General features: G+C 70.9%; 40 protein-coding genes and 3 pseudogenes (2 of these 43 cut by a window edge). 31 read left to right on the forward strand and 12 right to left on the reverse strand.

The window, feature by feature from the left end:
* Positions 1-4842, reverse strand: partial view of a DNRLRE domain-containing protein gene (locus I6J71_RS49745; RefSeq protein ID WP_204095366.1) — the 5' portion only. Its footprint begins 4941 nt before the window's first position; only the first 4842 of its 9783 coding nucleotides appear in the window; it begins with the start codon at positions 4840-4842; the stop codon falls past the left edge of the window.
* Positions 4843-5191: 349 nt separating this feature from the next.
* Between I6J71_RS49745 and I6J71_RS15595 the strand changes: the two genes are divergently transcribed.
* The 4 genes from I6J71_RS15595 (at position 5192) to I6J71_RS15610 (ending at position 8773) form a co-directional block, all read left to right on the forward strand.
* On the forward strand, positions 5192-5719 hold the full coding sequence (locus I6J71_RS15595; RefSeq protein WP_204095367.1) for a hypothetical protein: 528 nt from the start codon (positions 5192-5194) through the stop codon (positions 5717-5719).
* A gap of 887 nt (positions 5720-6606) precedes the next feature.
* Positions 6607-7332, forward strand: coding sequence for a hypothetical protein (locus I6J71_RS15600; protein WP_204095368.1), 726 nt, complete (start codon positions 6607-6609; stop codon positions 7330-7332).
* A gap of 2 nt (positions 7333-7334) precedes the next feature.
* Positions 7335-7529 carry a hypothetical protein gene (locus I6J71_RS15605; protein ID WP_204095369.1) on the forward strand — a complete coding sequence of 65 codons (195 nt, stop codon included), beginning with the start codon at positions 7335-7337 and terminating at the stop codon, positions 7527-7529.
* Between the two features lie 1037 nt (positions 7530-8566).
* On the forward strand, positions 8567-8773 hold the full coding sequence (locus I6J71_RS15610; RefSeq protein ID WP_204095370.1) for a DUF305 domain-containing protein: 207 nt from the start codon (positions 8567-8569) through the stop codon (positions 8771-8773).
* Here I6J71_RS15610 and I6J71_RS48240 read toward each other — a convergent pair.
* Genes I6J71_RS48240 through I6J71_RS49755 form a run of 3 tightly spaced genes read right to left on the reverse strand, consistent with a single transcriptional unit; the run spans position 8715 to position 9901 of the window.
* Entirely contained in the window at positions 8715-9128 is a 414-nt protein-coding gene (locus tag I6J71_RS48240) for a hypothetical protein (protein ID WP_370542214.1), read from the reverse strand. The two genes, I6J71_RS15610 and I6J71_RS48240, sit on opposite strands and share 59 nt — an antisense overlap.
* On the reverse strand, positions 9129-9368 hold the full coding sequence (locus I6J71_RS49750; RefSeq protein WP_255570878.1) for a hypothetical protein: 240 nt from the start codon (positions 9366-9368) through the stop codon (positions 9129-9131).
* Positions 9365-9901: a hypothetical protein gene (locus I6J71_RS49755; RefSeq protein WP_255570879.1), complete on the reverse strand. Its 537-nt coding sequence runs from the start codon at positions 9899-9901 to the stop codon at positions 9365-9367. Before I6J71_RS49755 ends, I6J71_RS49750 begins: the two co-directional genes overlap by 4 nt.
* Between I6J71_RS49755 and I6J71_RS15620 the strand changes: the two genes are divergently transcribed.
* Positions 9891-10502, forward strand: coding sequence for a hypothetical protein (locus tag I6J71_RS15620; protein WP_204095371.1), 612 nt, complete (start codon positions 9891-9893; stop codon positions 10500-10502). The genes I6J71_RS49755 and I6J71_RS15620 overlap by 11 nt on opposite strands.
* A 3-nt stretch (positions 10503-10505) precedes the next feature.
* A pseudogene (locus tag I6J71_RS15625) lies at positions 10506-10706 on the forward strand (hypothetical protein); the annotation flags it as partial.
* Positions 10707-11242: 536 nt separating this feature from the next.
* Here I6J71_RS15625 and I6J71_RS15630 read toward each other — a convergent pair.
* Positions 11243-12061 carry an SAM-dependent methyltransferase gene (locus I6J71_RS15630; RefSeq protein ID WP_239154870.1) on the reverse strand — a complete coding sequence of 273 codons (819 nt, stop codon included), beginning with the start codon at positions 12059-12061 and terminating at the stop codon, positions 11243-11245.
* 313 nt (positions 12062-12374) lie between these two features.
* Here I6J71_RS15630 and I6J71_RS15635 point away from each other — a divergent pair, with 313 nt between their 5' ends.
* Positions 12375-12590 (forward strand): hypothetical protein, encoded by a 216-nt coding sequence (locus I6J71_RS15635; protein WP_204095372.1) that lies wholly within the window; start codon positions 12375-12377, stop codon positions 12588-12590.
* A 175-nt stretch (positions 12591-12765) separates the two neighbouring features.
* Here the strand turns inward: I6J71_RS15635 and I6J71_RS15640 are convergent, their stop codons facing one another.
* Entirely contained in the window at positions 12766-14034 is a 1269-nt protein-coding gene (locus I6J71_RS15640; protein ID WP_204095373.1) for a DUF4041 domain-containing protein, read from the reverse strand.
* A 232-nt stretch (positions 14035-14266) separates the two neighbouring features.
* Here I6J71_RS15640 and I6J71_RS15645 point away from each other — a divergent pair, with 232 nt between their 5' ends.
* Positions 14267-14635: a hypothetical protein gene (locus tag I6J71_RS15645; protein WP_204095374.1), complete on the forward strand. Its 369-nt coding sequence runs from the start codon at positions 14267-14269 to the stop codon at positions 14633-14635.
* Positions 14636-15302: 667 nt separating this feature from the next.
* The gene (locus tag I6J71_RS15650; RefSeq protein WP_204095375.1) at positions 15303-15827 is read left to right on the forward strand and encodes a DUF4234 domain-containing protein; all 525 of its coding nucleotides are present in this window, start codon (positions 15303-15305) and stop codon (positions 15825-15827) included.
* Between the two features lie 264 nt (positions 15828-16091).
* Here the strand turns inward: I6J71_RS15650 and I6J71_RS15655 are convergent, their stop codons facing one another.
* Positions 16092-17525, reverse strand: coding sequence for an MFS transporter (locus tag I6J71_RS15655; protein ID WP_204095376.1), 1434 nt, complete (start codon positions 17523-17525; stop codon positions 16092-16094).
* Positions 17526-17604: 79 nt separating this feature from the next.
* On the reverse strand, positions 17605-18390 hold the full coding sequence (locus I6J71_RS15660; protein ID WP_370542144.1) for a serine protease: 786 nt from the start codon (positions 18388-18390) through the stop codon (positions 17605-17607).
* 213 nt (positions 18391-18603) lie between these two features.
* Between I6J71_RS15660 and I6J71_RS15665 the strand changes: the two genes are divergently transcribed.
* Positions 18604-18813 (forward strand): hypothetical protein, encoded by a 210-nt coding sequence (locus I6J71_RS15665; protein ID WP_204095377.1) that lies wholly within the window; start codon positions 18604-18606, stop codon positions 18811-18813.
* 171 nt (positions 18814-18984) lie between these two features.
* Here I6J71_RS15665 and I6J71_RS15670 read toward each other — a convergent pair whose 3' ends face one another.
* On the reverse strand, positions 18985-19794 hold the full coding sequence (locus I6J71_RS15670; RefSeq protein WP_204095378.1) for an alpha/beta fold hydrolase: 810 nt from the start codon (positions 19792-19794) through the stop codon (positions 18985-18987).
* 109 nt (positions 19795-19903) lie between these two features.
* Here I6J71_RS15670 and I6J71_RS15675 point away from each other — a divergent pair, with 109 nt between their 5' ends.
* The 4 genes from I6J71_RS15675 to I6J71_RS15690 all read left to right on the forward strand — a co-directional run bounded on the left by I6J71_RS15675 (position 19904) and on the right by I6J71_RS15690 (position 24349).
* On the forward strand, positions 19904-20584 hold the full coding sequence (locus I6J71_RS15675; RefSeq protein WP_204095379.1) for a GntR family transcriptional regulator: 681 nt from the start codon (positions 19904-19906) through the stop codon (positions 20582-20584).
* A 78-nt stretch (positions 20585-20662) separates the two neighbouring features.
* Entirely contained in the window at positions 20663-22081 is a 1419-nt protein-coding gene (locus I6J71_RS15680) for an aldehyde dehydrogenase family protein (RefSeq protein WP_204095380.1), read from the forward strand.
* A 28-nt stretch (positions 22082-22109) separates the two neighbouring features.
* Positions 22110-23198, forward strand: coding sequence for a Zn-dependent alcohol dehydrogenase (locus I6J71_RS15685; protein WP_204095381.1), 1089 nt, complete (start codon positions 22110-22112; stop codon positions 23196-23198).
* Entirely contained in the window at positions 23198-24349 is a 1152-nt protein-coding gene (locus tag I6J71_RS15690) for an acyl-CoA dehydrogenase family protein (RefSeq protein ID WP_204095382.1), read from the forward strand. The genes I6J71_RS15685 and I6J71_RS15690 overlap by 1 nt, the downstream gene beginning before the upstream one ends.
* 21 nt (positions 24350-24370) lie before the next feature.
* Here I6J71_RS15690 and I6J71_RS15695 read toward each other — a convergent pair whose 3' ends face one another.
* Complete coding sequence (locus I6J71_RS15695; protein ID WP_239154873.1) at positions 24371-26689, reverse strand: transketolase C-terminal domain-containing protein; 2319 nt, start codon at positions 26687-26689, stop codon at positions 24371-24373.
* 139 nt (positions 26690-26828) lie between these two features.
* Between I6J71_RS15695 and I6J71_RS15700 the strand changes: the two genes are divergently transcribed.
* Genes I6J71_RS15700 through I6J71_RS15710 form a run of 3 tightly spaced genes read left to right on the forward strand, consistent with a single transcriptional unit; the run spans position 26829 to position 28413 of the window.
* Positions 26829-27311, forward strand: a complete 483-nt coding sequence (locus tag I6J71_RS15700; RefSeq protein ID WP_204095383.1) for an Lrp/AsnC family transcriptional regulator — start codon at positions 26829-26831, stop codon at positions 27309-27311.
* 22 nt (positions 27312-27333) lie between these two features.
* Positions 27334-28197 carry an oxidoreductase gene (locus I6J71_RS15705; RefSeq protein ID WP_204095384.1) on the forward strand — a complete coding sequence of 288 codons (864 nt, stop codon included), beginning with the start codon at positions 27334-27336 and terminating at the stop codon, positions 28195-28197.
* Positions 28198-28221: 24 nt separating this feature from the next.
* Positions 28222-28413 carry a hypothetical protein gene (locus tag I6J71_RS15710; protein WP_204095385.1) on the forward strand — a complete coding sequence of 64 codons (192 nt, stop codon included), beginning with the start codon at positions 28222-28224 and terminating at the stop codon, positions 28411-28413.
* A 36-nt stretch (positions 28414-28449) separates the two neighbouring features.
* Here I6J71_RS15710 and I6J71_RS15715 read toward each other — a convergent pair whose 3' ends face one another.
* Positions 28450-28743, reverse strand: a complete 294-nt coding sequence (locus tag I6J71_RS15715) for a DUF3040 domain-containing protein (protein ID WP_204095386.1) — start codon at positions 28741-28743, stop codon at positions 28450-28452.
* A gap of 194 nt (positions 28744-28937) precedes the next feature.
* Between I6J71_RS15715 and I6J71_RS15720 the strand changes: the two are divergent.
* The 13 genes and pseudogenes from I6J71_RS15720 to I6J71_RS15780 all read left to right on the forward strand — a co-directional run.
* A pseudogene (locus I6J71_RS15720) lies at positions 28938-29721 on the forward strand (LLM class flavin-dependent oxidoreductase); the annotation flags it as partial.
* Between the two features lie 578 nt (positions 29722-30299).
* Positions 30300-32279 (forward strand): 4-alpha-glucanotransferase, encoded by a 1980-nt coding sequence (gene malQ, locus I6J71_RS15725; protein WP_239154874.1) that lies wholly within the window; start codon positions 30300-30302, stop codon positions 32277-32279.
* A gap of 122 nt (positions 32280-32401) precedes the next feature.
* Positions 32402-34531: a glycogen debranching protein GlgX gene (gene glgX / locus I6J71_RS15730; RefSeq protein WP_204095387.1), complete on the forward strand. Its 2130-nt coding sequence runs from the start codon at positions 32402-32404 to the stop codon at positions 34529-34531.
* The gene (gene treY, locus I6J71_RS15735; RefSeq protein WP_204095388.1) at positions 34528-36825 is read left to right on the forward strand and encodes a malto-oligosyltrehalose synthase; all 2298 of its coding nucleotides are present in this window, start codon (positions 34528-34530) and stop codon (positions 36823-36825) included. The genes glgX (I6J71_RS15730) and treY overlap by 4 nt, the downstream gene beginning before the upstream one ends.
* A complete protein-coding gene (gene treZ, locus I6J71_RS15740) occupies positions 36822-38546 on the forward strand; it encodes a malto-oligosyltrehalose trehalohydrolase (RefSeq protein ID WP_204097076.1) in 1725 nt (574 codons plus the stop codon). The genes treY and treZ overlap by 4 nt, the downstream gene beginning before the upstream one ends.
* A gap of 92 nt (positions 38547-38638) precedes the next feature.
* Positions 38639-40783 (forward strand): glycogen debranching protein GlgX, encoded by a 2145-nt coding sequence (glgX, locus tag I6J71_RS15745; RefSeq protein WP_204095389.1) that lies wholly within the window; start codon positions 38639-38641, stop codon positions 40781-40783.
* A 145-nt stretch (positions 40784-40928) separates the two neighbouring features.
* A complete protein-coding gene (locus tag I6J71_RS15750) occupies positions 40929-42491 on the forward strand; it encodes a Re/Si-specific NAD(P)(+) transhydrogenase subunit alpha (RefSeq protein ID WP_204095390.1) in 1563 nt (520 codons plus the stop codon).
* Between the two features lie 4 nt (positions 42492-42495).
* Positions 42496-43914 carry a Re/Si-specific NAD(P)(+) transhydrogenase subunit beta gene (gene pntB, locus I6J71_RS15755; protein WP_204095391.1) on the forward strand — a complete coding sequence of 473 codons (1419 nt, stop codon included), beginning with the start codon at positions 42496-42498 and terminating at the stop codon, positions 43912-43914.
* Between the two features lie 422 nt (positions 43915-44336).
* Positions 44337-46316, forward strand: coding sequence for a maltotransferase domain-containing protein (locus I6J71_RS15760; RefSeq protein WP_204095392.1), 1980 nt, complete (start codon positions 44337-44339; stop codon positions 46314-46316).
* 94 nt (positions 46317-46410) lie between these two features.
* Positions 46411-48219, forward strand: a complete 1809-nt coding sequence (treS, locus tag I6J71_RS15765) for a maltose alpha-D-glucosyltransferase (protein WP_204095393.1) — start codon at positions 46411-46413, stop codon at positions 48217-48219.
* Positions 48216-49613, forward strand: coding sequence for an aminoglycoside phosphotransferase (locus I6J71_RS15770; protein WP_370542145.1), 1398 nt, complete (start codon positions 48216-48218; stop codon positions 49611-49613). The genes treS and I6J71_RS15770 overlap by 4 nt, the downstream gene beginning before the upstream one ends.
* Positions 49614-49617: 4 nt before the next feature.
* The gene (gene glgB / locus I6J71_RS15775) at positions 49618-51822 is read left to right on the forward strand and encodes a 1,4-alpha-glucan branching protein GlgB (RefSeq protein WP_204095395.1); all 2205 of its coding nucleotides are present in this window, start codon (positions 49618-49620) and stop codon (positions 51820-51822) included.
* Between the two features lie 135 nt (positions 51823-51957).
* A pseudogene (locus I6J71_RS15780) lies at positions 51958-52755 on the forward strand (family 16 glycosylhydrolase); the annotation flags it as partial.
* 468 nt (positions 52756-53223) lie between these two features.
* Here I6J71_RS15780 and I6J71_RS15785 read toward each other — a convergent pair.
* The gene (locus tag I6J71_RS15785; protein ID WP_204095396.1) at positions 53224-54216 is read right to left on the reverse strand and encodes a helix-turn-helix domain-containing protein; all 993 of its coding nucleotides are present in this window, start codon (positions 54214-54216) and stop codon (positions 53224-53226) included.
* A gap of 105 nt (positions 54217-54321) precedes the next feature.
* On the opposite strand from I6J71_RS15785, the gene I6J71_RS15790 reads away from it, so the two are divergent.
* Positions 54322-57671, forward strand: partial view of a S8 family serine peptidase gene (locus I6J71_RS15790; protein ID WP_204095397.1) — the 5' portion only. 799 nt of this gene lie beyond the right edge of the window; the window shows 3350 of its 4149 coding nt (coding positions 1-3350); it begins with the start codon at positions 54322-54324; its stop codon lies beyond the right edge, outside the window.

A 57671-nucleotide genomic window follows, 5' to 3' on the forward strand; every position in this document is an offset into this window, starting at 1 on the left:
CGTTCCCGCCGCCGGGAACGTCGCATACGAGGTGGCCGCGCCGCCGCTGGAGGCGCCAATGGTGCGGGACAGCACGTTGCCGCGCAGGTCGTGGGTGGTGGTGACGGTGTTGCCGTCGGGGTAGACGGTGGTGTAGCCGAACCCGTTGGTGTCGTAGGTGTAGTGGGTGGTGTTGCCGAGTGCGTCGGCCGTGCTGAGCAGCCGGGACCCGTTGACCGGGTCATACCGGTAGGACAGCGGGTGGTTGCCGGGGTCGGTGACCGTGGCGGTCGTGACCGGGGTGGGGCTGGTGTTCGCCGCCTGCGCCGCGGTCCAGAGCCCGGCCACAGGGCCGGCGGTCAGGGGCGTGTTGTAGAAGGCGACGTCGGCGACCGAGCCGGTGAAGTAGCCGCCCGGGTTTGCGGTCGCGTTGTTGGCCGGCGCGCCGCTGCCCCAGAGGCCGGAGCCGATGGTGGCGGTCTGCAGGCCGGGTGCGTTGATGATCGGCGCGGTCGCGGTCGCCGCGGTGGCGCCGTCGAGGTATTCGGTTTGGGAAATGCTGTTGTGGGGGAAGTCCGCGGTCTGGGATACGACGACGTAGTGCCATTTGCCGTCGGTGACGGTGCCTGGGGAGTTGAGGTAGCCGCTGCCGTACCAGGTGTAGAGCTTGCCGTCGGTGCCGATGTAGAGCAGGGCGTTGCCGCCCCAGCCGGTAAGCACGCCGCCGGCGGTGGAGGTTTTGAACCACAGAGCGAGCGTTTTGCCACCGACTGTCCAGGCGGTGCTCTGCACCGGGATCGTCAGGCTGGAGGTGGTGCCGTTGAACGAGACCGCGGTGTCCCCGGTGGTCGGCATCGGCCCCGGCTGCCCGAGCGTCACGTTGGCATAGGTGCCGTCGCCGTCGGCGGTGGCGGAGATTGCGCTGGTGGGGATCTGGTTGACCGCTTGGGTTCCGGTGGTGTCGGTCAGCGGCCAGAAGTCGGTGGGATCACCGGCGAACACGGTGCCGCGGTACTGGGCCGAGGATCCGTTCGAGGTCGGTGGTGCAAGTGTCCACGCGCCGCCGTACTGGTCGGTGACGTGCGTGGCCCGGTCGAGCACGTTGTCGTAGGTGACCTGGGCGTGGGTTTTGCCTTCCGGGGTGGTGATCGAGGTCAGTTCCGCGGCCGGCTGCTTGCCGGCGCTGACCTGCTGGGCGATCGCCGGGCCGCCGAGGGCGCGGGTGTAGAACGCGACGTCGGCGATGTTGCCGTTGAAGTGGCTCCACCCCGCGGCGGGGCCGTTGACCCACGGGTAGCCGTTGACGTAGCCGGCGGCCACGAAGTTCATCGGGTCCAGGTTGATCAGGGTGCCCGCCTGGCTGCCCACGAGGGCGCCGTCGAGGTACATCGACTGGGTGTTGCCCTGCCCGACCAGGGTGACCGAGTGCCACGCCGAATCGTTCACCTTGCCCGACGACACGATCGGGGCGACGCTGCCGGTCCAGAACTGGCCATAGAGTTTGCCGTCGGTGCCGATGTAGAGCACCGGCATCGCACCCGGGTTCGGATTCGCGGTGTCGATCGCGCTGTGCCCGGTCGACATCAGCACCCCGGCCGAGCCGTTCGGGAAGGTCTGGAACCACAGCTGCACACTCAGATACGAGGCCGAGGACACGAGATTGTTCGGCAGCTGCAGCGAGCCGGCGCCGTTGAAGTAGCTCGACGTGCTCGGCGAACCCGGATGCGGTGTCGAGTCACTCGGCGACACCGTGGTGAACGCGCCGTTGTCCGCGCCCAGGTTCGCGCTGACCTCGTCGACCGCCGTCGCTCCCGCACTCTGATTTAGCCGCCAGTACGCGTACGGCTGCGCGTCCAGCACCGTCGACCGGTAATGCGACCCGGGCGTCGAGCCGCTGGTGTAGGAGTATCCGGTGCACTGGCTGCTCGAGGTCGGCGGGCAGACCGCGGTGAGCGTGTCGCCGCTATAGGTGTAGCTCCACGTCAACGCCTGCCCCCCGGCGGTCGCCGGGTCGGTGCTCACGGTCGCGACATGCCCACCGGACCACGTGAGGTGCAGCGACCGGTTGCCGCCGGTGTCGGTGACCGTGGCCAGGTGGCCGCCCGCGTCATAGGACAAGGTCTGCGCCCGCCCGGCCGCGTCGGTGATCGAGGTCAGCTTCCAGCTGCTGCCGGCCTGCTGGCCGAAGGTGTAGGTTGAGCCGCCGCGCACGGTCAGGCTGTAGCCGCCGCCGGGGAGCGGGCTGAACGTTGCGTACGTGCCCTGCGGGGGACTGTAGGTGGTGCCGTCCGCGTTGAGTCCGAACCGGACAGTGTGCCCGTCCGGATAGGTGACCACCACGTTCCCGGACCCGTCGGAATCCGGGACCGCGACCATGTCGTAGACCGTGGACCAGCCCGCACCGAACAAGTTACTGACGCGGGGGTCCTGCGAGTTGTACGAGCGGGCGATCGCCAAGGCCGGCCCGGCGGTGGCGACGCTCGCGTCGGTCACCGTGGTGGTGTAGTCACCCACGCCCGGGTCGAAGTTCCGCCGGCTCGTGTTGGCACCGATGTGGGCGGTGATCAGCGGTTGCGGGACCGCGGTGGTGAAGTATGCGGGGCTCGACCAGTTCGACGAGCCGACGGTGTCGTTGACCGCCACCGTCCAGTAGTAGGACTGGTTCCACGCGAGCTTGCCCGCAGGTACCCGGTAATTCCCGTTCGACAACGCCCCGGAATCGGCCACCAGCGCCGGCGTGCCACCACCGGCCGGCAGCGAGTAGACCTGGAAATCGAAGGTGATGCCCTTCGCCGGGTAGTTGTCCGGGTCGTGGCCGGTCGCGAACAGCTGCGGTTGCAGCGTCGACAACGCCGTGTTCGACGGTGGACTCGCCGAGTCAATCTGCGGTGGCGTATTCGCCGAGTTGATCACTTCGCACGGCGAGTTGACGCCGTAGCTGATGTTGAACGAGGTGTTGCCGGTGAACATGTCCCAGCACAGGTAGTACTGGCCCGGCGTGACCGGCCCGATCGTCGCGTTCACCGTGAACTTCTGGTTCGGGCCCACCGACCCGGGCAGGTTCGTCCACGGGTCGGGCGGGTTGGTGATGCGCAGGTTGTTCCAGTTCAGGTCGTAGAGCTGATACCACAAGTGGTTGTTGGTCGTGGTCCACGTGCTGTTGCCCAGGTTGGTGACGGTGACCTGCTGCGACCCACTGGAAGTGCCGGTCGGCTTCGTGTAGTTCACCGGCGAGCTGTAGACCGCGCCGTTGGGGCTGTAGGTGATCGACAAGTACGGCGGGTTGGGTGTGTTGAAGCTGGCGAACTTCTTCCACCCGTACGAGTCGTGGGTGTCCGCGGTGACCGCGAGGCCGTTGTTGGCGCCGCCGTGGGTCCAGGACTCGATCAGCTGGGTGCCGGCCGCGGTAGGGTTGTTGCCCAGGTTGACCGACACCCAGTGCGACGTCGAGCAGCTGGAGTCGTGGCCGTAGGCGACGTTGCTGCTGCCGATGGCTCCGCCGATGGACACCCACGGGTAGGTCTTTGCCCCGCCGACCGACCAGCCCGAGGTGATCGGGGAGACATACATCGGGCGCGGCTGGCACGAGTAGGACCAGATCTCGTCCATGTTCAGCGTGGCGGCCTCGATGTAGTTGTTGTTCAGGCTGCTGACGTCGAACTTCAGGTACGAGTTCGCGACGTTCGCCCCACCGTCGTAGGTGCCGGTGTCCAGCTCGGTGCCGCCGCTGTAGTCGTTGGTGAACGGCGACATCACATACGTCGACCCGGACGTGTTCAGGTTCACCGACGGGTCGACCTGGACCGGGAACACCCGCGCCGTGTCGTGCAACCAGGTCGCATCCAGGTCCATCCGCAGCGCCGGCTTGCCCTGGGCCGTCGTCAGCGAATACGTGACAGCGGTCGAGAGCACTCCGTCGCCCGAGCGGGGGTCGATGTTCGAGTCGCGCATGAACCCGTGCGCGATGGTGTCGACCACCTGCCCGGCCCCGTTCGTGAATACGACACTGCCGTCGCTGCCCATCGACGGCGTGACCCCGGTCAGCGTCAACGGGAACACCCAGGTGGTCGGCGCGTCCGCGCTCGCCAGGGTCAGGTTTTCCTTGACCCCGCCGGACGCGGTGGCCAGGTAGCTGATGTCGGTATGCGCGGCGGCACCGGGATAGGTGATCGTCGAATCGGTGACGTGGCCGGTGACGTGGGCCGCGCCCTGCACACCGAACGCGATGCTCCCACCCGGGCCCGCCGGCACCGACGCCAACGTCGCATCGTCTGCGGCCGCGGCGAAACTCGCCGACGCGGAGTCGGCCTTCTCCGCCCACCGGCCGTTGCCGCCCTGCGCCAGGTTCGTGTCGATGTCGCCCCAGGCCCCGGAACTGGTCCGGTAGTGCACCGGCCGCGGATACACCTTCGCGGTCTGCGTACCGTCCGCGTTCTGGAACACCGACCTCGTCGCCGTCCGCGCCGCCGTGATCTCCGTGCCGGTACTCGCCGCCGGCGCGCTGCGTTCACGCGGCGCCGCACTCTGGGCAGTCCCCGACGTGGCCGTGTTCGACAGACGCGGATCGGCCGCCGCCGCACGCGTGCGCGCCTCCGGCGCCGAACCCGCCGGTGTCACCGCGCTCGCGCCCTTCGTCGTCGGGCCCAGCGCGGACCCTGCCGTGTGCCCAGCACCGGCCGCGCTCCCGGAACGCTGCTGCGGCGTCGCCGGCGACGACAGCGGAGATCCACTCGCCGTCTGGCCACCCGTGGACACGATCAGCGCGATCGCGACCACCACCGCCATCACGCGGCCGGCGAGCCCCCGCCCCGCGATCGGCCAGCCCCGGCTGTCCCGTCGCGCCCAGCGTCCCGAAGCAGCCATCGCTCAGCCCTCCGCCCACAGGCCACCCCCCAGCGGAGCGCACCGGCAGGAAATTTCACCCGGAACACACCCACCTGGCAACTATGACCGGGATCACCGTAATAGCACGGACCGCTACGGCGATTAGCAAGCTCTCTTTCGTGGTTTTAAACGCTGCCCTACACCGTTCGACCTAGTACGAAACAGACATTCTGACTTAATTGAGATCATGGTGGCCGAACTGGATTCACTCGGACGGACCATGAGCTTTTCCTTCTCGCCTCCCATTGATGCGGTTAATGTCCATCAACGCGAACACCGCACATTTTGCGCTCGTTAAGATGGCACTCACGTGAACCGGGAGCGATTGGTGAACATCCTACGGAGATCGTTTTCCGCTCTGCGCCGAAACTGGAAAATCACCACCCCGATCGCCGTGGTGTTCGTCGGCGCCGTCATCGCCGGCATCGTCCTGCTCACGTCAGGTCCGGCACCCCAGGCCATCGCCTACGCCAACGTCTCCCGCAACTACCGCGTCTGCCTGCTCTCAACCACCAAAGACACCGCGGAGACAAACCAGATCTGGCCCGCCGTCCAAGCCGCCACCACACGCGCCCCCATCAACGCTGAACATGTCACCGCACCAGCCGGCACCCCAGCCCAGCTGACCCCCTACCTCAACAGCCTGCTCTCCCTGCACTGCGGCCTGATCATCGGCGCCGGCCCCGACCTTGCCGCCCCCATCTCGACAGTGGCGAAGAGCCACCCGAACCAGCACTTCATCACGTCTGAAAAGCCGCCAGGATCGGCAAACATCAGTAGCATCCCCCGCGAACCCGGCGACCTGACCGCCGCCATCGTGACCGCCGCACACTCCGGCAATTCCACCCACCCCTGACCGCGGTTTTAGCAAATCTCATCGCCCGACGAATATCCGTAAAACAGCCCGTGCCGGAGGCGACCGCGTTCTCCCCGTAGTGCGCGGCCGCAGGGACTCAACCCGCCCACCGGCATGATCCGCGCGGCCCTGCGCGCCGTGGTGACCGTGCAGGAGGCAGCCAAGGCGCCGGCGAACACGCGCAAGGCCCGACTTGGCGCGGTGTCCGCGTGCTACCGCGGGAGATGCGTGCCTGCGGCGCCACCACCTTCGAGGCCCCGCAGCGCTGCCCTCGGCCGAACGCAAGAACCTCGGCGTGCTCAAGCCCGACCCCTGGTACCCGAACGTGGCGGCTCACCCTCAGCCAGGCCCGCGCGCTGCACCGCCGCCGATCTACCTGGCACCGGACACCCGCCGGCGGTACCGGGTGATCGTCGCGGTACCGCTCACCACCGGCGTCCGCGCCAAAAGCTCGGCGCGCTCGACCGACGACGTGCACCGCGCGGGGTCCCGACGGAAAACTCGCTCTGTGGATCAACGGCAAGGGCCGCAGAAGCCGCTGGGTCCGCATCGTCGACTGGGTTTGCCGACTTGCCAAGCAGATCAGGCGCCATGCCCTGTGGGCGCGGGATGGTGCCGCGACCTGACGTCTTTTGCTCAACAGCCGTCTGGCGCGAGATCGACCGCTTCGGAGGGTAATGCTGCCGGCGCCCCATCTCGGCATGCGCGGAACCTACCGGCCAGGAAACAGACCGTTCCGGGACGCATACCCGCCGTGATCCTCCTTTTAGGACACCGGCCGGTCACGGTGCCCGCGGGACACGGGTGGACGGCCTGAAAGGTCGTGACCGAGTTGTGCCTGTCCGATGTGTCCGGACCACGCCTCTACTGGGGTGAGAGGTGTTGCCATGACCACCGCCAGAACGACTCTCGCGTGCCTGTTCGGCCTGGTGCTGCTGAGCGCCTGCGGCACGAACGGCTCCGGTTCGCCGCCTCCGACCTCCGGATCCGGCCCGTCGAACGGCGTGATCATCACGGAAAGCGGAACCGGTGGGCCGAGCACGGAGCCGACCGGCCCGGAGCAGCCGCGGCCCGGGGAGGGCGGCGGCGCGATCTCCATCGCCTCGCTGCCGATCGGTACCGGCACCCAGACCGGCGGAGTCCACGACTGCTTCACCCTGCAGTGGCTGACTTCGGTCCCCGAAGGCGCACGGATCACCATTACAGCCATCCACATCACGCCGCGCGGGATCGCCAGGGTCGGCGGGGCCTGCGGTAAGCACCGGGCATGTGCTTCATCCACATTGCCCTCGGCTACCGAATTGTGCTCTGTCGAGCTCACCTGGGTCGGCAATGCCCCCGAGGCGGCGATATCACTGGACGGGGTGTGCACCGGGCCAACCCAGCTGTGTCAGCAGTTCAAGGACAGCGTGCCACGGGACGGGAGCGTGCCAACTGCCCTCGGCCTGACGCCGCATCCGCCGGGCTCGGCCGAGTCCCCGGGCAACAGTGAGCCTCCAGGCAGCGAATCCCCAGGTGAGAGCGAGTCCCTCGGCGCCAGCGAGCACCCGGGCGAGTCCCCAGACACCAGTGGTGAACCGCCCGAAGAATCCCCGCCCACCACCTCGAGCTGACCATGGCCGAGGAGGACACCAGCGGCCGGTTCGAGCGCTGGGTCGACACCGTCAAGACGATCATCGCGCCGGCCAGCCTGATCACCGCTCTGCTGTTCCACTTCGGCTACGTGTCGACGCGCGCGCAGTATGAGTACTTCGGCATCGGATGTGTCGGAGCTTGGTGTCGACCACACCGTTCGGGTCCGAGGGCGTGACGTCGGGGGCGCCGGCGACGCCGACGAGGGGGCGGCACGGCGCCACCGCGGCCGCCGGTCCCGTGTTTTCGGTGCACCCTTCCAGCGCCCACCGCACCTCCTCCCCGTCGTCTGCGGCCTCAGCAGTAGATAACCGGGATTATCTACGACTGCCATAGCCAGCCGGGAAGCAACACCGATTCATAATCAATCCGATTATGATTCCGAATCGTATTGAGAAAGGGTGCCGGAATAAGTGAGGAGCAAGGCGAACGACCCGCCGGCCAGGCAGAACGCCCCGTCGGGGGCCTCGAACCCGCCGATCCCGGCGCGGCGGCCGCCGGGTCCGACGCGCGCGACGCGCCGTCCGGCGGCCGGGCTGCGGGCGGGGCCGCCCGGGAGGTCTCGGCGGCGTCCGCCGGGCCGCCGGCCTGGAGCGTGTGGTCCTCCGGTCCCGGCCGGGACGACCTCGACGAGCAGGCCGCCCGCGCGCGGTCGTTCGAGCTGGGGACCCGCTTCTCCGTCGAGGTTGCGCAGGCCGTGGCGTCGCACCGGCGGTGCGGGTTCTCCCGCTGCCGCAAGCCCCTGCCCGACGAACGCCGCGCCGGCAAGAAGTCCGAGCACTGCCCCAAGGAAGTCACCTCCTGGGAGGTCACCAGCTGGTCGACAGTTTTCCCGACGAGCTGCTGTGCCGGCCGCTGCCACCACATCTTCTCGGCCCGCACGCCGCCCGCGCCTTCGAACATCCCATCTCCGAGCAGGAAAACCCGGGATCCGCGGCGAGCCTGGATGGTGTCCTCCACAGTGGACATTGGCGAGAGGATCCCCGATCGTGACCACGCCCCGCACCCCGCACGCCCGCACCGAGCCGCCGGAGGACGGCGCGCGCCGCGCGCTCTACCTCGAGCGCGCCACCCTCGTGGCGGCCCTCTCGACCCACCCGGACGTCACCGACGCGGAGCTCTCGACCGACCCAGCCCCGCTGATCGCGGCCTGCGCCACGGTGATCACGCTGCACACGCCGGACGGGCAGATGACCTGGCACCCGGCCGACGCACATGCAGAAGCTGCAGCAGGCCGGCGGCACCGCGTTCGATCGGATGTTCCTGCAGATGATGGTGACCCATCACCAGGGCGCGGTGGCGATGGCCAAGACCGAGCTGGCGAGCGGTTCGAGCCCGGATGCCAAGGCGCTGGCGCAGCGCATCATCGACTCGCAGACCGCCGAGATCGCGCAGATGCAGCAGATGCTGGGCCAGTCCTGACACCCCGGTGAGGGCAGCCACCAACCTGATCCTGACAGGCCTGCACCCCGCCCCCGGGTAGCGCGGGTCGCGCCTCCTCTGCCTCGGCGCCCCGCCATGAGCAGGAGGCGTCGGCGGTGAGCACCGACCGCTGCCCCATCGTTCGCGCCGCAGAGGGGTCAAGTCCCCGTACGCCTGGTCGGCCTCTCACAAATGACCAGTTGTGACAGTTCCGCGGCTCCACCCAGCGTGCGCCCCGCGCGCGATCTCGCGGCACCTCGTTCGCGAACGGGCTCGTGTCCCGGACCAGCGGGTTGAGCTTCTGTTGGGCGTCGAGCAGGGCCTGGTGGGTGAAGCCGGTGCCGACGTCGCCGATTTAGAGCAGGTCCCCGGTGGCCGGGTCGTGGGCGCCGAGCAGCAGCCCGCCCAGCAGACCCTCGCGGCTGCCCTGGCCCGGGCGCCAGCCGCCGATCACGACTTCCTGGGTCTGGATCAGCGGGTGTTTGAGCCACTCCGGGCTGCGCCGGCCGGGCCGGTACTTCGAGCTCCGCGCCTTGACCACCAAGCCTTCGAGCCCGCTGTTCGCGGCGATGTCGAGCAGGTCCTGGGGGGTCATGCCGGTAGCCGAGAGGTCGGCGTGGCTGTAGGAGGGGTGATCGCGACGAGGTTCTTGTCGGTCGGCTCGAGGCCCTCGAGGACCTTCCGCCGCGCGTCGTAGGACTGCTCGAGCAGCACGTCGTCGCCGAGCTGCAGGACGTCGAATACGAAGTAGGCCACGGCGCGGCCGCTGGTGTCGTGGTTTTGCAGCAGCCCGAAGTCCGGCCGTCCCGCGTCGTCGAGGGCGACGATCTCCCCGTCCAGCACCGCGCGCCGGCCGTCGAGCGGCTCGGCCATAGCGCCGGCGAGCTCGGGGAAGCGGCCGGTGAAGTCGTTGTTGTTGCGGCTGGTCAGCACCGTGTTGCCGTCCGCGGCCACGCGCATGATCGCCCGGTAGCCGTCCCACTTGAACTCGTACGCGTACTGGGTTCCGTCGCGGAGCGTGCCGCCGTCCGGGGTGGCGAGCATCGATTCGGCGAAGCCCGGCACCTGGGACCGGCTATCGGGAGCCCCCTGCGCCATCGCGACCTCCGCGCCACCCGTGTCGGGCACCTGCCAGCCGTACCAGCAGCAGGGCTGGTATCCGAGCCAGCCGTACGGCGGGGGTTACGGCGGCGGCTCGCAGCCGCCGAAGAACGGCAAGACCGGGCTGTGGATCGGCATCGCCGTGGCCGTGGTGGTAGTCGTGGCGGTGCTCGGGATCACCGGGTTCGTCGCTCCGGGTTTCTTCCTGGGCAAGGACTCCTCGAACACCACGGCACAGACGCAGAACCCCGCCCCGCCTGCGCGGACGTCGCGGCCGCAGCCGACGGAGTCGAGCCTGCCCACCGAGGAGACCGCCGCCCCCGGCGCCGGCGGCTCAGCATCGGCCGACGGCAAACAGATCGTCGACGACTTCGTGGCCAAGCGCAACGCCAAGGACGCCTCCGGCGCCCTGGCCCGGGCGTGCAAGGGCGGTAACGCCACCATGAGGGGCGACATCGACGAAGTCATCGGCGGCGATCCGCAGCTGACCGTGGAGGACTACCGCACCTCGACCAGGACCGCGGACGTCGGCGGTTCGCTGTCCGGAAGGGACGCCCACGGTTCGGTGCTCACCACCAATGTCTACGGTGGCTGGTGCGTCGACTTCTGTTACGTGCTGGCCTACTGACGTGTGCGGTCTCCGCTGCCGTGGGCGTTCGTCGCGTCCGTGCTGCTGCTCGTCGGGGTCGGTGGGCAGCTGCTGCCCGGCCGCGCGACAAGCCGCAGCGACGCCCTGAAGACCGGTGTTCTCGCGGGCGGCGCCGTCGTGGCGCTCTACGCGTTGTGGCTCAACGACCGGCGCCGGCGCGCCGTGCGCCAGGAGATCGAGCGGCTGATGAGCACGGCGTGGGGGACTGCCGCGCACGCCGCACGGTCCGAGGGCCTCTCGAAACGGCCGAGTGTCGCTGACGCGGCACACGGTCAGCACGACGAAGGCGAACGAGAACCGCGGGCGCGGGGCGTGGCCGACGAAGAGCAGGCGTCGAAGAAGTGCTTCCGGTACCGGAAGTCCGCGCCCGACCAAAACGATCTGTACACGCAAGGTCGGGCATGTGGGACAGAAACGATCGGTTTCGCGCACTCTTTGAGCCAAGCCCGGCTCTCACGCCAGCCTGGTTCTCCTCCCACCCGGGCCTTGCCCGGGCGGGGTGATCCGCGCGCACGAGGACGCGGAGGCTCCGGCCGTTGTTTTTTCGGGCCTGCTACCGCGAGGCCGACCAGCGCTGATGGCACCCCGGCGCCGAGCCTGAACCCGTTGCCCGAGATGGTCTCGAGCGTCGAGCTGGCGGTGAGGCACCTGCGGCTTTCGCCCGCCGGCCGATTGAGCTGCCGCGCGGTCACGTGCCTGCCGCCAGGTCAGCGGCACGGTTAGGGTTTGCGGCCCACGGCTGCGAGCAGGCAGTGATCGGAGAGTTTGAGGGGGTGCACGCGGGGGCCCCCGGGCCACCAGTCGGCCGGCTGGACCAGCCCGGGCGTGAGCAGCTCGAGTCCGGCGAGCATGGTGTCGATCTCGGTGCGGGTGCGGAAGTGGATCCGCCCTGAGGAGGCGCCTTGATATACGCGTTCGATGTTGCGGGCGACGACGCTGTACTCGTCGTCTTCGGGATCGAGGGCGTGGCTGAACACCACATACGATCCTGACGGCAGGGCGTCGAGGTAGTCACGCAGTACGGCGGCCGGGTCGTCGGCGCAGAAGTGCAGGCTCATCGAGTGGATCAGTGCGATGGGTTTGTCCCAGTCGAGCTCGCCGCGCACGGTCTCATCGGCCAGCAGCCTCGTGGGCTGGAAGATGTCGCCGCTGACGATGTGGGTTTGCGTGTTGTCGGCCAGCAGCGCCCGGCCGTGGGCGAGCACCACCGGATCGTTGTCGACGTAGACCACGCGCGCGTCGGGGTTGGACCGTTGTGCGACCTCGTGGACGTTCTCGGCGGTGGGTAGCCCGGAACCGCAGTCGAGGAACTGATCGATGCCCACGTCGCGGGCCAGGAAGCGCACGGCGCGGATCAGAAACTCTCGAGCGACGATGGCCAGTTCGGTCACCTCGGGCGCCACGGCTTGGACCTTGCGCAGCATTTCCCGGTCGACCTCGTAGTTGTCTTTGCCGCCCAAGCCCGCGTCGTAGACCCGGGCGGTACTCGGCACGGTCGGATCGATGACCATCGCAAGGTCGTCGTCGGGCTCGCTCATGAGCAGCAACGTACCGCAAAGCGGTTGCGCCGCGACTTTGACCGAGTGCCGACCGTAATGGAGAACCCGAACCGGCTCTGCTCGCAATACGGGAAAGAGGTGTTCCCTGTACCGGAGCAGCAGAGAGGCCGGGTCTCCCGCGAAGGGTGCCTGGCCTCTCTCGCGGCTGCTGCGGGAGACCACGAGCCGCCACGGAGCCGTCGGGCATCGGAGATCCCGACCTCGTCCATCAGCCGCTGCGCGGAGACCGGGGCGAACCCAGGCAGGGACCTCACCAGCAGCCGCACGGAACAAGCCGCTGCCGATCCGGACGGTGCGGCCGCGATGGCCGCGACTGAAGACGATCGTCTACGTCGTCGACGGCGCCGCCCGCGTCCGTGGCGTCGAGGCGGAACTGTCGAAGTGGGACACCGACGATCGCGGCTCCGCCGGCGTCCTGGTCACCAAGCGGCCGACCGAGCTGCAGATCGCCAAGCGGCGGCCACCGCCCCACGTCCGCGGCAAGATCCGCGAATTCGTGTCCCTGTAGCTGTCGTGCGCCGGTTCTCGGCACGCCGCAGCTCGGCGAGTGCCGGTTTCCGGTCGTCAGGTGGTGCAGCACCCAGGTCGCCCGATACGAGGCCTTACAGCGCTGAGCTGCATGCTGCGCGAACTGCACTTCAACGCGCACTAGGATGCAACCGTGACCGGCGGCTGCCCTGGCCTCACGCGGCCGGGGCAGCGGTCGCGCCCTGGCTTTGCCGGTATTCGAACGCCTCGGGTTCGTCCCGGTAGTCCAGAAGGTTCCCGGCGAGGTCGTGCAGGAGTGCCTTGACCTCTGCCGGGGTGCACCGGAAATACTCCCGCCGCCGGTTGACCCGGTTGAGCCGCCGGGCCTCCAGCTTGGCGTGGAGCTGCTGCTCGATCCCCACTGCGTCGTGGGAGAAGAACAGCGCGTGCACGTCGAAGCGGAAGGGCACCGACGCGTCGCCGAGCTCGCGCACTCGGTCCATCGGCTCGAGCCGGCGGGTCATCCCGATCTTGACGACATCAGGGCCGAACGAGCCGATGTTGCTGATCACGTAGACGTAGCCCGCGCGGATGTTGGCCTGCCGTTCCTCGATACCACTCAGCGCGGCTTCGATTTCGGCCAGTTTGCGTTCGAGATCGGCCGCGCCCTCCAGGTCCCCCTTCGCCCGCAGGGCCGCGATGGCGTTGCGGTAGTGTCCCTGCTCCTTGAGCAGCCGTTCCTGCTCGCGGCGGTACTCCTGCAGTGCCTTCTGCTCTTCCCGGAGAGCGGCACGCCGCGCACGCTCGTCTTCCTTCTCCTGCTGCTTCTTCGCCAGGTAGTCGGCGGTGAGTTCGAGTTCTCGGATCCGCATCGCGTGATAGGCGGGATTGACGCGGATCGACGCCATGACCCCGAGCTTCTCGATCGTTCGGACCGCGGTCTCCAGCCGTTTGACCGCGGACGCAAGGTTGCCCGCCTTGAGCACGCGGACGCAGTTCTCGGCTTCCGCGTTGTAGGCCCGGAGCATGAGCTTCGACAGGTCGCCGACGAACTTGCGGCCCTGGGCCAGCGAGTTGTTGTAGTGGAAGCTGCTCGATGCCTCGACCGCGGACTTCGCCCGGGTCATGTCTTTCATGGCGGCCTTCAGCCGTTCGAGCTCGGCCTTGTAGGCCTCGGCGTCGGAGAGCACGTGCCGGTACTGGTAGACCCCCACCTCCTGCATCAGCCGAGCGTCATCGGTCTCGACCACTTCGGAGCGCAGGGCCGCAAGCTGGGTCTGCAGGTGGGTGAACTCGGCGTTCATGGCCGACGTTTCCTGCTGATAACGGGCCTGGTCAGCATGGAGACGCTGCGTCAGCGTGGCGATCTCCTGCTGGACAGCGACCGAACCGAGCGCGCCCAGCCGCTGCAGCTCGCCCCGCAGGTACAGATTTTCCCGCTGCGCCGCGTCGAGCTCTTCCTGCCGCTTCCGCCCGCCAAACACCGACACCCTCCCCGAAGATCACCCTGTCCCAGGCGGAGTCGCCCTCGGCTGCCGGCTTGTTACCGATCCGGTCGAGTTGCAGCACCACCGTGTCCCACGGTGGGGCAGGAATGCCCCTCCCTCAGGACTTCGGCTCGCTGTGGCACCCGCCGCGGCGACTGGACGACCGATCTCGGCGATCGGTGCGACGAATCGACCATGAGCCCTGCCGCCGAGTGTCATGAAGTGGTCCGTGGACGTCACAAGACTGATCGCGCCGGTCGCGGTGGCTGTTGTCGCGTCGGGTGCTTTCGGGGCATGGTCGATCGCCAACCGGCACACGGCGAGTTCGGAGGTTTTCGAGGGGTGGGCAAGCTCCAATGCCGCCGGAACCGTCATTGGGTTCACCGACGGTTCGGCGCGACCAGGCGAGGGGTACATCGTGGCCGGTGCGGCTTGGGTCGGCCGCGACAACACGTGGTACCTAGGTGCTGATCTCCCCACCTGCATAGGCAGGGACACAACGGCCAAGGTCCACGTGAAGCTCGGTGTTGTGACCGTGGAACCCGGCGACGACGTCTTCGGCGGAAGACACGTCGTTTGGTTGCGTTGTCTCTCGTGAACACATCAGGTGTCACCCAAGCCCTGTGCGCAGGCAGACCACAAGGCCGTGGCCGTCGCCTGTGAGTGATCGGGTTTGCCGGCGGTTTTCGGGGCGTGGGCGGCGGCGAGCTTGCCGGAGGCCATGTCGAGGAAGATCTCGTCGCAGCTGACCGCAGTGAGCGCGTCTCACTGGGCCTCGGAGTACTAGTCGCGAGTGGACACCGAACCGTAGCCGATCCGCATGGTGCAGACCGTATCGCCAACCCTGAGAACGCGACGTTGATGCGGACACGGCATGCTTTGCAGATCGCTCCTGCGGAAACAGCGTCCGCCACATGTGTCTCGCGAACGATCGTTTCTGAGACCCGATGAGCGGGGGAGCGGGTCCCCTGGCAGGAACAGTCGACGCCGGTCGTGACGGCCGTTGTATCCAGAAGTGGACACGACTGCCGCAGATGAACGTTCGGCACTCGTCGATTCGTAGCCGGCCTGACCACCGGCCCAGCTAAGGGGGCCGACCGCGCCCTCGGCGGCGAGGACGTTTAGACCTGTTTTCCGGCCGGCAGCGGGCGCCACGTTGGCCCGCGTGGCTGACAGGTCACAGCCGAGATACGAAGGCTGCCACGTCGTAACAACCGCGCTGAAGATCGCGATTCTGCGCGGGACAGGAGAGGAAGTACTGATCGATGAGCCAGCCCAACCCTTACTCGTCGCACCCCCAGCCCCAGCAGCAAGGGCAGCGCAATTTGCCGCAACTGCATGCAAACTCTTCCGTTGCACCGGGCGTTGCGGGAGCTGTGCCCTACTCGGTCGCGACAGGGCTCGCGATGAAGGAGAGGCACCCGGTGACGGTATGGCTGCTTTGGCCAACGATCACGCTGGGGATCTACCACCTGGTCTGGTACTACAAGATCCACAAGGAGATGGCCGAGTTCGATCGTCGCCGGGCCGTTCCAGTCGCCGGGCCCATGCTGGTGCTTTTGTTCCTCAGCTGGACGGTTATCGCCCCGATGGTCAGTTACTACAACTGCGGCAACCGCATCCGCAACGCCCAGCGCGCCGCCGGCCTGCAAGCCAGCTGCTCGCCCGTGGCCGGCATGCTGCTCATGGTGGTCTTCGGCGTCGGCATCCTCTACTACCAGGTTGAGCTGAACAAGGTCGCCGCTGCCTACGGGGTGCCCCAGGGACAGCAGATCGAGCTTCGCGTCTGAACCCCGCGATGGCAGGAGGGGTAGCTCACCGACCTGTCTGATCGGATCTCGGCTCGCAGTGGGGCTGGTGGCTACGCGGGCTCGATCGGCTGATCCCGCCTGTCGCCGCAGGCGCCGCGTGAGGCAGTGCAGCACAGCAATCGGTGAACGTCGAGCCTGGTGACCTGACGTTCGTCCAGTGGGTGGGGCGGCTACTTGCGCGGCTCCTCTGCGAGGGCGGGCCGTGTCCCCTCTGCTGCTGGTGTCACGGCTCATGCTCCGAAGCTACGAAATGGAGCGCGCTCCAGGCGAACTCCGCGCGAGCTCCGGATCCGGCGGGTGCTCCGGCACGTGATCGCGCCGCCGCCGGGCGGCGATGGCCAGGCCGGTGAGCGCGGTGGCGAGCCCGGTGCCCACGATGAGCACCCAGCCGCGCCGGAAGGCGGCGAGGTCCTGTTCGCCGACGTAGATCGCGACGAGCACGGCCGTGCCGAGGACCGTGCCGATCTGCCGGCTCGTGTTGATCATCGACGACCCGGCGCCCCAGCGCGCGGCGGGCAGGACCGTGGCGACGATGCCCGACACGCTCGGCATCGTGAGCCCCACGCCCGCGCCGGTGAGCAGCTGGCCCGGCGGCATCGCCGTGGCGTAACCCGGTTCCGGGCTCATGAGCAGCAGGCAGACGGTCACGCCGAGCGCCATGGCGAGCCCGCCCGCGGCGATCACCGGTCCGGGCCCGGCGCGGTGCGCGAGCCGGCCGGCCAGCTGCGACACCGGCACCACCACGAGCGGCCCGGGTGCGAGCGAGAGCCCCGCCACGAGGATCGAATCGTGCCACTGCGAGGTCAGGAACAGCACGTTGCCGAACAGCATCGCGCCGAACCCGGCCGAGTGGACAACGATCGCGACGCACGCCAGCCACCGCGTCGGCACGCGCAGGGCGGGCAGGTCGAGCACCGGCACCGCGTGCCGTGCCGAGCGCCACGGCACCCAGGCCAGCGCCGCGGCGGCGACGGCGAGCGCGGTAAGCAGGTTCGCCGAACCCCAGCCGTGGTCGGCCGCTTCGACGAGCGCGTACGCGACGGCTCCGACGCCGGCCAGCAGGCCGACGGCGCCGAGCAGGTCGGGCACACCGGTGGTCCCGTCGCGCGATTCGCGCAGCACCCGCGGCCCGAACGCCGGCATGAGCAGGCAGATCGGCAGGTTCACCAGGAACACCCACCGCCACGACGCCTCCACGAGCAGGCCGCCGACGGGCGGGCCGAGCGCGGCGGCCACCGCGCCGATCGACGCCCAGACCCCCACGGCCATCGAGCGGCGGTGCGCCGGGAACGCCGTGAGCAGCAGGGCGAGCGCGGTCGGCATCACCAGCGCCGCGCCGACCGCCTGCAGAGCGCGGAAGGCCACGAGCAGCTCGATCGACGTCGCCGCCGCGCAGGCGGCCGAGGCGGCCGTGAACACCGCGACGCCGAGCAGGAACAGCTTGCGGCGCCCGTAGTGGTCGGCGAGCCGGCCCGCCGGGGAGAGGAACGCGGCGAACAGCGCGGTGTAGCCGCTGAGCACCCACGACGTCGTCGCGAGGTCGGCGCCCGCAAACGCCGTGCGGATCGCCGGGAACGCCACCGTGACGATGAACAGGTCGAGGCTCGCCAGGAAGGTCGCGGCCGAGACCACGAGCAGGACTGCGCCGGGACGCGCGACCGCGGGGGCGGGTGGCACGGCGGACACCCTCGGGCTGGGTTCGCGAAGACAACCTAGCCCGGCGGAGTGAGACCGTTCAAGAGACCCAGCTGGTGAACTAGCTCGTGAGGGAGTCGTAGAGCCGCTGGATGTCGTCGTCGAAGTAGGCGCTGTAGGACACGTCGGGGGTGTCGCCGCCCGCCTCGTAGCCGCCGATCACGCCAACGACGGTCCCGAGCCCGGTTACCGGGTCGGCGCCGGTGACCCACGGGGCGCCGCTGGTGCCGTCGGGGAACCCGGGGCATTCGACGCGCTGCTGGTAGGTGTCGGACCGCGTCGTGGTGTTCTCGCACACCACGGGCTCCTCGGCCGTGTCGGGGTAGCCGGTGAGCCTGGCGACGTTGGTGAACCCGCGGCCGACGCCGAGCTGGTTCGCACCCGTGAGGCTCTCCAGCGATGCCGCGGTGCCGGGCCGCGTGACGGTGAGGAACGCGAAGTCGAGGTTCTGGTCCGCGGAGGCGGTCCAGCCGGCCGGCACCGCCGCCGCGGTCACCGCCCAGCTCCCGAACGGCGCGACCCCGTCGTGGTAACCCGGCTCGAAGGTCAGGCCGGTGGTGCCGCCGCCGAGGCAGTGCGCTGCCGTGAGGACGAGGTCGCCGGACGGGCTGTGCACGACGCTCGCGGTGCAGAAGTGCTTGCCCCCGGAGAACAACGCGCCCACAGCGCTGGTCGCCGATGCCGCCGGTTTCGCGGGCTCGGTCACGGCGGCGCTCGCCGCGGTGGCGCCGGAGTCGCCTGAGCCGACCGGCGCGACGGAATCCACGACGGTCGCCGCCCCGCCCGTCAGCACCAGCACCGCGGCGGACGCCGCCGCCACGACGACCCGCGAAACGTTGATCACCACCCCTCCAGAGCACCACGCATCCGGGCGCCAAGCACGCTTCCCGCCCGGATGCACAGCAACCTCACAGTGGCGCTCAGGCAATACCCAGGCACGGCTCAGGGATGCGTCGCCGGCAGCGTGCCGCCCGCTTCATCACCGCAGTCGACGAAGACCGGGTCGACGTGGTTGCCGATCCGGTCCGAAACCCGCGCCGTGGCGCGGTAGCGGGCCGGGTTGTGGGTCGACGATCGTGACGTCGACGAGCGCGGGGTGGCCGGGCAGGCCGCCGAGGACGGTCTTGAGACCGGTGCGCCGCCGCAGGTGCCGGTGACGGTGATCTCCTGGCCGTGTGCGGTGGCCGGGTCGGGGCTGACGGGTACGACGGCCCGCGCGCCCTTCGGCGGCAAGGCGGCCGCCGGCGCGGACTCGCCGACGCGGCGGTGAACCCGGTCGTGCCCGCCACCGGCGCCGCCGCGTCGGCGAGGACGTTCCAGGAAACCATGGTGCTTCTCCCGTGTCAGTGTCCACTTCGGACACTTGCCGGACGAGCCTCGCGGCGGGCTCGCTTCCGGCAAGACGAGGTGCTCCGGGAGGGGGTTCTCGAAGTGATTCAGGTCACTTCAGATCGGTGAGGAACTCCGTCAGCACCGCCGCGTACGCCTCGGGCGTCTCCTCCTGCGGCGTGTGGCCGGCCCCGGACAGGATCTGGACTTCGCCACGCCACAGTCGAGGTGACGTGATCGTGCGCAGGTACTCGAGGTTCACCAGCTGCTCCTGCGCGCCGTGCAGCAGCGCCACGGGTACGCGGGCGCCGGCGACGATCGAGCGCTCGTCGGCGTTCGCGGAGGACTGCAGGCTGCGGGCGAGCCCGGCCCGCGCCTCGGGATCGGTCGCGAGGATGTGCGTCACGGCCGCGTCGAGCGGCAGCGGCGACCCCGGCGCGAGCTGGCTTCGCGCGTACGCCCGAGCGTCCTCACGCGACACTTCGCCGGTGAACCCGATGCCCACGGCCGGATTCGGCAGGAACGCCGTGCCGAGATCGGCCGGCGACGACACCGGCGGCGTGCCGTGCACGAGGATCCCGCGCACCCCCGGCAGCTTCGTCGACGCCGACAATGCGATGTGCCCGCCGAGGCTCCAGCCGACGAGCACGGCCTCGCCCGCGCCCACCGCTTCGGCGAAGTCAGCGACCACCCGCGCGTACCCGGGAATCGAGTAGGTGCCCGGATCCCCGGCCGGCTCCGAATCGCCGTGGCCGGGCAGGTCGAGCGCGAACGCGCGGAACCGCCGCCCGAGCGGGCCCGTGAGCACCCCTTCCCACGTTTCCGAGGACGACGAGTTGCCGTGCACGAACACAACGGCAGGGCCGGTGCCGGAACTGGTGCGGTAGGCGATGCGCTGCCCGCCCGCGTCGATGGTCTGCATCCGGCGAACACTAGGCCGGGCGGTGCCCGCGCGGTATCGGCCGCACGGCGGATTGCCCGGCGCTACGATGGCGTGAATTGTCGCCAGAGCCCCGCAGGGTGGTCGTTTCGTGACAGAGGCCGGACAGGCGCGGCAGCCGGGCGAGCGGCTGAGCCCACGGGTGGCGAAGCAGGTTCGCGACCTGATCATGAGCGGTGCTGTCCGCGGCGGCGAACGACTCCGCACCGAGCACCTCGCCGAACAGCTCGGCGTTAGTGCGACTCCCGTGCGCGAAGCACTGATGTCGCTCACCGGTGAGGGCATGGTCGAGTTCCGGCCGGGCCGCGGGTTCAGCGTCGTGCCGGTGACGCGCCAGGACGTCACCGACCTCTACGACGTGCAGGCCTACCTCTCCGGCGAGCTCGCGGGCCGCGCCGCCCAACGGCTCACCGGCGCCGATCTCGCCGGTCTGCTCGTGCTGCAGGAAGAGCTGGAACGGGCGGTGGGCGCCGGGGACCTCGACGCGACCGAACGCGCCGACTTCGAGCTGCACCGCCGCGTGAACCGCGCGGCCGCGGCGCCGAAGCTGACGTGGATGCTGTCGCTGACCCTGCGGTACGTGCCCTTCACCGCGTACGCCGAGATCCCCGGCTGGCCGCTCGCCGCGCGCGACGGCCACGGTCCGATCCTCGACGCGCTGCGCGACGGGGCGAGCGCCGCCGCGTGCGCCGCGATGAGCGCGCACATCCGCCTGGCGGGTGTCCTGCTCGTCGACTTCCTCGCCGCGCAGGGCGTGCTCGCCGGCGAGTGACGCATCCGCCACTGGGCAACGCGGGACGGTTTTCTATAGAATCCGCGGCAAGGGAAGTTCCCGGTCGAAGGAGACTCGGTGGAAGACCGCAACGTGCTGTACATCGGTGGCGAATGGGTCCCCGCCACGGGAAACGCCACGATCGCCGTGGAGAACCCGGCAACCGAGGAGGTGCTGGCGCGGATCCCGGAGGGCACGGCGGACGACGTCGACCGCGCGGTGCGAGCCGCGCGCGAGGCGTTCCCCGCGTGGTCGGCCACGACCAGGGCCGAGCGTGCGGAGCTCCTGCGCAAGCTCCACGAAGGACTGGCCAAGCGCGCCGAGGAGATCGGCGAGACGATCGCCCGCGACGTCGGCACCCCGCTGCGCATCGCCACACGCATCCAGGCCGCGCTGCCGCAGACCGACGTGCAGACCTACGTGGACCTGCTCGGCCAGGACGAGCCGGAGGAGAAGGTCGGCAACTCGCTGATCGTGCGCGAAGCCGCCGGCGTCGTCGCGGCGATCACGCCGTGGAACTACCCGCTGCACCAGATCACCGCCAAGCTCGCGCCCGCGCTCGCCGCGGGCTGCACCGTGGTCGTCAAGCCGAGTGAGGTCGCGCCGCTGAGCGCCTACCAGCTCTTCGACGCCCTCCACGAAGCCGGTTTCCCCGCCGGGGTCATCAACCTCGTCACCGGCTACGGGCCGGTGGCCGGCGAGGCGCTCGCGACGCACCCGGACGTGGACGTCGTGTCGTTCACCGGTTCCGTGCGCGCCGGCACGCGCGTGGCCGAACTCGCGGCGCGGTCGGTCAAGCGCGTGACGCTCGAGCTGGGCGGCAAGTCCGCCAACGTGATCCTCGCCGACGCCGACCTCGCAACCGCGGTGAAGGTGGGTGTCTCCAACGCGTTCCTGAACGCGGGCCAGACCTGCACCGCGTGGACGCGCATGCTCGTGCCGCGCGAGAAGCACGAGGAAGCCGTGGCGCTGGCCAAGAAGTTCGCCGAGGGCTTCACGCCGGGCGACCCACTGGACGCGAAGACCAAGCTGGGCCCGCTCGTGTCGTCGGCGCAGCGCGAGCGCGTGCGCGGCTACATCGAGAAGGGTGTGGCCGAGGGCGCGACGCTGGTCACCGGCGGCGCGGAAGCACCGGAAGGCCTGGACACCGGGTTCTTCGTGCGCCCCACGGTGTTCGCGGGGGTCGATCCGGATTCGACGATCGCGCAGGAGGAGATCTTCGGCCCGGTGCTGTCGATCATTCCGTTCGAGGACGAGGAAGACGCGCTGCGCATCGCCAACAATTCGAGTTACGGCCTGCACGGCGCCGTGTGGTCGGCCGACCAGGACCGCGCACTGGCGTTCGCACGCCGGGTGCGCACGGGCCAGATCGACGTGAACGGCGGCGCCTACAACCCGCTCGCGCCCTTCGGCGGCTACAAGTCCTCCGGTGTCGGCCGCGAGATGGGGCGGCCCGCGCTCGACGAGTTCACCGAGATCAAGTCGATCCAGCTCTGAAACCCCGGCCGGACAAGGAGAAGACACCGTGGTCAAAGCCGTGGTCGTGCGCGAGCCGGGAGCCGCGCCCGAGGTGCGCGACATCGCGCTGCCGCCCGTGGGACCCGCCGACGTGCGCGTGCGGATCGCCGCCGCCGGCGTCTGCCACTCCGACCTCTCGATGGTCGACGGCACGCTGAACCCGCAGTACCCGTTCGTGCCCGGGCACGAAGCTTCGGGCGTGGTGGCCGAAGCCGGCGCCGAGGTGACGAACGTGAAGCCCGGCGACCGGGTCGTGCTCAACTGGGCGGCCGCGTGCCGCCAGTGCTGGTTCTGCCAGGCCGGCGAACCGTGGCTGTGCTCGGCGATCGAGGGCATCACCACGCTCCCGCGCGGGGAGGTAGACGGCGAACCGCTCAACGTGGTGCTCGGCGTCGGCGGGTTCGCGGAGGAGACGGTGGTCCCGGCGACGTCGGTGGTGCCGCTGCCCGACGGGGTGCCGCTCGACCTGGCCGCGTTGATGGGCTGCGCAGTGCTCACCGGCGTCGGCGCCGTGCGCAACACCGCGAAGGTCCGCAGTGGACAGTCGGTGCTCGTGCTCGGCCTCGGCGGCATCGGGCTGTGCGCCGTGCTCGGGGCGAAGCTCGCCGGCGCGTCGCCGATCATCGCCGTGGACGTCTCGCCGGAGAAGGAAGAGCTGGCCCGGGCCGCGGGCGCCACGCACTTCCTGCTGAGCGAGGACAAGCTCGCCAAGCAGGTGCGCGGGCTCACCGAGGGCCGGGGCGCCGACCACGCCTTCGAATGCGTGGGCGCGGCGGCGACGATCCGCACGGCGTGGAGTTCGGTGCGCCGCGGCGGGCACTGCACCGTGGTCGGCGTCGGGCGGCGCGACCAGCAGGTGGTGTTCAACCCGCTGGAGATCTTCCACTTCGCGCGCACACTCACCAGCACCGTCTACGGCGCCTCCGACCCGGACCGCGACATCCCGGTGCTGGCCGAGGAGGTCAAGTCCGGTGACCTGAACCTCGAGAGCCTGGTGACCCATCGGATCTCGCTCGAGGAAGTGCCCGAGGCCTTCGAACGGATGCGCGCGGGCCAGGGAGCCCGCTCGCTCATTCGGATCGGCGCGGACGCCTGATGCCGGAACTGGACAGCGAAGAACAGGCCATTGTGGACACCGTGGCCGCGTTCGTGGACCGGGACGTGCGCCCGGTCGCGCGCGAGCTCGAGCACGCCGACACCTACCCCGAAGCGCTCATCGAGCGCATGAAGGAGCTGGGTGTCTTCGGCCTCGTGATCCCCGAGCCGTACGGGGAAGTCAGTGTGTCGACACCGTGCTACGCGCTCGTCACCGCCGAGCTCGCGCGCGGCTGGATGAGCCTCGCGGGCGCGATGGGCGGGCACACGGTCGTCGCGAAGCTGCTGCTGATGTACGGCACGGAGGAGCAGAAGCAGAAGTACCTGCCGCGCATGGCGACCGGTGAGCTGCGCGCCGCGATGGCGCTCACGGAACCGGGCGGCGGCTCGGACCTGCAGGCGATGCGCACGCGCGCCCGCCGCGCCGGGGACGAGTACGTGGTCGACGGCACCAAGACGTGGATCACCAACGCGCGCCGCGCGGGTCTGGTCGCCCTGCTGTGCAAGACGGACCCCGACGCCGAACCGAAGCACCGCGGCATCAGCGTGCTGCTCATGGAGAAGGTGCCCGGCTTCGAGGTCTCGCGCGACCTGGGCAAGCTCGGTTACAAGGGCGTCGAGACCTGCGAGCTGTCCTTTTCGGACTGCCACGTCCCCGTGTCGGCGTTGCTGGGCGGGGAAGAGGGCCGCGGCTTCCCGCAGATGATGCGGGGGCTCGAGATCGGCCGGATCCAGGTGGCCTCGCGGGCGCTGGGCGTCGGGCGGGCCGCGTTCGACGATGCCTTCCGCTACGCGCAGGAACGTGAGTCGTTCGGCAAACCCATCTGGAAGCACCAGTCGGTCGGCAACCACCTGGCGGGCATGGCGACGAAACTGACGGCCGCGAAGCAGCTCGTGCTGCACGCCGCCCGCCAGTACGACACCGGTACCCGGTCCGACCTCGAAGCCGGCATGGCGAAGCTGTTCTGCTCCGAGGTCGCGATGGAGGTGGCACTCGACGCCATCCGCGTGCACGGCGCGTACGGCTACTCCACGGAGTTCGACGTCGAGCGCTACTTCCGCGACGCCCCGCTGATGATCGTCGGCGAGGGCACCAACGAGATCCAGCAGGACGTGATCACCCGGCAGCTCATCGCCCGCGGCGGGCTCTGACCACCGCGGGCGGGCCGTCGCTCAATCCGCGACGTCCAGCGCGGCGCGGATGATGCTGTCGCTGTCGATGCCGTGGTGGCGGTAGACGCTCTCGAGGTCACCCGACTGCCCGAACCGCGTCACGCCGAGGTGGGCGGCGCGCACCCGGTGCAGGTTCGCCAGGAACGCGAGCGTGTGCGGGTGCCCGTCGAGCACCGTCACCATCGGCGCGGAGCGCTCGGCCGGCAGCGCCGAGTCGAGGATCCACGTGTCCGCGGTGTCCTGGCCCGACCGGGCCTGCAGCGCGCGGAAGAGCAGGCCGGCGCTCGTCACGCACACGACATCGGCGTGCTTGCCCAGCGCGTCGAGACGGTCGGCGGCGGCCAGCGCCTCGGTGACCATCGCGCCCATCGTCACGATCGTCACGTCGGGACGCGCGACGGCGGCGGTGCGGATCGGGTAGGCGCCCGCGACGACCTGGCGGCGCCGGCGTTCGCGCGCGGCCGGGTCCGCCGGCACCGCGGCGAGGCTCTGCTCGACGGGCCGGGTCGACAGGCGCAGGTAGGCCGACGTGCCGTCGGGCCGGCCGAGGCGGGCCAGCGACGCCAGCAGCGTCCACTCCACGTCGAGCGCGAACGCCGGCTCGTACGTGATGCAGCCCGGCTGCTCCAGCCCCACCGACGGCGTGGTCACCGACTGGTGCGCGCCACCCTCCGGCGCGAGCGTGACGCCCGAGGGTGTGCCGACGAGGATCGACTGCCCGCCGCCGTAGATGCCGAACGACCACGGTTCGAGGGCGCGCTCCACGAAGGGGTCGTAGAGCACGCCGATCGGCAGCAGCGGCCGGCCCCAGCGCGACCACGTGGTGCCGAGTTCGCCCAGCGCGCTCACCAGGTTCACCTCGGCGATGCCCAGCTCCAGGTGCTGGCCGGTGGGCCGCTCGCGCCAGTGCAGGATCGTCTCCGGGTCGTCGGCGAACCAGTCGACGCGCTCCTGCGGCGACCACACGCCGACCTTGTTGACCCAGCCGCCGAGGTTGGTGCTGGAGGAGACGTCGGGGCACAGCGTGACCACCAGCTTCGCGGCCTCCGGTGCCTCGCGCGTGAGGTCGAGCAGCGCGCGGCCGAGCGCGGCCTGCGTGGTCGTGCGGCCCGCGGGCGTACGGCCGATGTCCGCGGGGATGGCCGGAACCTGGTGCGGCACAACGGGTTCGCGGCGCAGGCGGGCGGCGGTGTCGGCGCACAGGCGGGCCGCGGCGGAACCCTCGGCGAACGTGCGCCACGGGTCGTCGAGCGACGCGCCGACGCGCTCGGCCAGCTGCCCGATCTGCTCGGCGGTGAGCAGGGACGAGTGGTTCTGCGGGTGGCCTTCACTGGCCAGGCCGAATCCCTTCACGGTGTAGGCGAAGAGCACTGTGGGACGGCGGTCGTCGATGGCGTCGAACGCGTCGAGCAGCGCGGGCAGGTCGTGGCCGCCGAGGTTGCGGATGGCCGCGTGCAGGGTGGCGTCGTCGAGGGTGTCCAGCAGCGGCGCCAGCTCGGGCGACGCCAGCCGCTCACGCAGCTGCGCCGGCGTGCAGCGCAGCAGGCGCTGGTACTCCGGGTTGGGCATGTCGTCGATGCGCCGGCGCAGCGCGTCACCGCCGGGCCGCTCGAACAGCTCCTGCAGCAGCCGGCCGTACTTGACGGTGAGCACCTGCCAGCCGGCCGCGTCGAACATGCCCTGCAGGCGCGTGGCGCCGATGTTGGGCACCACGCGGTCGAGCGACTGGCGGTTGAGGTCGACGATCCACACGACCTCGCCCAGCTCCTGCACGTTCGGGTCCAGGATCGACTCCCAGACGGCTCCCTCGTCGAGCTCCGCGTCGCCGACCAGCGAGTACTGGCGGCCGGTCCCGGCGCCGCCGGTGGTGGATTCGACGTAGCGGCGGGCGAGCGCGCCCCAGATCGGGGCGGTGGCGCCGATGCCGACCGAGCCGGTGGAGTAGTCGACCTGGTCGGGGTCCTTCGACCGCGACGGGTAGCTCTGCAGCCCGCCGAACTCGCGCAGCGACGTCAGGTACTTCTCGTCGAGGCCGCCGAGCAGGTAGTTGATCGCGTGGAGCACGGGGGAGGCGTGCGGCTTCACCGACACGCGGTCCTCGGCGCGCAGCCGCGCGAACCACAGCGCGGTCATGATCGAGACCATCGACGCGCTCGAGGCCTGGTGCCCGCCGACCTTGAGCCCGGTCGGGTTGGGGCGCACGCGGTTGGCGTGGTCGATGATCGCGGTGGAGAGCCAGAGCACACGGTCCTGTACCTCACGCAGGACCTCCGTGGCTTCGGCGGTTCCGGAACTGCGTTCGGCGGCGGGAGTGCTCACGACGGACCTCTCTGCGATTTTCGTTGGGCGTAACGAGGAGTTCAGTCCAACAGAGCTGGGTATGCTGCACAACCGATGGTCTGTTCATTGAGCAGAACGCCCAGAATCGCACCAGACGGTGTGGAGAGGACTGCGCACCATGCCCAGTGGCCAGCGGCTCGACGCCACCGACGCCCGCATCCTGCTCGCGCTCAACCGCAACCCGCGCGCCACCGCCGTCGCTCTCGCGGACGAGCTCGGGCTCTCGCGCAACACCGTGCAAAGCCGCCTTTCGCGGCTCGAACAGGGCGACGCGCTGCGCTCGGTCGAGCACCGCGTCGACCCCGCCGCGCTCGGCTACCCCCTCACGGCGTTCGTGACGGTGCAGGTCACCCAGCGGCTGCTCGACGAGGTCGGCCGCGCGCTGGCCGCCGTGCCGGAGGTGCTGCAGGTTCGCGGCCTCACCGGCCAGTCCGACCTGCTCGTGCACGTCGTCGCGCGCGAGGCCGACGACCTGTACCGCATCGCCGGCCAGATGCTCGAGATCCCGGGTGTGGAGCGCACGCACAACGCGCTGGTGATGCGCGAGATGGTGCCCTACCGGCTGACGCCGCTGCTGGAGCGCGCCGTGGCCGGGAAGTGAGCGGCGCGGGCAGACCGGCTGCGTGGACGATCTTGTCGCGCCGGCTCGCGACCTGCGGTCCCTGCTCACGGCCGTGGCGGTACCGGGCGAGGCCGACCGGAGGCTGACGGACAAAGCCGTGCGGGCGCTCGACGACGCCGGGCTCTTCCGGCTCGGCACACCGCGCCGGTACGGCGGGCACGAGGCGACGCTGCGGACGCCCGTGGACGTCGGCGCCGAGGCCGACGGCGCGACGGGCTGGGTCGTGACCCTGGTCAACGCCTGCGCGGGGGTCGTGAACCTCTTCCCGGAGCGGCGCGGGACGAGGTGTTCGGCGCGGACCCGCTCGCGAAGGTCGCCGGTGCGCTCGCGCCCACCGCGCGGCGGAACACGTGGCGGGCGGTGGCCCTACGCGTCGGGCATCGCGCACGCGGACTGGGCGTTGCTGGGCATCCCGGCCGGGGAAACGGCGGGCCCGCGATGGCGCTCGTCCCCGGTGAGCGACTACGTGGTGGAGCGCACGTGGGCGGTGGCGGGCATGCGGGGCACGGGGAGTGACACGGTCGTCGCGCAGGCGGTCTTCGTGCCCGGGCAGCGGGACGTGCGAACGGCGGCGGTTCTGGAACGTGTTCCAGTGTTGGCGCCGTACCTCACGGTGGTGCTCGCGGCGCCGCAGCTCGGCCTCGGGCGGGCCGCGCTGCGGATCGTGCGGGAAGCAGCCGCGACCAAAGCCGTCACCGGAACCGCCTACGCGCGGCAGGCCGACTCGGCGGTGTTCCGGCTGCGGTTCGCCGACGCCGCGCTCAAGGTGGACACCGTGCACCTGCACTGCGCGAGGGCCGCGGACGACGTCGATCGGGCCTCATCCGAAGGGGGTGAGATGGGCGGACTGGCGCGTGCCCGGTGACCTCGGCCTGGCCGGGCGGAGTGCGTGGTCGACGCGAGCGGGATCCCGGTGGCGCTGCACGGCACCGGCGGGTTCGCCGACGCCCACCCGTTGCAGCGCATCTGGCGTGACGCGAACTTCGCCCTGACCCGCGCGATGGTACAGCCCGCGGTGAACTACGAGATCTACGGCAAGGCGCTCCTCGGCGTGCAGCAGAACATCACCGCGATGCTCTGAACCCGTGCTACGCGGTGAAACGCCGGTCGCCGGTGGCTAGGCCGCGCCGTCCGCCCCGTGCTCGCGCTTGCGCAGCAGGAGCGTCCGGTGGATCCAGACGAAGAGCGGGACCGAGACGAGGCCCCAGAGGAACAGACCGGTGCTGCCGGCCAGCAGTCCGATGACGATCATCAGGACGACGGTGATGTCGGCGAGGATCAACGTGGTGAACCACAGGCGCGAATGAGCCGGGGGTGCACCCTCGCTCAAGGCCGCGACGAAGTCAGGATCGCTCGCGGCCAGCTCTTCTTCGATCTTCCGCAGCGCGCTGCGGTCGCGATGGGGAAGCATGACCCCCTCCTCAGGACGGATCCGGGGTGATCGCCCTTCTAATTGACTACCCCGCTCCACCCCACGTCAAGCGCGGTTTTTCCAGGAATAATCGGCAAACCACGACGGTGGTCCGGTGTACCCCGACGGGGCACTTCGGGCGGCCAGCGGGATTCCGGTGCAAACTGAAACACGTTCTAATATGGTCCGGTCTCCTGGGATACGGCATCGTGCTCTTCACGCGCGAGCGCGGCATCACGCCCCCGGCCGTGGCGCACGCGGCCGAAACGGCCGGGTCCGACCCCTTCTACGGCCCCGAGCACACGCACATCCCGGTCAAGTGCACGGCCGCGCACCCGCGCACCGGGGACTCGTGCCTGCCCGACGACCGGTACCTGAGCACGCTCGACCCGTGGGTGTCGCGCGCGAGGGCCGCGGCGGTCACCACGCACATCCGCCTCGCGACGACCGTCGTGCCGCCAGGGGAGAGTGACCCGATCACGCTGGCCAAGGCGATCGCGACGGTCGACCACCTCTCCGGTGGACGCGTGACGCTCGGTGTCGGTTTCGGGTGGAACACCGACGAGCTCGCCGACCACGGGGTGCCCGCGCGCAAGCGGCGCACCGTGCTGCGCGAGTACCTGACGGCGATGCGTGCCTTGTGGACCGAGGACGTGGCGAGCGACGAAGGCGGGCACGTGGCGTTCGGCCCGAGCTGGGCGTGGCCGAAACCCGTGCAGCTGCGCATCCCCGCTGTGCCGACGGCCGGCTCACCACACCGTCCGAAGTGGACAGCGGGGAAAACGTGGCACTGCTGCGAGCGAGCCTGCGCGAGGAGGGTCGCGCGGGTGCACCCGAGGTGGCCGCGCTCGGCCCGCGTCCGGAGCCCGAAGGCCTGGCGTGCCTGGAAGCCGCCGCGTCACGGAGGTGATCTTCGGGCTGCCGGACCGCGAACCGGCCGAAGCCGTCGAGTGGCTCGGGCGCCTGTCGGGCGAACTCGAGCACGGGATCCTCGTCCCGCCCTGTCGAGTTCCTGGCCGATCCTCGGAGGCCTCGCACCGGCGGCACGGACGCGCTCCACCTGCGACGGCGCGTGGTCCGACGCATGAGCCGGTGCCCCAGTGGTCCGGTGACGCGGTGTCCTTTTCGGACTGACGCGTCGGCTGTCCGGCGGTGGGACGAGGCGGAAAACGGCGCGACCCCGAAGCCTCCCACCGCTCGGGCGTCGCCGGCCACGTGCCCGATCCGGCGTACCGGTCGGTGCACCCCTGCGACCGCGGCCGCGAAAGCTGCATGTGCCCCACGACGAGCGACGCCGCGCTCTTTCGGCGCGCTGAAGCACCGCATCGCATACCTGAACCCCGGCCCGCCCGCGCGCTGAGCAGCAGACAGCTCACCCGAAGAGGCGAAGTCGGGGCCTGGGCGTCATCCTGTTCACCAGATGGCCTCTGGGCAGGCGTGGCGGTGACCGGCCGGCACGCCCCCCGACCGGCCGGTCACCGCTGTTCGCCTCGGCATTCGGGTGCCGTGCGGCGGGGCGATTGGCGCGGCCCGCCGCGTCCCGGAAGACTGGCCGGGTGCAGAGCCCGATCCCCGCTGAGTCGCCCGGACCCGACGTCTCGCCCGCGCTGGCCGAGCTGGCCGCCACCTACGGCGTGGCGACGTCCTACGAGAACGCCGACCGCGTCGAGGTACAGGTGGAGGCCGACGTCGTCGTCGCAGTCCTCGCCCAGTTCGACGTGGACGCCTCGACCGAGGACGCCGTGCGGCGGGCGCTGGAGGAGGTCCGGGCGGCGCGCGCGTCGGCGGACCTGCCGCCCACGGTCGTCGTCCGCGCCGGGGAGCCGCGGGACCTCGCCCGCGAGGTCACCGTCGAACTGGAGGACGGTACGAGCCGCGAGGTCGGCACGACGCTGCCGGCAGATCTGCCGCTCGGCTGGCACCAGGTGGTCGACGGCGACCGGCGTGTGCCGCTCGTCGTGGTCCCGGCGAAGCTGCCCGAGGTGAAGCCCGCATGGGGCTGGATGCTGCAGCTCTACGCGCTGCACTCGGCCGGTTCGTGGGGGATGGGCGACTTCGGCGACCTGCGCACCACGGCCACCCGCTCGGCCGCCGAGCTCGGCGCCGGCGTGCTGCTGGTCAACCCCGTGCAGGCGTTCGCGCCCGCGCACCCGGTGGAGCGCTCGCCGTACTCGCCGTCGAGCCGCCGCTTCGCCAACCCCGTGTACCTGCGGGTCACCGACACCGAGGCGTTCGCCGAGGCCGACGAGCCGACTCGCGCGAAAGTGCTGGCACTGGCCCCGGACGCGGTGCCGGACCTGATCGACTACGACGCCGTGTGGGACGCCAAGCGCGCTGCGCTCGAGCTGCTGCGCCCGCACCACCCCCGCCCGGTCGAGCTCGACGGCGACCTGCGCGACTTCGCGACGTTCGGCGCGCTGGCCGAGGTCCACGGTGCCGACTGGCGCGAGTGGCCCGAGGCGCTGCGCGACCCGGCTAGCGCCGAGGTTGCCGCGGCCCGCGAGGAGCTGGCCGACCGCGTCGAGTTCCACGGGTGGCTTCAGCAGCTGTGCCACGAGCAGCTCGACGAGGTGCGCCTCGCGGCGCGGGAGGCCGGCATGACGGTGGGGGTCGTGCACGACCTGCCCGTCGGCGTGCACCCCGGCGGCGCCGACACGTGGGCGCTGCGCGACGTGTTCGCCGCCCGGGTGCGGGTCGGCGCACCACCGGACGCGTTCAACCAGCAGGGCCAGGACTGGAACCTGCCGCCCTGGCGGCCCGATCGGCTCGCCGAAGCGGGGTACGCGCCCTTCCGCGACGTCGTGCGCGGGGTGCTGCAGCACGCCGACGGCATCCGCGTGGACCACATCGCCGGCTTGTGGCGGCTGTGGTGGATCCCGCCGGGCGAGCCCGCCGGCCGCGGCACCTACGTGCACTACGACGCCGAAGCGATGCTCGGCGTACTGGCGCTCGAGGCGCACCGCGCCGGCGCCGTCGTGGTCGGGGAGGACCTCGGCACGGTAGAGGACGTCGTCACCGAGACCATGCACGAGACCGGGGTGCTCAGCTCCGCCGTGCTGTGGTTCCAGCGCGACTGGGACTCGCCCGGCCAGCCGTTCGTGCGGCCCGCCGAGTGGGACCCGCACGCGATGGCGAGCATCTCGACCCACGACCTGCCAACCGTCTCGGGCTGGCTGGAGGCCGAACACGTCCGCGTCCGCGCCGAACTGGGGCTCCTCGACCGGCCGGTGGAACAGGAGTACACCGAGGCGGCGGCCGAGCGCACGGCGCTGCTGGACCTCCTGGCGCGCGAAGGCATCCTGGCCGACGACCCGGTGGTGGCGCTGCACACCCTCCTGGCCTCGGCGGCGTCGCGCCTGGTGCTGACGTCGCCGGCCGACGTCGTGGGCGAACGCCGCCAGCCGAACCTGCCGGGCACGGTCGACCAGTACCCTAACTGGCGGATCCCGCTCCCCGTCAGCGTCGACGGGTTCTTCGCCGACGCCCGGGTGCACGCCGCGGTCGCGCCGCTGAAGGCCGCCCGGCCGCTGCGGTGACGAGCGCCGGCTCGCGAAGAACTGCTTGCGAAACCAACAGCCGGCGCGAACACCGTGGTTCGGCACCCGCCGCCGGTGGGTAGCCCCCGTCCGCAAGAACCGACGTCCCCGAGGAGAGTCCCGTGCGTCCCTGGCCCGGAAGGCCCTACCCGCTCGGCGCCACTTACGACGGGGTGGGCACGAACTTCGCGCTGTTCTCCGAAGTCGCCGAGCACGTGGACCTGTGCCTGTTCGACGAGGACGGCACCGAGACCCGCGCCCGCCTGGAGGAGGTCGACGGGTTCGTCCACCACGGCTACCTGCTCGGCGTCGGCCCGGGCCAGCGCTACGGCTACCGCGTGCACGGCCCATACGACCCCGACCGCGGCCTGCGCTGCAACCCGAACAAGCTCCTGATCGACCCGTACGCCAAGGCCTTCTCGCGCGGCGTCGACTGGTCGGAGGCACTGTTCGGGTACAAGTTCGACAGTCCGGACGAACGCAACGACCAGGACTCGGCCGGGCACGTGCCGTACTCGCTGGTGGTCAGCCCGTTCTTCGACTGGGCCAACGACCGCGCGCCGCGCACGCCCTACCACGAGACCGTGATCTACGAAGCGCACGTGCGCGGCATGACGATGACGCACCCGTTCGTGCCCGAGCGGCTGCGCGGCACTTACGCCGGGATCGCGCATCCCGCCGTGGTCGAGCACCTCAAGAAGCTCGGGATCACCGCGGTCGAGCTGATGCCGGTGCACCAGTTCGTGACCGACCACGGCCTCGACGAACGCGGCCTGCGCAACTACTGGGGCTACAACACCATCGGCTACTTCGCGCCCCACGACAGTTACGCGGCGATGCCGGGCCAGGGCGGCGCCGTGCAGGAGTTCAAGGGCATGGTCCGCGCGCTGCACGAGGCGAACATCGAGGTGATCCTCGACGTCGTCTACAACCACACCGCCGAGGGCAACCACCTCGGGCCGACCTTGTCCATGCGCGGCATCGACAACGAGGCCTACTACCGGCTCGTCGAGGACGAGCCGAAGTACTACATGGACTACACGGGCACGGGCAATTCGCTCAACGTGCGCAACCCGCACACCCTGCAGCTGATCATGGACTCGCTGCGGTACTGGGTCACCGAGATGCACGTGGACGGGTTCCGCTTCGACCTCGCCTCGGCGCTGGCGCGCGAGTTCTACGACGTCGATCGCCTGTCGACGTTCTTCGAGCTCGTGCAGCAGGACCCGATCGTGAGCCAGGTCAAGCTGATCGCCGAGCCGTGGGACGTCGGACCCGGCGGGTACCAGGTGGGCAACTTCCCGCCATTGTGGACGGAGTGGAACGGGCAGTTCCGCGACACGGTGCGCGACTTCTGGCGCGGTGAGCCCTCGACGCTCGGCGAGTTCGCTTCGCGCATCACCGGGTCCTCGGACCTGTACCAGGACGACGGCCGCCGCCCGTTCGCATCGATCAACTTCGTGACCGCCCACGACGGCTTCACCCTCACGGACCTGGTGTCCTACAACGAGAAGCACAACGAGGCCAACGGCGAGGACAACCGCGACGGCGCCGACGACAACCGGTCGTGGAACTGCGGGGTGGAGGGCCCGACCGACGACGAGGAGGTGCTGGCCCTGCGCGCCCGCCAGCGCCGCAACCTGCTCGCCACGATGCTGCTGTCGCAGGGCGTGCCGATGCTGCTGCACGGCGACGAGCTCGGCCGCACGCAGCAGGGCAACAACAACGCGTACTGCCAGGACACCGAACTGTCCTGGATGGACTGGGGGCTCGCGAAGGAGAACGCGGATCTCGTCGAGTTCACCGCGGCGCTCACGGCGTTCCGCAAGGCGCACCCGGTGTTCCGGCGCCGCCGGTTCTTCCAGGGCAAACCGGTGCGCAAGGGCGAGGAGCTCGGCGACATCGCGTGGTTCACGCCCGCCGGCGAGCTGATGACCGAGCAGAACTGGGACGACGGCTTCGGCAAGTCCGTGGTCATCTTCCTCAACGGGGAGGGCATCTCCGACCTCGACCCGCGGGGCATGCCGGTGGTCGACGAGTCGTTCCTTCTGGCGTTCAACGCGCACTACGAGGACATCGCGATGACCTTGCCCGCCAACGGGTATGGGACCGAGTGGACGGTCGTGGTCGACACGGCCACGGGCAAGGTGGGCGAGACGGGTGCGGAACCGGTGCCGGGAGGCGGCAAGCACACGCTCGCCGCGCGCTCGCTCGTGGTGCTGCAGCGGAGCGGCCGGGAGGAGCAGGAGTGAGCGCGCCGTCGTCGACCTACCGGGTGCAGCTGCGCCCGGAGTTCACCTTCACCGACGCCGCCGGGATCGTCGACTACCTGCGCACGCTCGGCGTGGGCGCGCTGTACGCGTCGCCCGTGCTGGACGCGACGCCGGGCTCGGCCCACGGCTACGACGTGGTCGACCCGACGCGCGCCCGGCCCGAGCTTGGCGGTGAGCAGGAGCGGCGCGTGCTGGTCGCGCGGCTGAAGGACGCCGGGCTCTCGCTCGTGGTAGACATCGTGCCGAACCACATGTCGGTGGAGGTGCCGAAGGTCAACCGCTGGTGGTGGGACGTGCTGCGCCACGGCCAGGCCTCCGAGCACGCCGGCTTCTTCGACATCGACTGGAGCCGCGGCAAAGTGCTGCTGCCCGTGCTGGGCGACGACGACGCCGTGGCCGAGCTGAAGATCGAAGGCTCGGGCGAGGCCGCCGAGCTCGCCTACTACGACCACCGTTTCCCGATCGCGCCCGGCACCGCCGAAGGCACGCCGCAGGAGGTCCACGCACGCCAGAACTACGAGCTGGTCGGCTGGCGGCGCGGCAACGCCGAGCTGAACTACCGCCGGTTCTTCGACATCACGAACCTGGCGGCCGTCACGGTCGAAAAGGCCGAAGTCTTCGCGGAAACCCACGGCGAGGTGCTGCGGTGGGTGGCCGACGGTGACGTCGCCGGCCTGCGCGTGGACCACCCGGACGGCCTGGCCGACCCCGGCGGGTACCTGCGCCGGCTGCGCGAGGGCGCGCCGGGCGCGTGGCTCGTGGTGGAGAAGATCCTGCAGCCCGGCGAGGCGCTGCCGCAGAGCTGGCCCGTCGACGGCACCACGGGCTACGACGCGCTGCGCGAGATCACCGGTGTGTTCGTCGATCCCGCCGCGGAGCCGGTGTTCACGCGGCTCGCGGACGAGCTGGGCGTGCGCACCGACTACCTCGCGGTGGAGGAGGAAGCGCGGCGCCTGGTCACCGACCGCATCCTCGTGGCCGAGGTCCGCCGGATCGCCGCGCTGGTCGAAGGAATCGACACCGAAGCCGCGCGCGCCGCGGTGGCGGAGGTGATGATCGCGTTCGGGGTGTACCGCTCGTACCTGCCCGAAGGCGCGGCCGAATGGGCGCGCGCCCTCGAGCGGGCCGGTGCGCGCCGGCCCGACCTCGCCGAGGCGTTCACCGCGCTGGACGCGCAGGTCCGCGCCGACCCGCACGGTGAACTCGCCACTCGCCTGCAGCAGACGTCCGGCATGGTCGTGGCCAAGGGCACCGAGGACACGACCTTCTACCGGTTCACCCGCTTCGCGGCGCTCAACGAGGTCGGCGGCGACCCGGAGTCCTTCGGGCTCGCCCCCGCCCGGTTCCACCGGCTCGCCGAGGGCCGCGCCGCCGGCCGGCCCGCGACCATGACCACGCTGACCACCCACGACACCAAGCGCTCGGAGGACACGCGGGCCCGGCAGGCCGCGCTGTCCGAACTGGCCGGCGAGTTCGCCGACGCGGTGCGCCGCTGGACCGCGCGCGCCGGCCTCGACGAGCCGTCGCTGAACCTGCTGGCTTGGCAGACGCTCGTGGGCGCGTGGCCGATCGGCCCCGAGCGCCTGCGCGGCTACCTCGACAAGGCGGCCAAGGAGTCGAAGCTCCGCACCACCTGGACCGACCACGACGAGGAGTTCGAGCGCGCCGTCGCGGCGTGGCCCGGGCGCGTGCTGGACGACGCCGAGCTGGCCGCGGACGTCGAGGCCTTCGTCCGGCGGCGGCTGGCTGCCGCCGGGTACGTGAACTCGCTGGGCCAGAAGCTCGTGCAGCTGACCGGGCCGGGGGTGCCCGACGTGTACCAGGGCACCGAGCTGTGGGACTTCTCGCTCGTCGACCCCGACAACCGCCGCGCGGTGGACTACGGGGTGCGCCGCGAGATCCTCGAGCGCGTGCTCGCGGGTGAGCTGCCCGAGGTCGACGAAAGCGGTGCCGCGAAGCTCCTCGTGGTGCACCGCGCGCTCACCCTGCGGCGTGAGCGGCCCGAGCTGTTCACCGGGTACCGCCCGTTGCACGCCGAGGGCGCGGCGGCCGAGCACCTGCTGGCGTTCCAGCGCGGCGAGGAGCTCGCGGTCGCGGTGACACGGCTGCCGGTGGGGCTCGAGAAGTCCGGCGGCTGGCGCGACACCGTGCTGCCGCTGTCCGAAGGGGTGTGGACCGACGTCCTCACCGGCCGGGCCCTCGGCGACTCGCCGGCGGCGGCGACGCTGTTCGCCCGGTACCCGGTGGCTCTTCTGGTGCGAGGGGATTCCTGATGTTCACCGTGTGGGCACCGGCAGCCGAGCGCGTGCGGGTCCGCGTCGACGGCGCCGACCACGAAATGACCCCGGCCGCCGGCGGGTGGTGGCGCGCCGAGGCCTCCGGTACCGATTACGCCTTCCTGCTCGGCGACGACGCCAAGCCATTGCCGGACCCGCGCTCGCTGCGCCAGCCCGCCGGCGTGCACGGGGCTTCGCGCGTGTACGACCACTCGGCGTTCGAGTGGACCGACGGTGCCTGGACCGGCCGGCAGCTGCCCGGCGGCGTCGTGTACGAGCTGCACGTGGGCACGTTCACCGAGGGCGGCACGTTCGACTCGGCCATCGAGCGGCTCGGTCACCTCGCCGACCTCGGCGTCACCCACGTCGAGCTGCTGCCGGTGAACTCCTTCGACGGCACCGCGGGCTGGGGCTACGACGGCGTGTTGTGGGGCGCGGTGCACGAGCCCTACGGCGGGCCCGACGGGCTCAAGCGGTTTGTCGACGCCTGCCACGCGCGTGGTCTGGCGGTGGTGCTGGACGTGGTCTACAACCACCTCGGCCCGTCGGGGGCGTACCTCGACCGCTTCGGGCCGTACTTCGCCGGGCGCACCGACTGGGGCGCCGGGCTGAACCTCGACGGCCCGGGGTCGGACGAGGTGCGCCGGTACGTGCTCGACAACGCACTGGGCTGGCTGCGTGACTTCCACGTCGACGCGCTACGGCTCGACGCGGTCCACGCGCTCGTGGACAAGCGCGCCGTGCACCTGCTGGAGGAGCTGGCCACCGAGGTCGACCGGCTGTCCGCGGCACTGCTGCGCCCGCTCACGCTCATCGCCGAATCGGACCAGAACGACCCGCGGCTCGTCACGCGGCGCGACGGCGGGGGCTACGGCCTGGGCGCGCAGTGGTCCGACGACCTGCACCACGCCCTGCACGTGCGCATCACCGGCGAAACCACCGGCTACTACACGGACTTCGCCGCGCCGGGCGCGCTAGCGAAGACGCTGCGCGAGGTCTTCTTCCACGCCGGCACTTTCTCCTCGTTCCGCGAGCGCACGCACGGGCGGCCTGTGGACACCCGCACGACGCCGGGGCACCGGTTCCTGGCGTACCTGCAGAACCACGACCAGATCGGCAACCGCGCCACCGGCGACCGGCTCTCGGCCACGGTCGCGCCGGGGCTGATCGCGTGCGCCGCGGCGGTGGTCTTCTGCTCGCCGTACACGCCGATGATCTTCATGGGTGAGGAGTGGGGCGCGAGCACGCCGTGGCAGTTCTTCGCGTCGTTCCCGGACGCCGAGCTGGCCGAGGCCGTGCGCACCGGCCGGCGCCGCGAGTTCGGCCGCCACGGCTGGGGTGAGGCGGACGTGCCGGATCCGATGGACCCGGCGACCGTCGAACGGTCCAAGCTCGACTGGGCCGAACCGGGGAAGGCCGGCCACCGGGAGGTGCTGGAGCTCTACCGCACGCTGATCCGGCTGCGCCGCGAACGGCCGGAGCTGACCGACCCGGACCTCGCCGGGTTCGAGGTGCGCGCGGCGCCGGACGACTCGTGGCTCGTGCTGCACCGCGGCTGCCTGCGGCTGGTTTGCAACTTCGGCGCGACGGACGCGGTCGTCCCATTGGCTGGGACGCCGGGGGAGGTGCTGGCTTCGTGGGGTGCCCCGGAGTTCGACGACGCGCGCGGGACCGCGCGGCTTCCGTCGGCTTCGTTCGCGCTGGTGGCCAGCTCGTGACCGGCGTCAACCCCGGCAGCCGGCCTCTTTACCGGGAAAGTTCAGCCGGGTAGCCGGGCCCGGAAGGCGGCCCGGTTTGGGAAGATCTCCTCATGGCAACGCGACCCGCTACCGACACCCAGGTCCTGGCCGGCCGTCCCTTTCCGCTCGGTGCTCACCCGGAAGCCGGAGGGGTGCGCTTCGCCGTCACCTCGGCGGTCGCCGAAGCCGTGGAGGTGTGCCTCATCGCCGACGACGGCGGCGAGCGGCGCATCGAGCTCACCGAGCGCACGTTCGGCGTGTGGCACGGGCTCGTCCCCGGCGTCACCCCGGGGCAGCGCTACGGCTACCGCGTGCACGGGCCGTACGACCCGATCCGGGGACTGCGCTGCAACCCGGCGAAGCTGCTGGTGGACCCGTATGCGCACCGGATCACCGGGCGGCTGACCGACCTCGGCGCCGCGCAGGGCTTCTCGGGCGACCCCGACCGCGGGCCGATGTCCACTGTGGACTCACTGGGCAGCGTGCCGCTGTCGGTGGTCGCCTCGCCGGGCGGGCCGGACACGGGCAGCAAGCCCGAGGTGCCGTTCGAGGAGTCGGTGATCTACGAGCTGCACGTGAAGGGGTTCACCGAGCTGCACCCGTTCATCCCGGAGGCGCTGCGCGGCACCTACCTCGGCGTGGCGCACCCGGTGGCGATCGAGCACCTCACCCGGCTCGGGGTGACCACCGTGGAGCTGATGCCGGTGCACGCGTTCGCCGACGAGCCGTCGCTCGTGCGGGCCGGCCGGCACAACTACTGGGGCTACTCGCCGCTCGGCTTCTTCGCGCCGCACCCCGGGTACGCCAGTGAGCCAGGTCGCGAGGTCGAGGAGTTCCGCTCGATGGTGGCGGCGCTGCACGCGGCCAACATCGAGGTGATCGTAGACGTCGTCTTCAACCACACCTGCGAGGGCGGGCCGGACGGGCCGACGCTGTTCCTGCGCGGGCTCGACGCCCCGGCGTACTACCTGCACACCAAGCGCGGGCACATGGCCGACATCACCGGCTGCGGCAACACACTCGACGCGGGTTCGCCGACCGTGGTCCGGCTCGTCACCGACTCGCTGCGGTACTGGACGCAGGAACTCGGCGTCGACGGCTTCCGGTTCGACCTGGCGAGCACGCTCGGCCGCCCGCGCGGCGGGATGTTCGACCGCGACTCGACGATGCTCACTGCCATCACGACGGATCCCGTGCTGTCGCGGTGCAAGCTCATCGCCGAACCGTGGGACGCGACGGGGGAGGGTTACCGCGTCGGTGACTTCGGCGCGCAGTGGGCCGAGTGGAACGGGCGCTACCGGGACACGGTGCGCGACTTCTGGCGCGGCGTCACCGGGGTGCGCGATCTCGCGTACCGGCTGTCGGGTTCGTCGGACCTCTACGACCACAATTTGCGCAGGCCGTGGCAGTCGATCAACTTCGTGACCGCCCACGACGGCTTCACGCTCCGAGATCTGGTGTCCTACAACGAAAAGCACAACGAGGCCAACGGCGAGGACAACCGGGACGGCACCAACGACAACCGCTCGTGGAACCACGGCGCGGAGGGGGAGACCGACGACGCGGCGATCGTCGCGCTGCGGACCCGGCAGGCGCGCAACCTCTTCGCCACGCTGATGCTGTCCACCGGCACCCCGATGCTGCTCGCGGGTGACGAGATGTGGCGGACGCAGGGCGGCAACAACAACGCCTACTGCCTCGACGACGAGACGTCCTGGGTCGACTGGACGCCGACGCCGGAGACCGAGCCGATGCTGTCGTTCGCCCGGCGGGTGGTGCGCTTGCGCGCCTACAGCCCCGCGCTGCGCCAGCCGGAGTTCTTCGAGGGCCGCACCACGCCCACCGGCAAGCCGGACCTCGTGTGGTTTCGCCCCGACGGCGAGGAGTTCGACGAGATCGACTGGTTCGACGAGAGCCGCCGCACGTTGTGCATGTGGATCGACGGGTCCAACTCCCAGGCGCGCAACCGCGAAGGTGCGCTCGTCACCGACCACTCGTGGCTGCTGATCCTGCACGCCGGCGAAGACGACGTCGAGGTGGTGCTGCCGGGCCCCGAGTACGGCGCCACCTACAAACCCACGCTGGACACCGGCACGGCCGACGGGAGCCCGGCGTACGTGGGGGTGCTGGAGCCGAAGTCCCGGATCGTGGTCGGGGCCCGGTCGGTGCAGCTGCTGCGGGCCCCCCGGGATCTCGTGCCCTGGCCGCTGCCGTGACGGCGGCGGGGCTGGTCGCATCGTTCAAGAAGATTCGAAGGCATCGTTCAAGAGACAACTGTCACCTGGTGTCCGCGGAATCCGCTTTTCACCCTGGTCGTTGGACGCTGAAATCCCCTGTGGTGATCTCCGAGGAGGAGAACTGATGACCGACCACAGCACACCGCCCGGGCCGCCCCTGCGCATCGGTCTGGTCGCCGAGCCGGCCAAGACCGAGTCGCGGGTGGCGCTGACCCCGGACACCGTGCGCAAAGCCATCGGCCTCGGCTACTCCGTCGTGGTGGAGTCCGGGGCCGGTGTGCGGTCCGGGTTCGGCGACGAGGCCTACCTGGCCGCGGGCGCCGAGGTGTCGGTCGATCCGGCGTGGGACGCGGAGGTCGTCGTGACGATCAACCCGCCGGACGCCGACCGGATCGAGAAACTGCTCCCCGGCACGATCCTGGTGTCGATGCTGGCGCCGGCGTTGGAGCCGGAGCGGCTGGCCGCGCTGGCGGCGCGGGGGGTCACGGCGCTCGCGATGGACGCGGTCCCGCGGATCTCGCGGGCGCAGTCGCTGGACGTGCTCAGCTCGATGGCGAACATCGCCGGGTACCGGGCGGTGATCGAGGCGGCGCACGTGTTCGGGCGGTTCTTCACGGGCCAGGTCACCGCGGCGGGCAAGGTGCCGCCGGCGAAGGTGCTGGTCGCGGGGGCCGGGGTCGCGGGGCTGGCGGCGATCGCGGCGGCGAACAGCCTGGGTGCGGTGGTCCGGGCGACCGACCCGCGGCCGGAGGTGGCGGATCAGGTGCGGTCGCTGGGTGGTGAGTACCTGGCGGTGGAGGTTGAGCAAGAGGCCAGCACCGACGGCTACGCCAAGGCCACGTCCGAGGCCTACGACAAGCGGGCCGCGGAGATCTACTCCGAGCAGGCCGCCGACGTGGACATCGTCATCACGACCGCGCTGATCCCGGGCCGGCCCGCGCCCAAGCTGCTCACGGCCGAGCAGGTCGCGTTGATGAAGCCGGGCAGCGTCGTGGTCGACATGGCCGCGGCGCAGGGCGGCAACGTTGCCGGCACGGTGGCCGGTGAGGTCGTGACCACGGACAACGGCGTGACGATCATCGGCTACACCGACTTGCCGGGCCGGCTGCCGGCGCAGGCCTCGCAGCTGTACGGCACGAACGTGGTCAACCTGCTGAAGCTGCTCACGCCGGAGAAGGACGGGCGGCTGACCCTCGACTTCGACGACGTGGTGCAGCGCGGACTGACCGTGGTCCGCGACGGTGAGGTCCTGTGGCCCCCGCCGCCGGTGTCGGTGAGTGCGGCGCCGCAGGCCGCGCCCGCGCCGCGGGCGGAGCCGGAGCCGGAGCCGGAGAAGCCGCGGTCGCCGTGGCCGCGGTTCGCGGTCGCGGCGCTCGGGGCGGTGGCGCTGTTCCTGGCGTCGGCGTTCGCGCCGCCGGAGCTGGCCGGGCACCTGACGGTGTTCGTGCTCGCGATCGTCATCGGCTTCTACGTGATCGGCAACGTGCACCACGCGCTGCACACGCCGCTGATGTCGGTGACCAACGCGATCTCCGGGATCATCGTCGTCGGCGCGATCCTGCAGATCGCCGGTGGCGGTGCCCTGACCACGATCCTGGCCGCGGCGGCAGTGCTGCTGGCGGCCATCAACATCGTCGGTGGCTTCACGGTGACGCGCCGGATGCTGTCGATGTTCTCGAGGAGCTGAGCCGGTGCACACCGAGACGTGGAAGACGGCGGCGTACCTGATCGCCGCCCTGCTGTTCGTGGCCAGCCTCGCGGGGCTGGCCAAGCACGAGACCTCGCGGCGCGGGGTGTGGTTCGGGATCGCCGGCATGGCGATCGCACTGGTCGCCACCGCGGCGACCGCGCTCGGGCTCGCGTCCGGGCTGGGGATCACGCTGCTGCTGGTCGCACTCGTCATCGGGGCCGCGATCGGGGTGTGGCGGGCCCGGGTGGTCGAGATGACGGGCATGCCCGAGCTGATCGCGCTGATGCACAGCTTCGTCGGTCTCGCCGCGGTGCTGGTCGGCTGGAACGGTTTCCTCGAGGTCGAGGCGGACAGCGCGCAGACCGAGCTGGCCGGCTCACTGCTGGGCATCCACCACGCCGAGGTCGTGATCGGCGTGTTCATCGGCGCGGTGACGTTCACCGGGTCGATCGTCGCCTACCTCAAGCTATCGGCCCGGATCCCGTCCAAGCCGCTGCAGCTGCCGGGCAAGAACGCGCTCAACCTCGGCGCGCTGGTCGCGTTCGCGGTGCTGACGGTGTTCTTCGTGCTCAGCCCCGCGACGTGGCTGCTCGTGGCGGTCACGGTGCTCGCGCTGCTGCTGGGCGTGCACCTGGTCGCCTCGATCGGCGGCGGGGACATGCCGGTGGTCGTGTCGATGCTCAACAGCTACTCCGGCTGGGCCGCGGCCGCGTCGGGCTTCCTGCTGGGCAACGACCTGCTGATCATCACCGGTGCGCTCGTCGGCTCGTCCGGTGCGTACCTGTCCTACGTGATGTGCAAGGCGATGAACCGCTCGTTCATCTCGGTCATCGCGGGCGGGTTCGGCGCCCCGGCAGCCACGGGTGGCGCGGAGGTGACCGGTGAGCACCGCGAGATCGACGCCGCCGGGGTCGCCGAGCTGCTCACCGGCGCCCGGTCCGTGGTCATCACGCCGGGTTACGGCATGGCGGTGGCGCAGGCGCAGGCCCCGGTGGCCGAGCTGACCCGGCGGCTGCGCGAGCAGGGCGTCGAGGTCCGCTTCGGCGTGCACCCGGTCGCCGGCCGGCTGCCCGGGCACATGAACGTGCTGCTCGCGGAGGCGAAGGTGCCCTACGACATCGTGCTGGAGATGGACGAGATCAACGACGACCTCGCCGGCACCGACGTCGTGCTCGTGATCGGGGCCAACGACACCGTCAACCCGGCCGCCGCCGAAGACCCCGGGAGCCCGATCGCCGGCATGCCGGTGCTGCGGGTCTGGGAAGCGGGCAACGTCGTGGTGTTCAAGCGGTCCATGGCCACCGGCTACGCCGGGGTCCAGAACCCGCTGTTCTTCCGCGAGAACAGCCAGATGCTCTTCGGCGATGCCAAGGAGCGGGTGCAGGACATCCTTGCGGCGCTGCCGGCCCGCGTCGGCTGAGTCGCTCCCCGCACGCGGTGCCCGCGTCGCCGGCCGGCGACGCGGGCACCGCTGTTTTGCGGGCCGGCCCGGGTGACCACTGTGGACGGTAGGTGCGGAACGGGTGCCCGCCCGGGCCGTCACCCGTTCCGGCAATTCCGGCACCCACCCGGCACGCGCGGCGTCCTGGTGAACGCCGTTCGACTTCCGTGTTACGGGCGGACCGCGAAAACCATGCTCGGGTGATTGTTCCGCGGTTCGACTTGCGATCTCGCCGGCACTGTGAGAGAGCGGGGAAATTGCGCCCGGAGGGAGTGGTTTGGCCCGGCCGGGTGGCGGGTACGTTCGTAAAAGGCCCCGCTGTCAAGGGCTTTGAGTGAATCAGGCACACTGACCGTGCTCGCGTTCGCAGAGAAATCCACACAGGCAAGAGGGGCGTTGCCATGACCGGCCGGCTCGGTATCGACGACGTCAGCCCCACCGTGAGCTGCGGCCGATATCCGGCCAAAGCTGTTGTGGGGGAACACTTTCCCGTTTCGGCCACGGTCTGGCGTGAAGGGCACGACGCCGTGGCGGCGACGGTCGCGTGGCGGGGTCCCGGCGACCGCGTCTCGCGCCAGACGCGGATGGCCGAGCAGGGGAAGGGACTGGACCGCTTCGGCGCCGTGATCGTCCCCGACGCCGAGGGCATGTGGACCTACCGCGTCGACGCGTGGAGCGACCCCTGGGCCACCTGGGAGCACGCGGTCGAGGTCAAGATCGCCGCGGGGCAGGGGGCCGGAGAACTGGCCAACGACCTCGAGTCGGGCGCGCGCCTGCTCGACCGCGTGTCCCGCCGGCCCGACCGCCGGGCCGAGCGAGCGCTGCTCGCGGGCGCGGCGGCGGACTTGCGCGACGAGGGCCGCGACGTCGCCGCGCGCGTGGGAGCCGCGCTTTCACCCGAGGTGCGCCGGATCATGCACGAGTTCCCGGTGCGCGAGCTGATCACCAAGGGCAAACCGCAGAAGCTGTGGGTCGACCGCAAGCGCGCGGCGTTCGGGTCCTGGTACGAGTTCTTCCCGCGCTCCACCGGCGGCGTCGACGCCGAGGGCCGCGCGGTCCACGGCACGTTCGCCACGGCGGCCCGGGCGCTGGACCGCGTCGCGGGCATGGGCTTCGACGTGGTCTACCTCCCGCCCATCCACCCGATCGGGCGAGTGAACCGCAAGGGCCCCAACAACACCCTGGTCGCCACGCCCGACGACGTCGGCTCGCCGTGGGCGATCGGCGCCGACGAGGGCGGGCACGACGCGATCCACCCCGACCTCGGCACATTCGACGATTTCGACGCGTTCGTCGGGCGCGCGGAGGAACTCGGGATGGAGGTGGCTCTCGACCTCGCGCTGCAGGCGGCGCCGGACCACCCGTGGGTGCTCAAACACCCGGAATTCTTCACCACCCGCCCCGACGGCTCGATCGCGTACGCGGAGAACCCGCCGAAGAAGTACCAGGACATCTACCCGATCAACTTCGACAACGATCCGCGCGGGATCTACGACGAGGTGCTGCGGGTCGTGCTGCACTGGGTGTCGCACGGGGTGCGCATCTTCCGGGTCGACAACCCGCACACGAAGCCGCCGGACTTCTGGGCGTGGCTCATCCAGTCGGTGAAGGACGCGCACCCGGACGTCATCTTCCTGGCCGAGGCGTTCACCCGGCCGGCGCGGCTGTGGGGCCTGGCGAAACTCGGCTTCACCCAGAGCTACACGTACTTCACGTGGCGCACGACCAAGGACGAGCTGATCGAGTTCGGTGTCGACCTCGTCGAGCACTGGAACGAAGGCAGGCCCAACCTGTTCGTGAACACGCCGGACATCCTGCACGAGTCGCTGCAGCACGGCGGCCCGGCGATGTTCGCGCTGCGGGCGGCGCTCGCGGCCACGCTCTCGCCCACGTGGGGCGTCTACTCCGGGTATGAGCTCTACGAGCACGTGCCGGTGCGGCCCGGCAGCGAGGAGTACCTCGACTCGGAGAAGTACCAGTTGCGCCCGCGCGACTTCGAGCGGGCGGTCGCCGAGGGCCGCTCGCTGGAACCGTGGCTGGCGCGGCTCAACGCGGTCCGCAAGGCCCACCCGGCACTGCAGGGCATGCGGACCCTGCGGTTCCACCACGTCGACAACGGCGCGCTGCTCGCCTACTCCAAACAGGACCCGGCGACCGGTGACACCGTGGTGACGGTGGTGAACCTCGACCCGCACGGTGCGCAGGAAGGCACCCTGTGGCTCGACCTGGAGTCGCTCGGCTTCGAATGGCACGAGCGGCTCATCGCGCACGACGAGGTCACCGGGGAGACCTGGGACTGGGGCCAGGCCAACTTCGTCCGGCTCGAACCGTGGCGTGCCGTCGCGCACGTCGTCGCGGTGCGGCGCCGGCTCGCCGGGTAACCGGGCCCTCGAAAGATTTCAAGCCACCCTGCACGCACGGCACGCGGCAGGGACGATCGAACGTACCGCCGAATGCGGGACGAGGTGGAGTTTCATGGACGACGAGAGCCGGCCCGACGCGGCACTGGGCCTGGACGGCGTACCCCACACTGGTGAGGCGATGACCGCCGAGGGCCTGCTCGTGGAACCCCAGGCAGACGACTTCGGGCACGCGGTGGAGGCGCCGCGCGACCCGGAGTGGTTCAAGGGCGCGGTGTTCTACGAAGTGCTGGTGCGCGCGTTCACCGACTCGAACGGCGACGGCACCGGCGACCTGCGCGGGCTCGCCAGCCGGCTGGACTACCTCGAGTGGCTCGGCGTGGACTGCCTGTGGCTGCCGCCGTTCTACGCGTCGCCGCTGCGCGACGGCGGTTACGACATCAGCGACTTCCGCGCGGTGCTGCCGGAGTTCGGCAGCGTCGAGGACTTCGTGTACCTGCTCGGCGAGGGGCACAAGCGCGGCATCCGCATCATCACGGACCTGGTGCTCAACCACACGTCCGACGCGCACCCGTGGTTCCAGCAGTCGCGCCACGACCCGGACGGCCCGTACGGCGACTACTACGTGTGGAGCGACGACGACTCGCGCTACGCCGACGCACGCATCATCTTCGTCGACACCGAGACGTCGAACTGGACCTACGACCCGGTGCGCGGCCAGTTCTACTGGCACCGCTTCTTCAGCCACCAGCCCGACCTCAACTACGAGAACCCGGCCGTGCAGGACGCGATGATCGACGTGCTGCGGTTCTGGCTCGACCTCGGCATCGACGGGTTCCGGCTCGACGCCGTGCCGTACCTGTTCGAGCAGGAGGGTACCAACTGCGAGAACCTGCCGCGCACGCACGAATTCCTCAAGCGCTGCCGCAAGGTCGTCGACGACGAGTTCCCGGGCCGCATCCTGCTGGCCGAGGCGAACCAGTGGCCCTCGGACGTCGTCGAGTACTTCGGCGACCCGGACGTCGGCGGCGACGAGTGCCACATGGCGTTCCACTTCCCGCTGATGCCGCGCATCTTCATGGCCGTGCGCCGCGAGTCGCGGTTCCCGATCTCGGAGATCCTGCTGCAGACGCCGCAGATCCCGTCGGGTACGCAGTGGGGCATCTTCCTGCGCAACCACGACGAGCTCACGCTCGAGATGGTCACGGACGAAGAGCGCGACTACATGTACGCCGAGTACGCCAAGGACCCGCGGATGAAGGCCAACATCGGCATCCGCCGCCGCCTGGCGCCGCTGCTGGACAACGACCGCAACCAGCAGGAGCTGTTCACGGCGATGCTGCTGTCGCTGCCCGGTTCGCCCGTCCTGTACTACGGCGACGAGATCGGCATGGGCGACAACATCTGGCTCGGCGACCGCGACGCGGTCCGCACCCCCATGCAGTGGACGCCGGACCGCAACGCCGGCTTCTCCTCCTGCGACCCCGGCCGCATTTACCTGCCGGTGATCATGGACCCGGTCTACGGCTACGAAGCCCTCAACGTCGAGGCCCAGTCGAACAACGCGTCGTCGCTGCTGAACTGGACGCGGCGGATGATCGAGGTGCGCAAGCAGCACCACGCGTTCGCCGCCGGCGACTTCGTGGACCTCGGCGGTTCGAACCCGAGCGTGCTCGCCTACCAGCGCCAGTGGCAGCGGCCCGACGGGCGCCACGACGTCGTGCTGTGCGTGAACAACCTGTCGCGCTTCCCTCAGCCGGTGGAGCTCGACCTGTCCGCGCACCTCGGCTCGGTGCCGGTGGAGCTGACCGGCGGTGTGCGGTTCCCGGAGGTCGGTGAACTGCCGTACCTGCTCACGCTGCCCGGTCACGGGTTCTACTGGTTCCAGCTCGTCGAGCGGGAAGCCGAAGGCGAAATGAGGTGAGTCCGTTGGGCGACCACGAACACCTGATCCGGCAGCTCGTCGCCGAGCTGCCGGAGTGGCTGCCGGCGCAGCGCTGGTTCGCGGGCAAGGACCGGCCGATCACGGCGGTCCGCGCCCTCGCCGCGACCGAGCTGGTCGCGGGTGATCCACAGCTGCTGCACGTGGTCGTCGAGGTGGGACAAGGGGACCGGACCGAGCCCTACCAGCTGCTGGTGGGGCGCCGGTCGCACCCGCCGGAGATCGCGTCGACCGCCTGGATCGGCGCCGACGGGGGGCTCAACTTCTACGAGGCGAGCGGCGACGCGGACCTGACCGCGGTGCTGCTGGACAACATGGTGACCGGCGAGCGCGTCGGCCCGCTCTCGTTCGAGCACGAACCCGGTGCCGAGCTCACCGGCGGGCTGCGGGCGCGGCCCATCACGTCCGAGCAGAGCAACACGTCGCTCGTGTACGGCGGTCAGTACATCCTGAAGCTGTTCCGCAAGCTGAGCCCGGGGACCAACAAGGACCTGCTGCTGCACCGCGCGCTGCAGGAAGCGGGGTGCGTGCACATCGCGCAGGTCGTCGGCTCGATCACGGGCGAGCTGGCCGGCGCGCCGGCGACGGTCGGGATGCTGCAGGTGTTCCTGCCCGACGCGGTCGACGGCTGGGCCATGGCCAGCACGAGCGTGCGCGACCTGATGGCCGAACCCGACCTGCGGCCCGACGAGGTCGGTGGCGACTTCGCCGGCGAGGCCGAGCGCCTCGGCGCGGCGGTCGCCACCGTGCACACCGACCTGGCGGCGGCTCTGGGCGCGCACCCGGTGGACGAGTCCGAGCTCGACCGGACGGTGGCGGGCATGACCGAGCGGCTCGAGCGGGCCGCACGCGACGTCCCGCAGCTCGCCGAGCACGCGCCCGCGCTGCGGAAGGTATTCGACGCACTGCGCGAGCTGCCACCCGGCCGCCCGGAGATCTCGATGCAGTACATCCACGGCGATCTGCACCTGGGCCAGGTGCTGCGCACGGTCGGGGGCTGGCTGCTGCTCGACTTCGAGGGCGAGCCGGCCGCGCCACTGGAGGAGCGGCACGCGCTGCGCTCGCCTTTGCGTGACGTCGCCGGGATGCTGCGCTCGTTCGACTACGCGGCCCGGCAGCTGCTCGTGGGCCAGCCCGAGGAGCCGGCGCTCACCGAGCGCGCGCTCGAATGGGCGCGGCGCAACCGCACGGCGTTCTGCGCCGGATACGCCGCCGCGGCCGGCCCGATCGGCGACCCGCGCGAGCACGGGGAGCTGCTCCGTGCGTTCGAACTCGACAAAGCGGTGTACGAAGTCAGCTACGAGCACGCGAACCGGCCGGACTGGCTGACCGTGCCCATGGCGGCGATCTCGCGGATCGCCCACGGAGGTGAGTGAAGACGTGAACACGGCTCCCCGGGATCTGCCCGCAGCGGCTCCGTCCCCGCAGGACATCGACCGGCTGCTGGCCGGCTCGCACCACGACCCGCACTCGGTGCTCGGCGTGCACGCCGACACCGCCACGGGTGTGGTGGTCCGTGCGCTGGTGCCCGGCGCGAAGTCCGTGACGGCGCTCGCGGGCGACCGGCGTTTCCCGCTCGAGCGCGTCGTCGATGCGCTGTTCGCCGCGACGCTGCCCGAGCACCCGGGCGACTACCGGCTCGAGATCGGCTACGACGGGCACACCGTGGTCACCGACGACCCGTACCGCTGGCTGCCCACGGTCGGTGAGCTGGACCTGCACCTGATCGGCGAAGGCCGGCACGAGCGGCTGTGGGACGTGCTGGGCGCGCACGTGCGCAGCTACGACACCCCGCGCGGGACCGTCGAGGGCGTGTCGTTCGCCGTGTGGGCGCCGACCGCGCGCGGCGTGCGCGTGATCGGCGACTTCAACGGCTGGGAGGGGCGCGGGCACGCGATGCGCTCGCTCGGCTCGTCCGGCGTGTGGGAGCTGTTCGTGCCGGACGTGCCGGTGGGCACGTGCTACAAGTTCCGGATCCTCGGCGCCGACGGCCACTGGCACGAGAAGGCCGACCCGATGGCGTTCGCGACCGAGGTGCCACCGGCGACCGCGTCCAAGGTGACGAAGTCGGTCCACACCTGGGGTGACGACGACTGGGTCACGACCCGGGAGGCGACCAACTGGGCCGACGCGCCGATGAGCGTCTACGAGGTGCACCTCGGTTCGTGGCGGCCCGGGCTGGGCTACCGAGAGCTGGCCGGCCAGCTGGCCGACTACGTCCAGGAAACCGGCTTCACCCACGTGGAGTTCCTGCCGGTGGCCGAGCACCCGTTCGGCGGTTCGTGGGGCTACCAGGTCACGTCGTACTACGCGCCGACGTCGCGCTTCGGTTCGCCCGACGACTTCCGCTACCTCGTGGACCACCTGCACCAGCGCGGCATCGGCGTGCTCGTGGACTGGGTGCCGGCGCACTTCCCACGCGACATCTGGGCGCTCGCGCGGTTCGACGGCAGCCCGTTGTACGAGCACGAGGACCCGCGCCGCGGTGAGCAGCCCGACTGGGGCACGCTCGTGTTCAACTTCGGCCGCAACGAGGTGCGCAATTTCCTCGTGGCGAATGCGCTGTACTGGCTCGAGGAGTTCCACCTCGACGGGCTGCGCGTGGACGCCGTCGCGTCGATGCTCTACCTCGACTACTCGCGCAAGGAGGGGGAGTGGCTGCCGAACGAGTACGGCGGCCGCGAAAACCTGGACGCGGTGCGGTTCCTGCAAGAGCTCAACGCGACCGTCTACAGGCGACACCCGGGCGTCGTGATGGTGGCGGAGGAGTCGACGGCGTGGCCCGGCGTCACGCGGCCGACGCACCTCGGCGGGCTCGGGTTCGGCTTCAAGTGGAACATGGGCTGGATGCACGACACGCTGCGCTACCTGAGCCACGAACCCGTGCACCGCGCCTACCACCACAACGAGATGACGTTCTCGCTCGTGTACGCGTGGACCGAGAACTTCGTGCTGCCGCTCTCGCACGACGAAGTGGTGCACGGCAAGGGATCCCTGTGGCAGCGGATGCCGGGTGACGACTGGAACAAGGCGGCGGGACTGCGCTCGCTGCTGGCGTTCATGTGGGCGCACCCGGGCAAGCAGCTGCTGTTCATGGGCGGTGAGTTCGGGCAGCCGCGGGAGTGGTCGGAGTCGCGCTCGCTCGACTGGCACCTGCTCGAGAGCCCGCTGCACGCCGGCGTGCAGGCGCTGATGCGGCAGCTCAACGAGATCTACCGGGGCACTGCCGCGCTGTTCAGCGGCGACGTGCGCCCGGAGGGTTTCCAGTGGATCGACGCCAACGATTCGGCCGGCAACGTGCTGAGTTTCCTGCGCCTCGGGTCGGACGGGTCGCGGCTGGCGTGCATCGCGAACTTCGCGGGCGTCCCGCACCGCGACTACCGCGTCGGCCTGCCGGCCACCGGCCGGTGGATCGAGGTGCTCAACACCGACGCCGAGGTCTACGGCGGGTCCGGGGTCGGCAACCTCGGCGCGATCGAGGCGACGGGCAAGCCGTGGCACGGCCTGCCGGCGTCGGCCGTGCTCCAGCTGCCGCCGAGCGGGGTGCTGTGGCTGCTCGAGGAGGCCACCTCGACACCCCGGTGAGGTTGTCGGAAAATTCCTCACTTTCCCTCTTGTCGGTGACCAACCGCGCAGGCTACTTTGTTGCCACCCACAACAAACCGAGGTGGCGCCGCCAGGCTGCCCCTCGGGTGACGAGGGATGACGACGATGAAGCCTCTGAAGACGTCCACCAGGTGGCGGCTACTGGCGATCCCGGCCGCGGTGGCGCTGGCGGGAGGGATGACGTTTCGGCGCCGGCCGGCAGCGCGGCACCCGCGAGCCCGGCCGCCACGTTCACCGACGACTTCGACGGCCCGGCGGGCTCGCCGGCCGACGGGTCGAAGTGGAACTACGAGACCGCGACAACGTGAACAACCACGAGTGCGAGTGGTACACCTCCGGTGCGGCCAACGCGGCGCTCGACGGCCAGGGCCACCTGGTCCTCACGGCGAAGAAGGAGTCGTCCGGCAACAATTGCTGGTACGGCCCATGCGAGTACACGTCGGCGCGGCTCACCACCTCCGGAAAGTTCTCGACGAGCTCGGGTTACCTGGAGGTCCGCATGAAGCTCCCGCGCGGGCCGGGCATGTGGCCGGCGTTCTGGATGCTCGGCGGCGGCAACTGGCCCGGCGACGGCGAGATCGACGTCATGGACAACATCGGCAAGGAGCCGACCACCGTGCACGGCACGATCCACGGCCCCGGCTACTCGGGTGCCAACGGCATCGGCGCGGCCTACCACGGTCCCGATTTCTCGGCCGGCTTCCACACCTACGCGGTGGACTGGTCCACGAACAAGATCGTGTGGTCCGTCGACGGCAACGCCTACGCGACCCGCACGCCGGCGGACCTGAACGGCAACCGCTGGGTCTACGACCACCCGTTCTTCCTCATCCTCAACCTCGCCGTGGGCGGTGACTGGCCGGCGGCACGCAGTTCCCGCAGCAGCTCGTGGTCGACAACGTGCACGTGAGCTGACCCGTCCACAGCGGACATCCGGTTCCCCGCACCACCGGACGCCACCGCGAATTCGGGCCGCGGCGGCGGGCGGAGATCAGGCGGGCGCGGATCTCCGCGGCTTCGCCCCGGCTCGGCTCCCGGCGAGCCGGGCGAAGTCCCGGGAGGCCCGTCCGGCCGGCACCCCGAGGTGCCGCGGCAGCCTGACCCGGGCCGGACCTTCCCCGTTGCGGCGGAGGGGGAGTTCGGCCCGGGCCGGAACCACGTCGGCCCAGCGGCTCAGCGCCGGCCGCGCAACCCGGCCGTGGCCGGAAGCCGGGGCGGTCGGCGGAACGCGGCGCGACGGGATACTGCCGGGTCGGGTGCGGCGACGTCGGATCGGCTCCGCAGGTCCGGGAGCCACGACTACCTCCTGGCTGCGGTCCGGTTCGGGCCAGCGATTCCCGGCCGCCACGGCCGATCCGGCTACGTTCGATGTCCTGCGGTTCAGAGCCAGCCGCGGGCTCGGGCGTTCATGCCGGCTTGGAAGCGGGTCGTCGCGTTGAGGTCGGTCATCAGGCGCTGGACGCGGCGCTGGGTCGTGCGGGGGCTCCAGCCGAGGGCGCGGCCGATGCCCGAGTCGGTCTGGCCGGCGGCGAGCAGGGTGAGCAGGGTGGTCGTCGCGGGGTCGACGTCGGGGGCGGGTTCGGTGAGGGCCTCGGAGATCGGCACGGCACGGTCCCACTCGGCTTCGAAGAGGGTGACCAGGGCGTCCAGCAGCGCCGACGCGTGGATGATGTAGGCCGCGTCGACGACGTGCGGCGAGGAGCTGATCGGGATCACCGCGACCTCCTCGTCGGCCATCACCATCTTGATCGGCAGCTGCGGGCGCACGCGGGAGCGTTCGCCGTGCTGGCCGCTGGCGAGGATGTCGTTCGTGAGCCGGCCGGGGACCGCGATCGCCTGGCGGTCGTAGATCACGCGGTAGGTGATGCCTGCCTTGAGCCGCTGCCGTTCCGGGTCGAGGTTCTCCCCGGGGGCGCTGACGTAGGGCGGGCGGTCGAACCCGCGGATCTGCGTGCGCGCCTCGTCCTGCAGCCGGCGCACGCGCCCGTCGATGTTCTCCGCACCGGTGACGACCTCGACGAGTTCGGCCGGGTGCGTGAACCGGCTGGCTTCGCGGTGCACGGTCATCAGGTCCTCGATCGCCGCGCGGGCGCTGCGCAGTTCCGCCGCGCGCTCGGCCGCGAGCGCACCGAGTGCGATGTCGGGTGCCGCCGCGAGGTAGCGCGCGGGCCGGCCCGGCACGCGGCTCGCCATGCCGCTCGCGGTGAGCCGCGACAGCGCCCGCGCCACCTGCTGGGCGGAAAGTCCGCATTGTTCGGCCAGGTCCACGCCGCGCGTGCGCGGGTGGCCCAGCAACGCCGTGTACACCTTCGCGTCGACGGCCGGGATGCCCAGCGCGTCGAGGTCCCGCAGCTGCTGGCGTGAACCTGCCACTTGGCGACTATTGGTCATAGTGGCTATCTTGCGCCAGCCGCGCGGGCACTGGGAAATTGATCCGACCACTGAACTCCCCGTCCCCCCGACCCGAAAGGGAGCCTGGTGCCCCGAGCCCGAACCACGACGCTCCGCCGTGCCCTGATCGCCGTCACGGCCGCCGCCACCCTCACCGGCCTCGCCGTTCCCCCGGCCACCGCGGCCCCACCGGACGAGCAGCCCCCAGCCGCCAGGCACGTCGCGATGCCCGACGGCGGCAGCATCACCGTCGACCCCGACGGCACCGCGACCCGCACCGACGCGCACGGCAAGACCCTCGGGAAGACCGTGCTCGCCCTTCCTCAGGGGACTTCGGCCCTCGGCAGCCTCGCGCCCACCGACGACGCCGTCCGCGCCGCGTTCACCCGCACCACCACGCCGGCGCAATCCGCCGACGTCCTCGTCCAGCTGGCCGGTTCGACCACCGTCACCGGCGCCCCGCTGCCGGCCGGCCGGCGCGCGGCCAAGACGTCGGACACCGGCGTCAACGCGGCGCTCACGAAGGTCGGCGCCACCTCCGTCGAGCCCGTTTTCCCGGACGCCACCGACGTTCCCGCGCTCGCGACGACCGTGCTCGTGCACCTGTCGGGCCAGGACACCGACGCGGCCGCAAAGACGCTCGCAGCGACCCCCGGCGTGGTGAGCGCGCAGCCGAACCGGCGCGCCGCGACGATGTCGACCGGTCCCGTGCCCGTGCCGCAGCCCGCCGTCAAGGCGGCGAAACTGCCGCAGGCGCACCGGAACCCGCCCGCCGCGCTGCCCGCGAACTACGGCGTCACGTCGTCCGCCCAGAGCTACCTCAACGCCGGCGGCACCGACGCGCTCGGCGCATATTCGTTGCTGGGCAAGGAGTACGGCCAGCTGCCCGGTACCGGCGAGATCATCACCAACGTCTCGCTCGGCGACCTCACCGACCAGGCCATGGCCGACGCCGGCGATGCCTACGTCCAGGCCAACGGCCCGACCACGGTGCTGCGCGACGGCCGGCGCTACCTCGACATCCCGTCGATGCCGCTGATCCCCACCTACACCGCGGACTCCTCCGGGCACCTCGACCCGGCCGGCTCCGTCGAGAACGAGGACGCCACGCTCGGCGAGGTCCTGATGGACTTCGGGGTGATGGCGCCCCTGCCGCACGACCGCCAGCGCGCCGGCGCGCAGGGCGCCGGCTTCACCGACCTGCTGGGCATCGCACCCGGCGCGCAGTACCGGCTGGTCGTGCCCAAGGAACCGACGCTCGACCAGATCTCGGTCGCGCTGCTCGCCGCCGCGCGTCAGACGCCGCGCCCGGACGTGATCACCGCGAGCCTCGGCGTCGGCACCGACACCGTGGGCTTCCCCGGCCGTTACCTCGAGGACGACCCGGTGGCGCAGGCCGTGATCACGACGATCGTGCAGCAGTACCACATCGTCGTCACCGTCTCCGCCAACGACGGCACGCGGGTGTTCACCCCGGCGGCCGTCGGCCCGGATGGCGGCAGCACGCCGACCGACGTGACCAAGGACGCCCGCGACACCACCGACATCGGCGACGACCAGTTCTCCACCACGCCGACCAAGGTGCTCGACTCCGGCGCGATCGCCGTCGGGGGCACCACGCTCGACGACACGCTCGCCGTGTCGCAGCAGGCCGGCGGCGCGGCCGCGCACAACCCGACGTTCGCGACCACCCGCACCGACGGCGGCGGCCTCTTCTCCTCGGGCTTCGGCACGCGCGTCGACGTTTCCGCGCCCAGCGACGGAATTCTGGTCGTGGCACACACGCAGCGCGGGAGCGCGCAGGACGTCACGCCGGTGCTCAACGGCGGCACGTCGGCGTCGGCTCCGATGACCGCGGCCGCCGCGGCGGTGGTGCTGCAGGCCGCGAAGCTCACCGGCCGCTCGCTGAGCCCGGCCGACGTCCGGTCGCTGCTGCAGCGCACGGCGCGCCCGGTCGCGTCGCCGCCGCAGATGGACCGGCCGGTGACGGTCGGCCCGCAGCTCGACGTGACCGCGGCCGTCCAGTCCGTGCTGGGCGAGCACCGGGGCAAGACCGATCCGGCGATCACCCGCCTCTCGGTCGCCCACCGCGTGACCACCGGCGGGCTCGGCGGTTCCTTCACGGAGAACGCCGACGGCGGCCGCATCGACCTCGACACGGACGGCACGGGGGAGGGCCTCGTCGGCCCGGTCACCGTGGGCGCCGACGTGGTCGGCGCGCCCGCCAACGCGTCCTACGCGCTGGAGGTCAACGGCCACGAGTTCACCTCGAACGTGCCGGCGGTGCGGCTGAACCCGCGCGAAATCCTGGCCGCCGCGGGACTTCCGGTGGTGTCCACGCAGGACCGTTCGGTGCCGGTCACGTTCGAGGTGCGCTCGGGCCCCCGGGTGGTGGCGTCGGCTTCGCGGACGCTGACCTTGGGCCCCAGCGACGGCACCTACGTCGAAGCGCTCGCCCCGGTCGCGCCGGCGTCCGTGCCGGTCGGGCGCGAGGTGGCGGTGCACTACGACCTGACCGGCGTGCGCAACCTGTCGAACCCACAGCTGGTCGTGTCGACGCTCGGGCACTGGAACCCCGTCAGCGCACCGCTGTTCGGCACCGGGTTCGTGGCGCCGCTGACCGCCACGTCGGGTGACGTGGTCGTGCCGGCGTCCGCGTTCGCGGGCGGCGCGGGCGTGTACGGGATCGGGCTCGTGCAGCGGTCGGTCACCGGCAGCGCCGGCGACCCGACGTACGGCGAGTTCACCGCGATCCGCGTCGGCGGTCCCGCGCAGCGCCCCGACGCCCCGACGCTCACGGCGGGCGGCACGTCCGGGCACTTCGCCTCGATCACCCGGGCGGCACCGGGCTTCTCGCTCGGCTACGACGTGCGCGGCGTACCCGGCGCGACCGGTGCGGCGGTGGAGGTTTCGGCGCCCGCGCCGACGCTCTACAACGCGCTCAACACGGTGACCAACGCCAACGGCGATCGCCGTGATCAAGGTGGACCGAGCGCGGGATCCGTGGCGTACCAGCAGCTTCCGGCCCGCAACGGCGTCGCGAAGCTCGACGCGGTCCAGCTCGGACTCGGTGGTTCGCTCGACTACAACGTGCGGGTGTTCGCGACCGACCGGCACGGGAAGGTGGTGGGCCAGGCGTCGCCGACATCGTTCCTCGTGCTCGACGACGGGTATGCGCCGGGCGACAGCGTGGTGACGAGCTTCGCCGCCGCGTCGAAGGGATCGTCCTACGTCGCGCTGCGCGCGCCCGACGGCGGTGAGTCGGTGCGCGAGTACGACGCCGCTCACGGCACTTACGGCCGCGTGCTGGCGAACGACGCCTCGGGCAGCGACGCCTACCAGGTGCTCGGCGCGGACGCCGATCGGCTTGCGCTGCTGCACGTGACCCCCGCAGGGTGGACCGTCGAGACGTACGACACCGGGTCACTGCAGCGCGT

This window comes from Amycolatopsis sp. FDAARGOS 1241, from assembly GCF_016889705.1.
Lineage (GTDB): Bacteria > Actinomycetota > Actinomycetes > Mycobacteriales > Pseudonocardiaceae > Amycolatopsis.

Bases quoted from the DNA above. Each gene is read 5' to 3' on its own strand.
- I6J71_RS15600 (WP_204095368.1), top strand. From the start codon at position 6,607: ATGACCACCGCCAGAACGACTCTCGCGTGCCTGTTCGGCCTGGTGCTG.
- I6J71_RS15605 (WP_204095369.1), top strand. From the start codon at position 7,335: ATGGCCGAGGAGGACACCAGCGGCCGGTTCGAGCGCTGGGTCGACACC.
- I6J71_RS15610 (WP_204095370.1), top strand. From the start codon at position 8,567: ATGCAGAAGCTGCAGCAGGCCGGCGGCACCGCGTTCGATCGGATGTTC.
- I6J71_RS49750 (WP_255570878.1), bottom strand. From the start codon at position 9,368: ATGACCCCCCAGGACCTGCTCGACATCGCCGCGAACAGCGGGCTCGAA.
- I6J71_RS15630 (WP_239154870.1), bottom strand. From the start codon at position 12,061: ATGAGCGAGCCCGACGACGACCTTGCGATGGTCATCGATCCGACCGTG.
- I6J71_RS15650 (WP_204095375.1), top strand. From the start codon at position 15,303: ATGAGCCAGCCCAACCCTTACTCGTCGCACCCCCAGCCCCAGCAGCAA.
- I6J71_RS15670 (WP_204095378.1), bottom strand. From the start codon at position 19,794: ATGCAGACCATCGACGCGGGCGGGCAGCGCATCGCCTACCGCACCAGT.
- I6J71_RS15690 (WP_204095382.1), top strand. From the start codon at position 23,198: ATGCCGGAACTGGACAGCGAAGAACAGGCCATTGTGGACACCGTGGCC.
- I6J71_RS15700 (WP_204095383.1), top strand. From the start codon at position 26,829: ATGCCCAGTGGCCAGCGGCTCGACGCCACCGACGCCCGCATCCTGCTC.
- I6J71_RS15715 (WP_204095386.1), bottom strand. From the start codon at position 28,743: ATGCTTCCCCATCGCGACCGCAGCGCGCTGCGGAAGATCGAAGAAGAG.
- glgX (WP_204095389.1), top strand. From the start codon at position 38,639: ATGGCAACGCGACCCGCTACCGACACCCAGGTCCTGGCCGGCCGTCCC.
- I6J71_RS15750 (WP_204095390.1), top strand. From the start codon at position 40,929: ATGACCGACCACAGCACACCGCCCGGGCCGCCCCTGCGCATCGGTCTG.
- I6J71_RS15760 (WP_204095392.1), top strand. From the start codon at position 44,337: ATGACCGGCCGGCTCGGTATCGACGACGTCAGCCCCACCGTGAGCTGC.
- treS (WP_204095393.1), top strand. From the start codon at position 46,411: ATGGACGACGAGAGCCGGCCCGACGCGGCACTGGGCCTGGACGGCGTA.